This is a genomic window from Streptomyces guryensis (genome assembly GCF_021261325.1).
GTDB classification, from domain to species: domain Bacteria; phylum Actinomycetota; class Actinomycetes; order Streptomycetales; family Streptomycetaceae; genus Streptomyces; species Streptomyces guryensis.
Map to the genome: position 1 here is coordinate 172,280 of NZ_JAJSBI010000015.1, position 56,342 is coordinate 228,621.

Below are 56,342 nucleotides of genomic sequence, written 5' to 3' on the forward strand. Positions count from 1 at the left end.
CCGAACTTGACCTTGTCCAGCTTGGTGACGCCGTCGACGAGCAGGGCGACGGAGTCGCCGAAGTCGCGGCGGAGCTGCTCGAGGCCGTACTCGGTGTCCTCGACGGTGTCGTGCAGCAGGCCGGCCATGAGGGTGGCCGGGTCCATGCCGAGCTCGGCGAGGATCGTGGTCACGGCGAGCGGGTGCGTGATGTACGGGTCGCCACTCTTGCGCTTCTGGCCGCGGTGCCAGCGCTCTGCGACCTGGTAGGCCTTCTCTATCTGCCGCAGCGTCGCCGTCTCGATCTTCGGGTCGTTGCTGCGCACTATCCGCAGCAGCGGCTCCAGGACCGGGTTGTACGGATTGGAGCGCTGGACGCCGAGACGGGCGAGGCGGGCGCGTACGCGGTTGGAGGAGCCGGACCGGGCGGGCTGGCCCGTGTTCGGGCGCACCGAGGGAGAGGGCGTGGGCCGCTCGGGTGGCGCGGGCTTGGGGCGCGACTCCTCGGCCGACTTGTCGACGGGCGCCGACTGGGCGTGCTCGACCGGCCCGCGGGTGTCGTTCTTCGCGTGCGGCGCGTTCGGCGCGGGCTTGGCCGCGGCTGCCGAGGCGGACTCGGGCTTGGCGGCGGTCAGGTGCTGGGCCTCGTCTGGCAAGAGGACTCCTCGTGCGCGATCCGGGTCCCCCGGTCAGGCTCCGGAGACCCCATGGTAGCGATCCTGGGCCGCAGGATCGCCTTCAGGCCAATGTGAGGGCCGTCTACCGGAGAAACACGAGGGACTGCTGCCGGATTCCAGGGGGCGGCTTCGGGGTGATCCGGGGGTGTCCTGCGGGTGGCCGGGGGCCTGCCCGGGACCCGGGGTTCGGGCTTGCCCTCGGGGGGAGGCCGAGCGCTCGCGCGGGGTGCGAGCCGCCTGCGCGGGACCAGGCCGGCCGCACCGCGGGGGTTTGGGCACGCCGAGCGCTGACCCGGCGCGCGAACTTGCGGCGGGATGGGCAGGCTGGTTGCTTGCCGCGGGACGTGGCCGTCCGAAGGGCGCCCCTGGCGTGGAGCACCGGGCGCTGCCCGGGGTGGGGACGGGCCGGTCTTCGGCCGAGGCCCGGGGCGTCGGCACTGTGCGGGCTCGGGTGGGCCTGGGGGCGCGAGTTCTCCGTGGGCGTGGAGCGCGGGGCCGACGGTCGGGCAAGTGGCACCGTCGGAGGAAGGCGCCCGGAGGTCGGTATGTGCGAACGGCCGTCCCTGGGGCGGGGCGGCCGTTCGTGGTGGATGTGTGCCGTGGGGTCAGACGGTGAGCAGTGCTTCCAGCGGGGCTCCGGTGAGGGCCGGCTCCAGGCGGGCGCGTCCGCCCAGGAAGCCGAGTTCCATCAGGATCGCGAGGCCCGCGACCTCGGCTCCCGCGCGGCGGATCAGCTGGATCGCGGCCTCCGCGGTGCCGCCCGTGGCGAGGACGTCGTCGACGATCAGGATGCGGTCGTCGGCGAACAGGTCCTCGGCATGCACCTCGATCTCCGCCGAGCCGTACTCCAGGTCGTACGTCTGGCCCAGGGTGGCTCCGGGGAGCTTGCCCGCCTTGCGTACGGGGATGAAGCCGAGGCCGGCGCGGACCGCGACCGGGGCGCCGAGGATGAAGCCGCGGGCCTCCAGGCCGACGACCTTGGTGGCACCCGTGTTCGCGGCGATCTCGGCGAGCGCGTCGGTGAGCGCCGTGAAGGCCGCCGGGTCCGCCAGCAGCGGGGTGATGTCCTTGAACATCACGCCCGGCTCCGGATAGTCGGCCACGTCACGGATGCGGCTGAGCAGCAGCTCCTCGATGTCGGTCATCGGCGCTTCCCGGAGGGACGGCCACGGCCGCGGTTGCGCGACGCCGGCTGGTTGCGCGGGCCGACGACCGCGTGAGCGGCGTCCTCGGGCTCGTCGTCGTGCATGGCGTCCACGACCTCGGTCTCCAGCGGCCCGCCCTCCGCGGCGGTCTGGGCGCGCTTGGCGAGGACGCGCTTCCTGAGCGCCTTCATCTGCGGCTCGCGCTCCTTGAGGTCGGCGACGAGCGGCGTGGCGATGAAGATCGAGGAGTACGCACCGGCCGCGAGGCCGACGAACAGCGACAGCGAGATGTCGTTCAGCATGCCGGCGCCGAGGAAGCCGCCACCGATGAACAGCAGGGCGCCGACCGGCAGCAGCGCGACCACGGTTGTGTTGATGGACCGCACCAGCGTGCTGTTGATCGAGCGGTTGGCAACGTCGCTGAACGTCCAGCGGGTCTGCTTGGTGATGTCCTTCGTCTGCTCCTTGAGGCTGTCGAAGACGACGACCGTGTCGTAGAGCGAGTAACCGAGAATCGTGAGCAGACCGATCACCGTGCCCGGCGTGACCTCGAAGCCGACGAGGGCGTAGATGCCGGTCGTGATGGTGATGTCGTGGATCAGGGCGACCAGCGCGGCGACCGCCATCCGCCACTCGAACGCGATCGCCAGGTAGATCACCACGAGGACCATGAAGATCGCCAGGCCCTGCCAGGCCTTGCTGGCGATCTGGTCACCCCAGCTGGGGCCGACCAGGTCGGCGTTGAGGTTCTCGGAGTTGACGTTCAGGTCCTTGGCGAGCTTGTCCTTGATCGCGTCGGACTTGTCGGTGTCGATGCCCGCGATCTGGATGCGCAGGCTGCCGTCGCCGAGCTTCTGGACGACCGCGTCATGACCGGACGCGTCCTGCGCATAGCCCTGGGCCGTGGCCACCGAGGCGGTCATGTGCTTCGGGGTGGTGAAGACGGCACCGCCCTGGAACTCGATGCCCATGTTCAGACCGCGCACCGCGAGACCGAGGACGGCCGTGATGGTGATCAGGATCGAGATGCCGTACCAGATCTTGCGGTTGCCGACGAAGTCGTAGCCGACCTCACCGCGGTGCAGACGGGCGCCGAGGCTGCCGAGTTTCGACATCTCACGCCTCCTTCGGGTCGACGGGGGCGGAGGGACGACGGGTGCGGCGCAGCGGCGGCTTGGCGCCCAGTGCCTTCGGGTCGAGGCCCGACCACTTGTGGCCGTTCGCGAAGAACTTCCTGCGGGCGAGGATCGTCATCAGCGGCTTGGTGAACAGGAAGACGACGACCACGTCGAGCACGGTGGTCAGACCGAGCGTGAACGCGAAGCCCTGGACCTTGCCGACGGTGACGATGAACAGCACCGCGGCGGCGAGGAACGACACGAAGTCGGAGACCAGGATGGTGCGCCGGGCGCGCGGCCAGGCCCGCTCGACGGCGGGGCGCAGCGAGCGGCCCTCGCGGATCTCGTCCCGGATCCGTTCGAAGAACACGATGAACGAGTCCGCCGTGATACCGATCGCGACGATCGCACCGCAGACCGCCGGCAGGTTGAGCGCGAAGCCGATGGCCTGGCCGAGCAGCGACATGAGCACGTAGGTGAGGATCGCCGAGACCAGCAGCGAGGGGATGGCGATGACCGACAGGCCGCGGTAGAAGATCAGCAGGTAGACGACGACCAGCGCGAGACCGATGGCACCGGCGATCAGACCGGCGTGCAGCTGCTCGCCGCCGAGCGCGGCGGTCACCGTGGTGACGCTGTCCTCCTTGAAGGTCAGCGGCAGCGCGCCGTACGACAGCATGTTGGCGAGGCTCTGGGCCTCCTGCTGGCTGAAGCTGCCGGTGATCTCCGCGTTGCCGCCGGTCAGCGCCTGGTTGACGGACGGGTCGGAGACGACGTTGCCGTCGAGGACGATGGCGAACTGGTTCTGCGGGGACTGGTTCTTGGCCAGCTTGCCGGTGATGTCGCCGAACTTCTTGGAGCCCTTGCCCGTGAACTCCATGGTGACGGTCCAGCCGGCGGCGGACTGCGTGTTGAAGCGGGCTTGGGCGTTCTTGACGTCGGTGCCGTCGACCTCGGCCGGGCCGAGAATGTACTTCTGCCACTGGCCCGAGGAGTTCTGGCCGCAGGCGATCGTCGGGTCGCTGGACTTGGCGCCCCGGCCGGCGACGGCGCGCTGCTTCTTGTTCGTGCAGTCGAGTGCGCTGTACTGCGCCTCGAGCTTGCTGGCGGCCGCGCTGCCGGAGGAGCTGGCGCTCGGGGACGGGGAGGAGGAGGTCTTCGCACCGGAGGAGGCGTTGGCGCTCGGCGTCGCGTCGGCCTTCAGCGCGTCGGTGACGGCGCGGCCCTGCGAGGTGGCGGTCGCCGAAGGAGTCGCGGAGGGGGACGGGGTCGACTTGCCCGTGGCCTTCTCGGTGGCCTTGCCCGTGGCCTTGCCCGAGGGGCTGCCGGAGGCGCTCGGCGACGGGCTGGCCGCGGCGCCGCCGGAGAGCTCGGTGGTGAGCACCGGGCGGAAGTACAGCTTGGCGGTGGTGCCGACCTGCTGGCGCGCCTCCTTGGAGTTCGTGCCCTTGGGGATGTTGACGATGATGTTCTTGCTGCCCTGGGTCTGGACCTCGGCCTCCGTGACACCAAGACCATTGACGCGGTTGTTCATGATCTGGACCGCGGTGTCCATGTTGGTCTTGTTGATCGCGGACTCCTGGCCCGGCTCTGCGACCGCCCGCAGCGTGATGCTCGTACCACCGGCCAGGTCGATACCGAGACGCGGAGTGGTGTCTCCTGAGGCGAACATTCCGCCGGTGAGCGCCACGATGGCGATCAGGATGAGGGCCAGCGAGCGCCCCGGCTTGCTCTGGGCGCTCGCGCTCCGGCCCTTATTAGGTGCTGCCACCTTCTCGTACTCCCTCTCGGGCCGCTCCGCACCGGGTCAGCGCGGTGTCGGCCATGACATGGTGTCGGGATCCCCGTGTGCGAGATACGCACGTCCCGGGGCGCGCGAGGTCGGCCGCGCGCCCCGGGACGTGACTACTTCGCCTCGGAGTCGCCGTCGGTCTTCTTCGGCTCTTCGTCCGACTTGGCCCCGGCGGCCGCAGTCTCGTCGGCCGGCTCCTCGGGCACGTCCTTCTTGTCGAGGTCGACGGACTTGTCGTCGGAGGCGGCGGCAGCTTCGTCGGCGGAGTCGTCGGTCTCGGTGAGGGAGGAGGCGTCGTCCGGGACCAGGTCTGAGTCGGACTTCAGGTCGTGCTCGATGCCGTGCACGATGCGGTTGTACTCGTCGTCGCTGAGCACGGAACCGATGGCGTTCTTCGCGAAGAGGAGCTCGACGCCCGGGCCGGCGTCGAGGAGGACCGTGTCCTCGTTGACCTCCTTGACCGTCGCGTACATGCCCCCGATCGTGCGGACGCCGCTGCCGGGCTGCAGCTCATTACGCATCGTCGCGGCCTGCTGCTGCTTGCGCTTGGCCGAGCGGGTCATGAGGAACATGGCCCCGATGAGCACGATGAACGGGAGGAGCATGGTGATATTCACGGGACGGAATTTCCTTCGCACGACCGCGATTGAGAGCGGCCTCATGGATGGGGGTATGTATACCGCCGACAAAGGCGGCATCGGCGGAGTCTAAGCGAGTCCACGCGCATGGAACAACGCTCAGCATGGCACCTGGGTTCCTGACCCGGCCAATGCCACCCCGTCACGATGCCGTCACGTCCCGAACAGGTCCTGTTGTCCGTTTCCCGCGGTCGTCGAGCGGGGCGGGGTGAGACCGAGATGCGCCCATGCGGCAGGCGTGGCAACGCGTCCGCGCGGGGTACGGGCGAGCAGGCCCTCCCGTACGAGGAACGGCTCGGCCACCTCTTCCACCGTCTCACGCTCCTCCCCCACCGCGACGGCGAGCGTGGACAGGCCGACCGGGCCGCCGCCGAACAGCTTGAGCAGGGCCTGGAGGACACCGCGGTCGAGGCGGTCGAGGCCGCGGGCGTCCACTTCGTACACCGCGAGGGCGGCCCCCGCGATGTCCCGCGTGATGAATCCGTCGGCCTTGACCTGAGCGTAGTCGCGCACCCGGCGCAGCAGGCGGTTGGCGATACGGGGGGTGCCGCGGGAGCGGCCGGCGATCTCGGCGGCGCCGTCGGCCTGGATCTCGACGTCGAGCAGGTTCGCCGAGCGGTGGATGACGCGCTCCAGCTCGGCGGGCTCGTAGAACTCCATGTGCGCGGTGAAGCCGAAGCGGTCGCGCAGCGGGGGCGGCAGCAGTCCCGCGCGCGTGGTGGCGCCGACCAGCGTGAACGGGGGCAGTTCGAGCGGGATGGCGGTGGCTCCGGGGCCCTTGCCGACGATGACGTCGACCCGGAAGTCCTCCATGGCCATGTACAGCATCTCCTCGGCGGGCCGGGACATGCGGTGGATCTCGTCGAGGAAGAGGACCTCGCCCTCCTGGAGGGAGGAGAGGATCGCGGCCAGATCACCGGCGTGCTGGATGGCGGGGCCGCTGGTGATACGGATCGGGGCGCCCATCTCGGCCGCGATGATCATCGACAGGGTGGTCTTGCCGAGGCCCGGGGCACCGGAGAGCAGCACGTGGTCGGCGGTGGCGCCACGCGCGCGTGCGGCGCGCAGGACCAGGTCGAGCTGCTCGCGGACCTTCTCCTGGCCGATGAACTCGTCCAGGTCCTTGGGGCGCAGGGCCGCCTCGACGGCCTGGTCCTCGCGGTCGGCGACGGAGCCCACCAGCCGCTCGGGGCCGGGGGCGTCGGTCGGGTCGTCCCAGTTCACTGAGATCTCCTAACTGGGGTGGCGCAGGCGGGTCAGCGGGCGCGGTTGAGGGTCTGCAGGGCCGCCTTCAGCAGCTGACCGACCTGGGGCGGGCCTCCGGCCGCCTCGGCCTGCGGTGCCACGGCGGACACGGCCTCGTCGGCCTCGCGGGTGGCGTACCCGAGGCCGATCAGCGCGGCGTGGAGCTGGTCGCGCCAGCCGGAGGTGACCGCCGTGCCGACGGCCGGGGCGCCGATGGGTTCGCCGAGCCGGTCCCTGAGCTCCAGCAGGAGCTTCTGGGCGCCCTTCTTGCCGATGCCGGGGACGGCGACGAGGGCCTTCTCGTCGCTCGTGGACACCGCACGGCGCAGGGCGTCCGGGGTGTGCACGGCCAGCATCGCCTGCGCCAGCCGCGGGCCGACGCCGCTGGCCGTCTGCAGCAGTTCGAACACCTGGCGCTCGTCGTCGTCCACGAAGCCGTAGAGCGTCAGAGAGTCCTCCCGTACGACGAGGGAGGTGGCGAGCTTGGCCGGCTGCCCCAGACGGAGCGTGGAAAGCGTGTTGGGGGTGCACTGCACGGCCATGCCGACACCGCCGACCTCGACCACGGCGGCGTCGGGGGCGAGTGCGGCGACCGTGCCGCTCACGAAGGCGATCATGCCGTACGGCCTTTCGTCGAGTTGGCTGCGTGCAGGGCGACCGCCTGCTGCAGTCGGTTCTGCGCGGGGGCGCGCCAGATGTGGCAGATGGCGAGCGCGAGGGCGTCGGCGGCGTCGGCCGGTTTCGGGGGTGCGTCGAGCCGGAGCAGACGGGTCACCATGGCGCCGACCTGGGCCTTCTCCGCGCGGCCGCTGCCGGTGACCGCGGCCTTGACCTCGCTGGGGGTGTGCAGGGCGACGGGGAGGCCGCGGCGGGCGGCGCACAGCATGGCGACGGCGCTGGCCTGGGCGGTGCCCATCACGGTCCGCACGTTGTGCTGGCTGAACACCCGCTCCACGGCGACGACTTCGGGCCGGTGCTCGTCCAGCCACTGTTCGATGCCCTGCTCGATGGCGACGAGGCGCTGCCCCAACTCGGCGTCCACGGGCGTCCGTACGACGCCGACGCCGACCATGGTGAGCGGCCGGCCCGCGACCCCCTCGACCACGCCGACACCGCATCGCGTGAGCCCAGGGTCCACCCCCAACACCCGCACGCGCCCCTCCCCTCAGTGATCTTTGACTTCCACGCCAGGCTAGCCGCTGCCACCGACAACGGCGGCGGGCCGGTGGGACGTGTTGTCCCACCGGCCCGCCGAAACCGCTTCGTTCGCGGCAGCGTTACGCGTCGACCTTCTCCATGACCTCGTCGCTGACGTCGAAGTTGGCGAAGACGTTCTGCACGTCGTCGCTGTCCTCGAGCGCGTCGATCAGCTTGAAGATCTTCTTGGCGCCCTCCTCGTCCAGCTCGACCTGCATGGTCGGGACGAAGTTGGCCTCGGCGGAGTCGTAGTCGATCCCGGCGTCCTGAAGGGCGGTGCGGACGGCGACCATGTCGGTGGCCTCGCTGAGCACCTCGAAGGACTCGCCCAGGTCGTTGACCTCCTCGGCGCCCGCGTCCAGGACGGCACCCAGGACGTCGTCCTCGGTCAGCTCGCCCTTGGGGACGATCACGACGCCCTTGCGGTTGAAGAGGTACGACACCGAGCCCGGGTCGGCCATGTTGCCGCCGTTGCGGGTCATGGCGACACGGACGTCTGAGGCGGCGCGGTTGCGGTTGTCGGTGAGGCACTCGATGAGCACCGCGACGCCGTTCGGGCCGTAGCCCTCGTACATGATCGTCTCGTAGTCGGCGCCACCGGCCTCGAGACCGCCGCCGCGCTTGACCGCGGAGTCGATGTTCTTGTTGGGGACCGACTGCTTCTTGGCCTTCTGGATGGCGTCGTAGAGGGTCGGGTTGCCCTCGATGTCGACGCCGCCCATCCGGGCCGCCACTTCGATGTTCTTGATCAGCTTCGCGAAGAGCTTGCCGCGCTTGGCGTCGATCACGGCCTTCTTGTGCTTCGTCGTAGCCCATTTAGAGTGGCCGGACATCTGCCTGTCTCCTTCGCGTAACCCATCCGAACAACGAACCCCAGAGATCCTACAAGGACTCCGCCGCCCGGTTCGCGCCCACCATGTCGACGAACAGGGCGTGCACGCGGTGGTCGCCGGTCAGTTCCGGATGGAACGACGTGGCGAGCGCGTTGCCCTGGCGGACCGCGACGATGTGGCCGTCGTGCTCGGCGAGCACCTCGGTCTCGGCGCCGACGGACTCCACCCAGGGAGCGCGGATGAAGACGCCCTCTACAGGATCGCCCGCGACGCCCCGGACGTCGACCGCCGCTTCGAACGACTCGTTCTGCCGCCCGAAGGCGTTGCGGCGCACGATCATGTCGATGCCGCCGATGGTCTCCTGGCCCGAGCGCGGGTCCAGGATCTTGTCGGCGAGCATGATCATGCCGGCGCAGGTGCCGTAGACGGGCATTCCGGCGCGCACGCGCGCGCGTAGGGGCTCCATCACGCCGAACAGGACGGCCAGCTTGGAGATGGTGGTGGACTCGCCGCCGGGAATGACCAGGCCGTCCACCTCGGCGAGCTCCTCGGGGCGCCTGACCGGCCTGGCCACGGCGTCGGCCGCGGCCAGGGCGATGAGGTGCTCCCGTACGTCGCCCTGGAGGGCCAGGACGCCTATGACGGGGGTGTTCATGTGATCCAGTGCCTTACTGCCTTACCAGCCGCGGTTGGCGTAGCGCTCGGCCTCGGGGAGGGTGTCGCAGTTGATGCCGACCATGGCCTCGCCGAGGTTGCGGGACGCGTCCGCGATGATCTTGGGGTCGTCGTAGAAGGTGGTGGCCTTCACGATGGCGGCGGCGCGCTTGGCCGGGTCGCCGGACTTGAAGATGCCGGAGCCGACGAAGACGCCCTCGGCGCCGAGCTGGCGCATCAGCGCGGCGTCGGCGGGGGTGGCCACGCCACCGGCGGAGAACAGCACCACCGGGAGCTTGCCGAGCTCGGCGACCTCCTTGACCAGCTCGTACGGGGCGCGCAGGTCCTTGGCGGCGGCGTACAGCTCGTTGTTGTCGAAGCCGCGCAGCCGGGCGATCTCGTTCTTGATCTGGCGCAGGTGGCGGACGGCCTCGACGACGTTGCCGGTGCCGGCCTCGCCCTTGGAGCGGATCATGGCCGCGCCCTCGGCGATGCGGCGCAGGGCCTCGCCCAGGTTGGTGGCGCCGCAGACGAAGGGGGTGGTGAACGCCCACTTGTCGGAGTGGTTGACCTCGTCGGCCGGGGTGAGGACCTCGGACTCGTCGATGTAGTCGACGCCGAGGGACTGCAGCACCTGGGCCTCGACGAAGTGGCCGATGCGGGACTTGGCCATGACCGGGATCGAGACGGCCTCGATGATGCCCTCGATCATGTCCGGGTCGGACATCCGGGCCACGCCGCCGTCCTTGCGGATGTCGGCCGGGACCCGCTCCAGGGCCATGACGGCGACGGCGCCCGCGTCCTCGGCGATCTTCGCCTGCTCCGGCGTGACGACGTCCATGATCACGCCGCCCTTGAGCTGCTCGGCCATGCCGCGCTTCACGCGCGCGGTGCCGGTCTCGGGGGACTGGTTTTCGGAGAGCGTGCTGGACACGGGTTGACCTCACTCGGTGAAAAGAGGGTTTCTGCAAGCACCGAGGAAACGTGATTGGACCAGTCCACGGCAAGGGCCAATAGCCAGACGGTGGCTCCTTTCCGCCGGCGCTCCCGCTACCGGCGCGACGAGTCGCGGCCGGCCGAGGCGGACGAGGCGTGGGGACCGGGGCACCCGCCCCCTGCCGTTCGCCCGCGAGGATGTCCCTCAGCTCCTCGTCGAGGCCGCGTCTTCCTCGACCTGGAGGGTTACCTGCTCCCGGTGCCGGGACGCGGTCCCCCGCGGTTCATGGCCGGTGGTCCCCTAGACCGCGCGGTCGGCCAGTGCCGCCGGTGGCTCGTCGTCCATCTCGAAGGCCATCGGGAAGGGGGCGTGTCCGGCGAGCCGGAACCAGCGCACCTTGCGGTGTTCCCGGAGCCTGCGGGCCGCGCCGACCGCGTCGTTGTGGAACCGGCGGGCCATCGGGACCCGCCGTACGGCCTCGGTCAGTTCACCGGCCGCCGCCTCGCCGCCGGGTGCCTCCCGCACCGCCTCCACCTGCTGCGCCTCCGCGAACACCGCCCGCAGCGCCTGGCTCAACTCGCTCTCGGCGACCTCCCGTTGCTCCTCCTCGACCTGCCGGGCCGCGTGTGCCGCCTCGTAGAGGACGATCGAGGCGGCCGGGTCGAGGACGCCGGAGGTGGCGAGTTCCTGAGCCACTGAGGCCCTGCGCAGCAGCTGGGCGTCGAGCGCGGCCCGTGCCGCGTCGATGCGGGCGTGCAGGCGGTCCAGGCGGCCCGCCGTCCAGCTCAGGTACAGGCCGATCGCGAGGAGGGCGACGAGGATCCAGATGAGGGTTGCGGTCACGGGCGGCAAGGTTAGCGGTGCGGCGAGGGGCCGTTGCGATCAGCCGGCGGCCGGGCCACGGCGCTCAGTCCCGTGCCAAACCCAGGCGCGACCGCAGGCCGGGCCCCCGCTCGTCCTCCGCCGCCGCGACCGCGGCCGCTCCCGCCGTCACCGTCTCGTACACCGACAGGATGTCCGCCCCCACCGTCGACCAGTCGAAGCGCCGTACATGAGCGCTTCCCCGCTCCCGCAGCTCGGCCCGGCGCTCCGGGTCCCCCAGCAGCCGCAGAGCCGCCTCGGCCAGCGCGTCGGAGTCCTCGTTGGCGAACAGCTCGCCTGCCGCGCCCTGGTCCAGGACCTGGGCGAAGGCGTCCAGGTCGGAGGCGAGGACCGGGGCGCCGGCGGACATGGCCTCGACGAGGATGATGCCGAAGCTCTCGCCGCCGGTGTTCGGCGCCACGTACAGGTCGACGCTGCGCAGGAAGCGGGCCTTGTCCTCGTCGCTGACCATGCCGAGGAACTGCACGCGGGGGCGCAGTTCGGCGGGCAGCGACTCGACCGCCTCCTCCTCGTCCCCGCGCCCGGCGACCAGCAGCCGGGCCTGCGGGCGCTCGGCGAGGATCCTGGGCAGCGCCTTCATGAGCACCGGCAGGCCCTTGCGGGGCTCGTCGATGCGGCCGATGAATCCGATGGTGTCGCCCTGCCACTCCTCCTTGGGCTCGGCCCGGGCGAAGAAGTCGACGTCGACGCCGTTCGGGATGACGACCGCGTCACCGCCGAGGTGTTCCACCAGCGTGCGGCGGGCGTACTCGCTCACCGCGATCCGGGCGCTGATCTTCTCCAGGGCCGCCTGGAGGATCGAGTAGGCGGCGATCATCGCCCGCGAGCGCGGGTTGGAGGTGTGGAAGGTGGCCACGATCGGGCCGGAGGCCGCCCAGCAGGTCAGCAGGCCCAGCGACGGCGAGGTCGGCTCGTGGATGTGGACGACGTCGAACTCGCCGTCGTGCAGCCAGCGCCGGACGCGGGCGGCGCTCAGGAAGCCGAAGTTCAGCCGGGCCACCGAGCCGTTGTACGGCACCGGGACCGCGCGGCCGGCCGAGACGACGTACGGCGGCAGAGGCGTGTCGTCGTCGGCGGGTGCCAGGACCGAGACCTCGTGGCCCAGGCGGATGAAGTACTCGGCGAGGTCACGGATGTGGAACTGGACGCCGCCCGGCACGTCCCAGGAGTACGGGCAGACGATGCCGATCCTCACGACGTGCCCTTCTCGGGAGCCGGGGGTTTCCGTGCGGGATCGAGGTCCTTGAGCCACAAGCGCTGGAGCATGTGCCAGTCCTCCGGATGGTCGGCGATCCCGGTGGCGAAGGCATCGGCCAGCGCCTGTGTCATGACAGACGTCTTCTCGGCCCGGCTACCTGACTCGGGTACCTCGACCGGTGGGTGCACGCGCCCCTGCATGACGGGAGAATCGTCGTACCAGAGCGTGACCGGCAGGAGCAGTGCGCCGGTCTGCTGGGCGAGCAGGGCGGGGCCCGCCGGCATCCGGGTGGCCTCGCCGAAGAACTGGACCTCGACGCCCGAGGCCGACAGGTCGCGCTCGGCGACCAGACAGACCAGGCCGCCGTCGCGCAGCCGCCGGGCGAGCGTGCCGAAGGCGGTGCCGCCGCTGTGCGGCAGGACCTCCATGCCGAGGCCCTCGCGGTAGGCGACGAAACGGTCGTAGAGGGTCTCCGGCTTGAGGCGCTCGGCGACCGTGGTGAACGGCGTCTCGAGCTTCGTGGTGACCCAGGCACCGGCGAGGTCCCAGTTGGCCATGTGCGGGAGCGCCAGGATGACGCCCTGGTCGGAGGCGATCCCGTCGGTCAGGTAGTGGACGTCCTTGGGGTCGAAGCCGCCCCTTATCCGCTCGGCGCTCCACGCCGGGAGCCGGAAGGACTCCATCCAGTAGCGCAGGTACGAACGCATGCCCGCGCGCGAGAGCTCGGCCAGGCGCGCGGGGCTCGCATCGGGCACCACGCGCGCGTAGTTGCTCTCCAGGCGCTGTACGCCCTTGCCGCGCTGCTTCCAGGCGAGGTCGGCGATGGTGCGGCCGAGCCGTGCGGCGACCGGCTCGGGGAGTTTCTTGACGGTGCCCCAGCCGAGGCCGTACAGCGCGTCCGTCAGCTGATCGCGGGGGCTCACTTCGCGGCCTCGCTGCCCTGTGAGGCGTTCTCCGGCGCGCCCGCCGCGGCCTCCGCCTCCGCGGACTCGCGACGGACGGTGACGACCCGCTGGATGAGCGTCACCAGACTGCCGACGGCGACGATCCACAGGGCGACGGGCAGCAGGTACTGGATGCCGGGCACACCGAACTTGTGCAGCCCGGCGAATCCGGCCGCGACCAGCGAGATGACCAGGCGCTCCGCGCGCTCGACGAGACCGTTGACGGCGACCGGCAGGCCGATCGACTCGCCGCGGGCTTTGGTGTACGACACCACCTGGCCGCTGGCCAGGCAGAAGATCGAGACGGCGCACAGGACGTTGTCATTGCCGCCCCCGGCGTACCAGAGGGCGAAACCGCCGAAGATCGCGCCGTCGGCGACCCGGTCGAGCGTGGAGTCCAGGAAGGCGCCCCAGCGGCTGGTGCGGCCCAGCTGGCGGGCCATGTTGCCGTCGACGAGGTCGGAGAACACGAACAGCGTGATCACGACCGTGCCCCAGAAGAACTCACCCCGGGGGTAGAAGACCAGCGCGCCCGCGATCACCCCGGCCGTGCCGAGGAGCGTGACCGTGTCGGGGCTGACGCCCCGGCGGATGAGAAACGCGGCGAACGGCGTGAGGACACGCGTGAAGAATGCACGCGCGTACTTGTTCAGCATGGCCTTCCCGACGGTCGGTGTGGCCGCGGCCCCTGCTGGCCTCCGGCTGGCCCATCGTAGCCACGCGCGCGCGTGTGCGACTGCCGGGCACCCGGACGTCTGCGGGGAGATAGGGCGGACGGCCCGGACCGGGGGCGGGCGGCGCGATCGCGTCCTTCGTATGGACGCACCGTGACGGGAGTGGAAAGCTCGAAGAACCGCGGGCGTCATCGGAGCCGCCACCGCACGCGGCCCGGCATGCCCGCGCCCACAGTGACCTCACCGTGCACGGGAGGCAAGGCCATGGGCGACAAGGCAAGCGCACACCCCGGAGCCGCCGGCAGGGCTACAGCGGCCGACCACCCCGCGTCCGTACGGAATGTGGTGCTGGTCGGCCACAGCGGATCGGGCAAGACGACACTGGTGGAAGCTCTCGCACTCACCGCGGGGGCAGTGAACCGGGCGGGCCGTGTGGAGGACGGCGGCACCGTCTCCGACTACGACGAGATCGAGCACCGGCAGCAACGCTCGGTGCAGCTCTCCCTGGTGCCGGTCGAATGGGACGGCATCAAGGTCAATCTTCTCGACACCCCCGGATACGCGGACTTCGTCGGGGAGCTGCGGGCCGGTCTGCGAGCGGCGGACGCGGCCCTTTTCGTCGTCTCGGCCTCCGACGGCGTGGACGGCTCGACCCGCATGGTGTGGGAGGAGTGCGCGGCCGTCGGCATGCCACGGGCGATCGTGATCACCCACCTGGAGTCCGCCCGGGCGGACTTCGAGGAGATGACGCGGACCTGCGCGGAGGCCTTCGGCGGGGACGATCCGGACGCCGTGATCCCGCTCTACCTGCCGCTGCACGGCCCGCAGGGTCCGGACGGGCACGCGCCCGTGACGGGGCTGACCGGACTGCTGTCGCAGAAGCTCTTCGACTACTCGTCCGGCGAGCGCAAGGAGTCGGAGCCGGGCGAGGACCAGCTGCCGGAGATCGAGGACGCCCGTAACCGGCTGATCGAGGGGATCATCTCGGAGAGCGAGGACGAGACCCTCATGGACCGCTATCTGGGCGGCGAGCAGATCGACGTCAAGACACTCGTCGAGGACCTGGAGCGGGCCGTCGCACGCGGGGTCTTCTTCCCCGTCCTGGCAGCCGCCCCCGCGGCCGACGGCGCCCGGCAGGGGCTCGGCACCGTCGAGCTGCTGGAACTGGTCACGGGCGGCTTCCCGACACCGTTCGAGCACCCCACCCCCGGTGTCACCACGATCGACGGCAAGCCGCGCGAGGTGAAGGCCTGCGACACGGACGGCCCGCTGGTCGCCGAGGTCGTGCGGACGGCTTCCGACCCCTACGTCGGCCGGGTCTCCCTGGTCCGCGTCTTCTCCGGCACGATGCGCCCCGACGAGACGGTGCACGTGTCCGGCCACGGGCTCGCGGACCGCGGGCACGAGGACCACGACGTCGACGAGCGCATCGGCGCGCTGTCCACCCCCTTCGGCAAACAGCAGCGCACGGTGACGCACGCCATCGCGGGCGACCTGGTGTGCGTGGCGAAACTGAACCGCGCGGAGACCGGTGACACCCTCTCGGCCAAGGACGATCCGCTGCTCATGGAGCCGTGGCAGATGCCCGACCCGTTGCTGCCGCTCGCCATCGAGGCGCACAGCAAGGCGGACGAGGACAAGCTCTCGCAGGGTCTTTCCCGGCTGGTCGCCGAGGATCCGACCATGCGGCTCGAGCAGAACCAGGACACCCACCAGGTGGTGCTGTGGTGCCTGGGCGAGGCGCACGCGGACGTCGCGCTGGAGCGCCTGCGCAGCCGCTACGGCGTCCAGGTCGACGTGATCCCGCACAGGGTCTCCCTCCGGGAGACGTTCGCGGGCAGGTCGGCGGGGCGTGGCCGGCACGTGAAGCAGTCCGGCGGGCACGGGCAGTTCGCGATCTGCGAGATCGAGGTGGAGCCGCTGCCGGGCGGCTCGGGCATCGAGTTCGTGGACAAGGTCGTCGGCGGCGCGGTGCCGCGGCAGTTCATCCCGTCGGTCGAGAAGGGCATAAGGGCCCAGGCCGCCAGGGGAGTTGCGGCGGGCTATCCGCTCATCGACGTCCGGGTGACACTGCTGGACGGCAAGGCACACTCCGTGGACTCCTCGGACGCGGCCTTCCAGACGGCGGGCGCGCTGGCGCTGCGGGAGGCCGCGGCCGACGTGAAGATCCATCTGCTGGAACCGGTGGCCGAGGTGACCGTCCTGGTCGGCGACGACTACGTGGGCGCCGTGATGAGCGACCTGTCCGGACGGCGCGGTCGGGTGCTGGGCACGGAACAGACCACGGGGAACCGGACGCTCGTACGGGCCGAGGTGCCCGAGATCGAGATCGGGCGGTACGCCATCGACCTGCGGTCCATGTCGCACGGCACCGCGCGCTTCAACCGCTCCTACGCACGGCACGAGCCGATGCCTCCGCAGATCGCAGAGAGGATTCGCGAAGAGGCGCGCGACGCCTCGTAGTTGGCGCCGGGCGCTTCCAAGTCGCTTTTGTGGAACGCTCCCCTCCGTCGGCGGGCGGCTTCGGCCGTCCGCCGACGAATGTCGGAGGCTGCGGATACGCTGATGACCTGATCAAGTTTTCACGCGAACACCGTGACGACCTGATCAACAGGTGTGCGGAGCAAGGAAGTCGGGAAAGCCGCAGAAGCGACGTCGGCGGCGATCGGGGGCGGGAATGACCGTTGAGAGCGGCTACGGGGACATCTTCGGCCCCCAGGTGCCCCGTACGGGCAACGAGGGCCAGACGGCGACGTTCGCGCTGGCCTCCGCGGCCTACCGGGACAACCCGGTCGTGGACATCAAGAAGGCCGACAACGAGTGGCACCAGACCACCGTCAAGCCCGGCCTGAAGTGGGCGCGGATCTTCCGGCCCAACCTGGGTGAGGCCTTCTCGCGCGCGGTCGTGGACCGCATGGTGGGTTCCGGCCGCAAACCGCTCATCCAGTCCTTCGGCGCCGAGCCCCCGGTCGTCGTCGAGCACTGCCTGGCGGCGAACAACATCCGCAAGGACCGCGACAATCTGCTGAGCATCGTCATGGTGCTGTGCGGCCTGCTGTTCCTGCCCGGCCTCCTCGTCTGGCTGCTGGTGTTCTCGATCCGCACCACCATCGCCAAGCGCGACGACAAGCGGGCCGGCGCGCTGGCCACCACCCTGCTGGTGGCGGTGGGCGCCCTCGCCGTGATCTTCCTGATCCGCATGCCGTTCACGGGCTTCTGGGCCTGGTACGCACGGGCTTCGGTGATCATGCCCGTCATCGGCTGGTTCTGGGCCAGGCAGATCTGCGAGCGCACGGCGAAGGACCTGCGCGAGCGCTGGGACAGCCTGCTGGCGGGCAGCAGCATCGGGGCCAAGGTGCCCGAGGCGGTGCCGACCAGCCCGGGCGAGACCAAGGCGGACCAGCTGCGTCAGTCGCTGGCCAAGCTCAGCGCCGAGCAGCAGTCCAACTCCGTGTTCTACGCCGGCCCCAAGGGCATCCTCGGCATGGGCACCCGCTGGGGCAGCTGGCAGCTCGCGGAGGACCTGGTGTCGGCCGACCCGACCCGGGAGATCCACCCCTTCCGGAGCTGGGACGTCATCCGCTCGATCCACGACCGGCTGCGCATGCTGGAGCGGAACACTCTGAACACCGGCGGCTTCCCGACCCCGTCCGTACGGCACTGGATCGTCACGCCGATCGGGGAGGGCGCGAAGGAGGTGGCCCGGCCCGGGGGCACGGACGTGGACGCGTACCAGGTCAAGTCCCACGCGATACAGGACATCTGCAACAAGCAGCAGTTCGGCGCGGGTGACCGGCACTATCTGGGCGTGCAGTGGACCCTGTGGGACGGGCAGCTGGTCATCACCATGATGATCACGGTGACCGTGCTGCACGAGACGCTGCGCATCGAGGTCACCGGGCATGCGCTCGGCCCCGTGAACTCCCTGTTCACCAGCAAGCCCGAGGCGCCGACCAAGGAGGTCCAGAAGTCGTTCAAGCCGTGGGAGACCCGGAAGGTGTCCCTCCCGCTGGTCACCACCGACGAGGTCGTACGGCTGGCCGTCCGCGCCCCGGTCTCCTGGTACCCGCCCCTGCTGAACTGGCTGGGCGGCACCATAGCGCTGCCCGAGCCCTTCGGCCTCCGGCACGCCTGGGCCGACCAGCCCTGGCGCCACCGCTTCATGGCGGACGACGCCCTGCGGGCGGCGACGCCGGTGCTGCGGGTGGTGCATGCCGCGGCCATACGGGTCCTGGAGGAGAACGGCGTGGACACTGAGAAGTTCGGTACGCGCTCGGCGTTCCTCAGCACGGCGGTGCAGGACCCGACACCGAAGAAGGCCGACGTGTACGACGCGTAGCGGTTACGACGGCCAGGCCTCCGCCAGCATCTTCCGGGTGTCCGCCAGCAGCTGCGGCAGCACCCTGGTGTGGCCGACGACCGGCATGAAGTTCGTGTCGCCCCCCCAGCGCGGGACGATGTGCTGGTGGAGGTGGGCCGCGATGCCGGCGCCCGCGACCGTGCCCTGGTTCATGCCGATGTTGAAGCCATGGGCGCCGGAGGCGGTGCGCAGGGCCGTCATGGCCTGCTTGGTGAGCGCGGCGAGCTCGACGGTCTCGGCGTCCGTGAGGTCCGTGTAGTCGGCGACGTGGCGGTAGGGGACGACCATGAGGTGGCCGCCGTTGTACGGGTAGAGGTTGAGCACGGCGTAGACCTGCTCACCGCGCCGGACGATCAGCCCGTCCTCGTCGGACTTGGCCGGGATGGAGCAGAAGGGGCAGCCGTCGCCGGCACCGGGGCCGGTCGGCTTGTTCTCGCCCTGGATGTAGGCCATCCGGTGGGGCGTCCACAGACGCTGGAACGCGTCCTGGACCCCTACTCCCAACTGCTGCTCCGGCTCACTCGTCATGCCATGCAGCATATGGCGTCGCCCGTTCGCGGCGTGTCGGCGGGGTTGTGGGAAAAGGCCGCCGGGCCAAGCTGGGCCGGTGGACGATGACACTCGCGCAGCCCGCTGGGAGCAGCGGACCGAGCTTCCGCTCGCCGTCGCATCGCTGGTCTTCCTCGCCTCGTACGCGATCCGCGTCCTGGCACCCGGTCTGACGGACCCCGTGCAGGAGATGGCCCTCGCGGTGCTGCTGGCCTCCTGGGCATTGTTCGCCGTCAACTACGCGGTGCTCTGGCGACTGAGCGGGCAGGGCCGCAGGTTCGTGCGGAAGCACTTGCTGGACACGGCGGTGCTGATCCTGCCGCTGCTGCGGCCCCTTCGGATCGTCAAGGTCTACGAGGCCATGCAGCGACGGCACGGCAAGCCCCGGCTCGCGCTGCACGCGCGCGTGATCGCGTACTCCGGGCTGGCGACGGTGCTGCTCGGCTTCGCCGGCGCCCTCGCCGTCTACCAGCAGGAACGCGGAGCGAAGGGCGCGTCGATGCGGACGTTCGGGGACGCCCTCTGGTGGACCTGCGCGACCCTCACGACTGTCGGCTACGGCGACATCACCCCGGTGACACCGATGGGCCGGCTGATCGCGGTCGGCATGATGGCCATCGGTCTCGCGCTGCTCGGTGCGGTGACCGGCACCTTCGCCTCCTGGCTGCTGCAGGTCTTCTCCCGGGAGGACGACGAACGGCCCCCGGGGGGCTGAACCTCCCGGGGGCCTTCGGACACCGGCGGATCAGGCCGGCCGATCGGAGTGGACGGTCAGACCTGCTCCCGGTCCTCCACGACCTTCGCGATCTTCGCGATGGCCTCGTCGAACGGGATGCCGTTCTCCTGCGAGCCGTCGCGATAGCGGAAGGAGACGGACCCGGCCGACATGTCCTCGTCGCCCGCGATGACCATGAAGGGCACCTTCTGCTTCTGGGCGTTGCGGATCTTCTTCTGCATACGGTCGGAGGAGGAGTCGACCTCGACCCGCAGGCCCTGCTTCCTCGCGGCCGCGGCGAACTTCTCCAGGTACTCGACGTGCCCGTCGCCGATCGGGATGCCGACCGCCTGGACCGGGGCCAGCCAGGCCGGGAAGGCGCCCGCGTAGTGCTCCAGGAGCACCGCGAAGAATCGCTCGATGGAACCGAACAGCGCGCGGTGGATCATGACCGGGCGCTGCTTGGAGCCGTCCGGCCCCGTGTACTCCAGGTCGAAGCGCTCCGGCAGGTTGAAGTCGAGCTGGATCGTCGACATCTGCCAGGTGCGGCCGATGGCGTCCTTGGTCTGCACGGAGATCTTCGGGCCGTAGAAGGCGGCGCCGCCCGGGTCGGGAACCAGGGGCAGGCCCTGCTTCTCGGCGACCTGGCGAAGGGTCTCGGTCGCCTCCTCCCAGACCTCGTCGGAGCCGACGAACTTCTCCGGGTCCTTGGTGGAGAGCTCCAGGTAGAAGTCGGTCAGGCCGTAGTCGCGCAGCAGGCCGAGGACGAAGGTGAGCGTCTTGTCGAGCTCCTCCGACATCTGCTCACGGGTGCAGTAGATGTGCGCGTCGTCCTGCGTGAATCCGCGGGCACGGGTCAGGCCGTGCACGACGCCCGACTTCTCGTACCGGTACACGGTCCCGAACTCGAAGAGGCGCAGCGGCAGTTCGCGGTAGGAGCGGCCGCGCGCGTCGAAGATCAGGTTGTGCATCGGGCAGTTCATGGGCTTGAGGTAGTAGTCCACGCCCTCGTCGAGCTGCATGGGCGGGTACATGCCGTCGGCGTACCAGTCCAGGTGCCCGGACGTCTCGAAGAGCTTCCCCTTCGTGGCGTGCGGGGTGTAGACGAACTCGTAGCCCTCTTCCTCGTGGCGGCGGCGCGAGTAGTCCTCCATGACCCGGCGGATGATGCCGCCCTTGGGGTGGAAGACGGCGAGGCCGGAGCCGATCTGCTCCGGGATGGAGAACAGGTCGAGCTCGGAGCCCAGCTTGCGGTGGTCGCGCTTCTCGGCCTCGGCGAGGAAGTCGAGGTAGCCCCTGAGCTCGTCCTTGGACGGCCAGGCAGTGCCGTAGATGCGCTGGAGCATCGGGTTCTTCTCGCTGCCACGCCAGTAGGCGGCCGCGTTGCGCATCAGCTTGAACGCCGGGATGTTCCGGGTGGAGGGCAGGTGCGGACCGCGGCACAGGTCCTTCCAGCACAGGTCACCGGTCTTGGCGTCCAGGTTGTCGTAGATCGTCAGCTCGCCGGCACCGACCTCGACGTCCGCGCCGTCGTCGGAGGAGGCCGAGCCCTTGAGGCCGATCAGTTCGAGCTTGTACGGCTCGTTCGCCAGCTCCTCGCGGGCCGCCTCATCGGTCACCACACGACGGGCGAACCTCTGCCCGCGCTTCTGGATCTCCTGCATCTTCTTCTCGATGGCCTTGAGATCCTCGGGAGTGAACGGCTTCTCGACGTCGAAGTCGTAGTAGAAGCCGTCCTTGACCGGCGGACCGATGCCCAGCTTTGCCTCGGGGAACAGCTCCTGCACGGCCTGCGCCATGACGTGCGCGGTGGAGTGGCGCAGGATGCCCAGACCGTCCTCGGAGGTGATCTCCACCGGCTCCACGACCTCGCCCTCGGCCGGCGAGTAGGCGAGGTCCTTGAGTTCGCCTCCCACGCGCGCGGCGACGATCGAGCGCTCGCCGGCGAAGAGCTCGGCGGCCGTGGTGCCCGTCGTCACCACGCGCTCTTCCCGCTCGGAATCGCGTTGGATGACCACACGGACGTCTGACACCGGTCTCTCCTGACTGAAGGTGGGGTGCGGCGCCATACCAGGAGCGCGCGCATTAGGGGATCGTACCGACCCCGACCTTCCAACCGCGAAACGGTCGCACTTTGCGCAGGCGGGCCCGCGCTCAGTCGTCGTCCTCCCCGCTGCACGCCTCCTCGAACCAGTCGAGGTTCTCCTGCAGAGACTTCATGAGCCGGTCCCGCTCCGCCTCCTCCACCTGCACCGGCGCGACCCCGGACGCTCCGGTCAGCCGCCGGAAGCCGCCCTGGCTCTCCAGCCGCCCATGCAGCCGCACGGGCAGCCCCACGAGGTGGGCGTGCCCGGCGATGCGGTAGTCCTCCTCGTCCAGCGTGATCCGGAGGTGCGGCACCTCGGCTCCCGCGATCACACGCAGCCGTACGCTGCCCTCCCCGCGCGGCCCCGACCTGCGCATCCGCACCACCGTGCCGGTGATCCGGACGGGCACGGACGGCTCGGCGCGCAGATAGCGGGCCCCGGCCTCGCGCAGCACGGGCAGGTCTCCCGGTGAGAACTCCACCGGCTCGACCCCCGCCACGCAGTCCTCGGGCACCCCGGCGGCCGGTGCCCACTCGACGGCGATCCGGGCGCCCTCGGTGCCGCGTACGAGGGCGATCAGTGCATCGGTGAGCTCACGGCTCACGCCCGCCTCCACGGCGCCGTCGAAGGCGTCCATACCGCCGGTGGCCCGCTGGTAGTCGATGGCCTCACGGGCGGCGTACAGGGCCTGGTGGAGGCGTACGGCGAGCGTCCGTCCCGTGCCGACGGGCACGAAGGCGGTCAGCCTGCCGCCGCCGGCCGCGGAGCCGACGAGGACGCTCTCCAGCAGCGCGGCGGCGGCACGGCGGTGCCGGGCGCCGTAATAGCCCGCACGCGCGCGCGTGGCGAGCGCTCCGGCGAGCAGCATCCGGCGGGCCGAGGCGCGCAGCTGTTCCTCGACCACCCAGGGCGCGGAGTCGGCGGGACCGCTCGGCGCATCCCGCCACCAGCGGATCTCGTCGCTGGGCACGGCGAGCCCGACCAGTACCTCGCGGGCGGAGGGCGTGCCACTGCGGGTCAGTGCGACGAGCGCCTCTCCGAGCAGGTCGTCGCTGTCGGGGAAGGCGCGGCTCTCGGGCACGAGCAGGCTCGTCCCGCTGCCCCCGGGCCCGGGCGGGGTCCAGCGGCCGTACCGTCCGGCGGCTCCGCCGCGCCGCTCCCAGCCGTGCCGGTGCAGCAGAGCGCTGAGCACGGCGGGGTCGACCTCGTCGGGCTCGGGGGGACGGTGCCAGGAGGCCTCGGCCGGGTGCGGCCTCACGGGCCGCAGCGGCTCCTCCAGCGGGCGGTGCGTCATGGTCTGCCTCCGGCCCCGACCCGCGTCATGATCTCGCACAGCGCCCGGTCGTCGAAGATGCGTGAGGTCGGTATCCGCACGGTGGTCCGGGTCCGCCCGGTGACCGGCTGGCCGGCCAGGTTGACCCAGTAGCAGCAGTGCCGCAGGTCGAGCCGGTCGTGGCTGGCGCGCAGCCAGTCGTCCTGGGATCTCGGGACGAGCATCACGACCAGGATCTTGTGCACCGAGACGGGTGTGCGCGCGAGCTTGCGCAGATGGTCGTTGTCGAGCGTGAAGGAGAAGAAACGGCCCGGTGGGTTCGGCGGGACCTGATACGTGCACTTCAGCTGCACCTTGATGGTCACCTCGTCGTCGACGGTGTGCCCGGGCGAGCCGTGACTGACGTGCCAGTCGATGCCGTTGTCCGGAAACGGCTGCGACAGTGAGCAGCCGGCCGCCGCGGCCACGGCGTGCAGATAACCCACCTGCAGTGTCTCCATGCAGGCGGTGGTGGCGAGTGTGCCGCGAAGGGGGCCCGTACGTTCGGGCAGCAGCCCGCCCCGCTCGGGCTGCGCTATCACCATGACCAACAGCCTTCCACGCCAAGTGATTCCCCGCTGTGTGCCTCTGAACTGCAAAGACCCGTACTCCTGTTGTGTCCTTCCGGCGTACGGCGCAAACAGCCCGGGTATCACCAAACAGGCAGAAGACGGGACGTCAGCTGCCATGGGTGAACGAGGAGTTGTGTGGGCATGACGACCTGGTACGAAGGGCCTCTGGCCGCCTTCGACACGGAGACCACGGGCGTGGACGTAGAGACCGACCGGATCGTGTCGGCCGCCGTCGTCGTCCAGGACGCCCCGGGAAGCCGGCCCCGGATGACCCGTTGGCTGGTCAACCCGGGTGTGTCGGTGCCGGAGGCGGCTACGGCGGTGCACGGGCTGACGGACGAACACCTGCAGCGCAACGGCCGCTGGCCTGCGCCGGTGATGTACGAGATAGCCGAGGTACTGGCGGAGCAGGCGGCGATGGGCCGTCCGCTCGTGGTGATGAACGCGCCGTTCGATCTGACGCTTCTGGACCGCGAGTTGCGCCGCCATCGCGCCTCGTCGCTGGACCGCTGGTTCGAGTCGTCGACGCTGCGGGTGCTCGACCCGCGGGTCCTCGACAAACATCTGGACCGCTACCGCAAGGGCCGCCGCACCCTGACGGACCTGTGCGCTCACTACGGTGTCACGCTGGAGGGCGCGCACGACGCGGCCGCGGACGCACTGGCCGCACTGGACGTCGTACGGGCCCTCGGGCGTCGTTTCGCCGCCCGGCTGGAGCGCCTCTCCCCCGCCGAGCTGCACACCCTGCAGACCACGTGGCACGCGGCCCAGGCACGCGGCCTGCAGGCGTGGTTCGCGAAGAGCGGCACGGAGGAGATCGTGAACCCGGCGTGGCCGCTGCGGCCCGATCTTCCGGCGGCTGCATGAAGCGGCGGCACGAAGAAGGCCGACATGAAGAAGGCGCGACATGAAGAAAGCCGACATGAAGAAAGCCGGTCCGCTGCTGCGGACCGGCCTTTCCCGGTGGGCGATACTGGGTTCGAACCAGTGACCTCTTCGGTGTGAACGAAGCGCTCTCCCACTGAGCTAATCGCCCGGGAACGCACTGAACCATACAGGTCTCCGCGGGTTTCCTTCAAACCGCTTCCAGGTACGCGATCAGCCCCCGCCGCCCCGCCCGCATCATCAGCCGGTGGTTGGCGCGGAACAGCGGCCGCCCCGGTACGGCGAACCGCCGCAGCAGCGGCTTGTGCACCTCGACGGCCTGCTCGAAGCGGGCGAGGGTGCCTGCGCCCCCCGCGGTGATCGTCCAGCGCGCCCAGCCCTCGAGGTCCCCGGACATGGCGATCTCCAGGACGCCTGCGACAGGGTCGCTGCGGGTCTCGCGGGCGGTGAAGTGCAGGTCGTACGGAAGGGCCGACCGGATCCGGACGACACCGGTGGTGTCGTCGAGCCGGGTGACCTCCCGCACCTGGGGCCACCAGCGGGGGTACTCCTCGGCCCGCTCCAGCGCCTCGTGCACGGCGGCGGGCGAGGCGGGCAGGCCCCAGAGGCTGCGGAAGCGGTAGTGCGTCCAGTCCATGGGGCGAGTCTGCCCCTGACCCAGGGCGTTCGCCCCGCATCCGAGCAACGTGGTGGCGGGATCTGAGTACCTGGCTGAGTACCTGCACTCATGCCGCGCCACGTGACGCGGACCACACTCCGAGATATGACGCATGTTCCGCCCCCGGCCGAGGAGTTGCGGCTTCTCGACGCCGAACTCCGGCAACTGGACGCCCGCCGGGCCCAGTTGCTCCATCGCCGTGCCTGGCTGGTCGCCGCGCTCCAGACGGCGCGCCCGCTGAACCCGGCACAGCAAGCGCCGCGGGCGCCCGTCGAGGCGTCTCGCCGGGAGGCCACCGCGCCCGGCGTGCAGAACGTTCTGCTGCTGCTCGGCGGGGTGCTGCTCACCGTCGCCGCGATGGTGTTCACGCTGGTCAGCTGGGGGCATCTGGGGATCGCGGGGCGGGCCCTCGTGCTCGGCACGGTCACGGTGGCCGCGCTGGGTGCGCCGTTCCTGCTGCTCAAGCGCGGGCTGCGTTCGACGGCCGAGTCGGTGGCCGGCCTGGGGCTGGCGCTGACGGTGCTGGACGCGTACGCGTTGCGGCAGGTCGCCTTCATGGGGACGGACGGCGCGGGGTACACGGCCCTCGCTTCGGCGGTGCTGGCGGGAGTCTGGGCGGTGTACGGCCTGTTGCCGCGTGCGGCCGGGCTGCGGCTGCCGCTGCCCGCCGCGCTGGCCGCGGCCCAACTCCCGCTCTTCTTCTGGGCGGTCTCGGTCACGGCGGGACCGTTCGGCGTCGCGGCCGCGCTGCTGGTGACGGCCGGGTTCGACACAGGTGTGGCGCTCCGGGTGACCGCCAGGTCCGTGCGCGTCCTCGCCGCCGTCGGCGCGTACGGTACGGGCGCCCTGGGTGCACTGACGGCCGGCCGGCTCTCCTGGGATGCCGCCGGTCCGGGCGCCGCCGCCCGTGCGGCGGCGCTCCTCACCCTTGCGGCGGCGATCGCACTGGGCGCCGCCTGGCGGCTGCCGAAGCCGGCGGTGTCGACGGGCAACGCCGTGCCGGGCGGCCTGCTCCTGGTCGCGGCGGGCGGTGGCGTGCTGCGGGCGGCGCTGCCCGGCGGGTGGGCGGTACCGGGGTACGTGGCCTGCGGCGTCGCGCTGTTGGCGGCGATGCGGGTGCCGCTGCCCGAGCCGGTGCGGCGGGGCGTGGTCCAGGCCTCGGCCGCCGTGCAGGCGGTCGCCGTCGTCTGTGCGCTGCCGCTGCTCGTGGTCGCGCTGCTGGGCCCGCTGGGCTGGATGGAGCGCTGGTGGACCGGTGCACCGTCGGACGCGCGTGCCGCGGTGGCCGTCCACATGCCGTGGCCGCCGTATCCCGGTCAACTGCTGCTCGGCCCGGTGGTCGTCGCGGCCGTGCTGGCCCTGCTGGTCCGCGGCGAGGCCCGACGGCCACAGGCGCTGACGGGCGCGGCACTGCTCGCCTGGGCCACCGTCATGACGCTGCCTGCGGTTTTCCAACTCCCCTACGCCGTTGCCCTGTTGCTCCAGGGCACGGTGACCGGAGCCGCCCTCGCGGCGGCGGCCTTCCGGCTCCTGCCCGTGACCGCCGGCATGCTCGCCCTCGGTGGCTCGGTCTCCCTCGCCTTCCTCTCGCTGGCCTCCCAGACGGCAACCCTCACCGTGCTGTCCGTCCTGACGGCACTGTTCGCTGCTGCCTCGCTGCTCCCGCACCTCGCGCCCCTCACCGCTCCGGCCGCGCTCGTGTACGCCACCGCGCTGGCGTGCGCGACAGGTCTGGCGGCGGGCCGGCAGCCGCAGCACACGGCGCTGCTGGTCCTGGTGGTCCCGGCGGTCGCGACTCTTTTCGCCGCGCGCCTGGGTGAGAGCCACGCGCGCGTGCCGGTCGAAGTGACCGGAGCCGCCGCCGGGCTCCTGGCCGTCGGCCTCGCGATCACCGCCCCGCCGATGCTCGCCCTGGTGCTGGCCCTGTGCGGAGTGATCGCCGCGGGCGCGGCCGTACGCTCCGACCGCCGTCCCGTCGGGTATGCGGCCGCCGTCCTGTTCCTGCTGGCCAGCTGGGTCCGGCTGGCCGCCTGGGACGTCGGCACGGTCGAGGCGTACACGCTCCCGGTCACCGTCCCTGCGCTGTGTGTCGGCGTCTGGCGCACGTCCCGCGATCCGCAGACGTCGTCGTGGACGGCGTACGGCGCCGGGCTCACCGCCACCCTGCTGCCGAGCCTCGCCGCGGCCTGGGACGACCCGCACTGGACGCGCCCGCTGCTGCTCGGCACGGCGGCCCTGCTGACCACCCTCCTGGGTGCCCGCCACCGCCTCCAGGCACCCCTCGTCCTGGGCGGCTCGGTGCTGGTCCTGGTCGCCCTGCACGAACTCGCCCCGTACCTGGTCCAGATGACCGGCGCACTCCCCCGCTGGGTACCCTTCGCACTCGCCGGCCTGTTCCTCCTGGCACTCGGGGCAACATACGAACGCCGCCTCAGGGACGTCCGCCGAGTCCGGGACGTCTTGACCGCCATGCACTGAACCGCCCCAAAGGGGCGCGGGGCTCTGCCGATTTGCGGCTCCGCCGCGTGGCGCGACCAGCCACAACGGACCCGCAGACAGGACGAGCGCAGTTCCCCGGCCTCCCTGGCGGAGCGCTACGGCATCTTGTCGCCGAGCAGCGCCAGATCCTCAATGGCCGCAAGCCCATACAGCGCCGTGTCATTGGACGAGACCCAAGCCGCTTCACTCCCCGCGACCAGAGTCACGGGCCCGCTCAATGCCTCCGTCTTCCAGGGCGAAGCCTCCGTGTACCCGTCGGAGCTGTAGAACTTCGTCCACGCCCGCTTGGCCAACGCAGCGTCTCCCGTCTGTACGGCGGCGTACGCATCCAGACGCGAGTGCCCCTGGAAGAGCAGCAGGGTGCCGAAGTCGGATCCGTAACGCGCCTTCTGCTCGGCCTTGGTGGCATTGAAGTAACGGCAGTAGTCGAAGTACGCCTGGTTGAACTCGGGCATGTCCACGAGGTCGATGAGCTCGGCGCACAGCTCGTTGAGGCCGAAGACGGCCGAGAGGTGCGAGACGGAGACCACGGGCGTCGAGGCGACGGCGAACCTGCCGGTGTCGAGGTCGTACAGCCCGCTGCCCTGCACGAAGCCGTTGGGCTGGGCGGCGATGCCCTCCATCGTCGACAGCACGCGCGCCTTGGCCTTCTCCCACTTGGGGCCCTTGCGCTCCCACTCGGTCAGCCACGCCGACACGAGGCCGCTCCAGTCGGTGCCGAAGCCGATCGACAGGGCGTGCCGGTCGGGCGTGTACGGGTCGGTGCGGACCTTGCGCTGCGGGTCCAGGACCAGGAAGGTCTCGTCGGAGTCGACGTTGGCGTGCATGAGGTCGCCGACGCGTTCGTCGGCGGTGAGGAAGTAGTAGTAGCGCCGGTAGGTGGTGTTGGCGATGCGCTGCTGCTTGGCGCTGTCGGCGTAGTGCTGGACGCCGTGCCGGGTGCCGAGCCCCGCCCAGTCGCCCAGGTGGTAGACGTCGACCTCGCCGGTGTGCCGGGTCAGGGCTTCGGCGAAGCGGAAGATGTCCGCGCGGCCGGAGCGGATGTAGGCCATCCAGAGCCAGATGTCCGGCGAGAGCTCGGAGTTGTCCCAGGCGTAGCCGCCGACGTCGTAGCGCCACTGGTGGCGGACGGTGTCGTAGGAGTGCATGAAGTCGCCGTAGTCCCAGAAGCCGTACCAGCGGCGTTGCTCCACCTGGTCCTTGTAGTAGGTGAAGAGGAAGTCGAGGTGGTCCTCGATCTTCGCCTTGGCCGGTGTGGAGCGGTCGGGCTCGGAGTACAGGCCGGGGCCGAAGACCTTGGCCTTGATGAGCTGCCTGGGCGGGGCGGTGAGCTGCGGCAGCACCCGTACGGCCTCGACCTGCGCCGCCAGGGCGTCCGGCGAGGGTGTCGACTCGTTGGCCCAGAAGAGGAGTTCGGAGGTGCGGGCGATGCCGTAGGGGGTGCCGAACTTCGGTTCGTAGTCCTCGTAGGTGATGTTGAGGCCTTCGAGCTGCTTCGCGTACGTGTCCTGGCCCATGCCGTCGTGGTAGAAGCGCAGGTCCATGGGCTGGGCCTCGGGCGACCAGAGCCAGAGGGTGACCTCGGCCTCGTCGGTGTGGGCGTCGCGGATGTCGAGCTGGGCGGGGTGCTTCTCCCAGAAGTCCCGCAGCCCGAAGGAGAATCCGCCGCTCACGCCGCCGACATAGCCGAAGCCGGAGGCCCGCTTGCCGCCGCCGGCGCCGATCCAGCCGTAGCCCTTCTTGGTGCGCTTGCGGAGCGTGAAGCCGTCGGCGGAGAGCTGGGAGAGGGTGTAGTCGCCCCACTGAGGGATGTACTGCAGCCGGGTCGTCACCCGCTGGTCCCAGGTGGACGGGTCGGGCAGTTTCCGGCCCGCGTACTGGGCCGCCTGCACGGCCGCGCCCGGGTCGCGGCGCAGACCGGTGATGCCCTTGACCGCCTCCCGCAGCAGACCGGTGCCCTCGCCGCCGATGCGGATGTGCCGGTCGTACGACTCGTCCCGCATCGGGACGCTGAAGCGCACCCCGAGCCCGCGGATGAAGTCGCCGCTCGCCTTGCCGGGCTCCTGGGTGCCGTCATAGGTGATGGTGTGCACCATGCGGAAGGAGTCGGCGCCGGCGTAGAAGTACAGCCGGATGGAGAACGGCAGCCAGCTCCGGTCGCCCTTGCGGTGCTTGCCGTCGATGCGGACCACGGCTCGGACCGGGCCGTCCTGCTCGACCGTCACCTCGCCGATCGCGCCGTCGAAGCGCTCGGTCCTGACCGTGCCCTGGTCCTCGTCCTCGATCTCCGGCTGACGGATGAGGACGAGCCGGCCGTTCCTGGCGATCTCCGTCGATCCGCGGGTGACCGACTTGATGAGGGTGGAGCCGTTCTTGCCGATCTTGGCGGTGATGACGCCGGTCGAGACGTCGATGGTGCCGCCGCTCCTGTCGACGGTGACCTTCTTGTCGGGTGCGGCCGCGTCACCGGCGGCGAGGGTGAGCTTGCCGGATCCCGAACTCACCGCGTGGGCCGACCACTTGAGCGATCCGTCCGGCCAGTACGCGATCGGCCAGGACTGCACGGGCACGGTCTTGCCGTCCGCGTCCGTGAGCGCGAAGGTCTGGTCGGGCTGGTAAGCGCCCTTCGGCCACGGGACGCCGACGGTGGAGCCGGGCGCGGCGCCCAGACCGCCGTCCTCCAGCCAGTCCAGGGTCACGGGATCGGCAGCCGCGGCCTCGGCTCTGGGCGCGGCCTGCGCGTCCTTGGCTCCTAGGGCCCAGCTGAACTGCGCGGCGGCTCCGGCGACGGCGGCCGCCTTGAGGAGGGACCTGCGGGGGATGGGAGACATGAGAGTTCAGCGTTTCCTTTCCGTGCGGGACGTTTCTTTCCTTGCAGCTGGTCAGGGGCATGACAGAGAGAGGTGCGGCGCCGGGGCGTCGGCCTGGTACGAGGGCGCCGCCCGTCAGCGGCGCCGGTACCGCTCCTCCACGGCGACGGCCGCGGCGGCGACGGCCCCCAGGACGGGAATCGCCAGCGGCGCGATCAACAGGGCGGAACAGACCACGAGCACCACTCCTCCGACGAGGAGAAAGGATCCGGCGGGGTCGAGGACGGTGCGGCGGCCGGCCTCGGCGAGCAGCGCCCGCCAGGCCGCCCCGGGCTGCCAGACCGCCGCAGCACGCAGCCCGGCAACGACGGCGCCGATGAGCGCGAACAGGCCGACCGCCCCGACGAGCGGCCCCCCGGGCAGCCCGGCACGCACGGCCTGGAGGTCCACCCAGACCAGGCCCGCCGCGACCCACCCGGCGAGCCCGGCGACCCACCCGCCCCGCACGGCCGTACGGAAGTCGCGGGCGAACTCCCGCCAGCCGCCGCCCTCATGGCTGGTACGACGGCGCAGATGCCGCGCCCCGGCGGCGAAGGCGGCCGGAAAGGTCACCACGCCCAGCGAGGCCACCGCGATCCACACCCCGGTGAGCAGGCACTCGGCGAAGACCGCGAACCGCTCCGCGAACACCGGCTCCTTGCGTGCCTTCACCCGCACTTCGGCCATGGTGACCGCCTCAGCCCTTCAGTCCGGAGGTCGCCATACCGTCGATCAGATAGCGCTGGAAGGCGAGGAAGAACAGCAGCACGGGCAGCAGCGCCACCAGCGACATCGCGATGAGACCGCCGTAGTTGGCGGCGACACCGTCGGAGTCGCGGAACATCATCATGCCGAGGGAGACGGTGTACTTGCCGGGTTCGTTGAGGTAGATCAACGGGCCCATGAAGTCGTTCCAGGCGTTGATGAAGGTGAAGATGGCGCTGGTGATGAGCGCCGGCCGGCACAGCGGCAGCACGATCGACCAGTAGATCCGCAGATGCCCGCAGCCGTCGATCCGGGCGGCCTCGTCGAGCTCCCTCGGCAGGTTGCGCATGAACTGCACCATGAGGAAGACGAAGAAGGCCTCCGTGGCCAGGTACTTGCCCAGGAGCAGCGGCACATAGGTGTTGATCAGCTCCAGCTTCTGGAACATGACGTACTGCGGGATCAGCAGCACGTGATATGGCAGCAGGAGCGTGCCGATCATCAGCGCGAACAGCAGGTTCCGGCCCGCGAACCTGATCTTGGCGAAGGCGTACGCCGTCAGCGAGCAGGAGATCAGGATGCCGACGACGGCGCCGCCCGCGTAGACGAGGGAGTTCTGGAAGAAGGTCCAGATCGAGACGTCGGCGATGCCGTCGGCCAGGCCCTTGAAGTTCTCCAGGATGGGATGGGCGGGGAACAGCTGAAGGCTGTTGATGATGTCCTTGCTCGGCTTGAACGACGCGCCGATCACCCAGACGACGGGATAGAGGACCACCGCGAGGACCAGCAGCGAGCCGATGTGCCAGGCGAGCGAGCCGGCGCGCTTGCGGCCGAGACCGCCGAGCGGCTTCGGGGCGGCGGGGGTGGTGGCGCTCATCGGGCGTCCTCCGTGGCGTTCTCGTAATGCACCCACTTCTTCTGCGACCAGAACAGGACGGCGGTCACCAGGGCCACGGCGAGCAGCAGCATCCAGGCCATCGCGGAGGCGAAGCCCATCTGGGCGTTCTTGAAGCCCTGCTGGTAGAGGTAGCAGGTGTAGACAAGGGTGGCGTCGGCCGGGCCGCAGTAGGTGTTGGAGACGACATAGGCCGAGCCGAAGATCTGGAACGAGTGGATGGTCTCCAGCAGGACGTTGAAGAACAGCACCGGGGAAATCATCGGCAGCGTGATGCTCCAGAACTTGCGGAAGGCCCCGGCGCCGTCCAGCTCGGCGGCCTCGTACAGCTCCTTGGGCACCTGCTTGAGTCCGGCCAGGAAGATGACCATGGGCGCCCCGAACTGCCAGACGGTGAGCGCGACGAGGCAGTAGAGAATCCAGTCGGGGTTGCCGACCCAGCCGCCGACATGGAAGCCGAAGACCGACATCGTACGGTCGACGATGGCGTGGTCGGAGAAGAGCGACCGCCAGACGAAGGCGACCGAGACGCTCGCGCCGATCAGCGAGGGGGCGTAGAACGCGGCCCGGTAGAAGGCCTGTCCGCGGCGGCTCTGTGCGAGCAGCAGGGCGACCCCGAGCGCGAGCAGCAGCTTCAGCGGGGTACCGATGATCACGTACTTGGCCGTCACCTCCACCGACTTCTGCCACCGGGGGTCGTCGAACATCTTGGTGAAGTTGTCGAGACCGACCCACTTCGGGGTGTTGAAGAGGTTGTAGTCGGTGAAGGCGAAGTAGAGCGAGGCGACCATGGGGCCCGCGGTCAGGAGCAGGAAGCCCGCGATCCACGGGGACATGAAGAGATAACCGGCGAGATTCTCCCGGCGCCCACGCCGTTTGACGGCGGGGGCACCGGAGCGGGCCTTTCGGGTGACGGGCGGTGATTCCTTGACGAGCGTCACGGTGCTTCCCAATCGGTTCCGGGGTCTCCGGCAAAGGCGACTGCGGTTCGGAGGCGCCCCAAAGGGGCGCGGAGAACTGCGCGACCAGCCAGGACGGCGCAGCAGGACAGAAATCAACAGACCGCGCCCCCAGCGGAGCGCCTACGCCTGGAAGGCGGCCTGCGACTCGTCGAAGAACTGCTTCACCGCGGCGGAGGGCTTCGTCTTGCCCTGGGCCAGGTCGCCGCCGATCCGCAGGAAGGCCGCCTCGATGGTGTCGGCGCCGGAAGGGTGCGGCGTGATGGTGCCCAGGACCCCGGCCCTGGCGGTGTCCGCCTCGTACTGCGCGATCTCCTTGTTGACCGGGTCGGTCGGCTTGAACGCGTCGTACTGCTGGGTCGAGGCGAGGATGCCCCGGTCGTAGCCCATGATCTTGCCGACCTCCGGGTCGTGGACCATGAAGTTGATGAACTGGGCGACCTCCTTGGGGTGCGAGGTGCGCGCGGAGGCGCTCAGCATCAGGGAGGCCAGGTACTGCCCGGTGTGCTTTCCGTCCATGGTGGGGATCGGTGCAAGCCCGTACTCGCTGCTGCCCTCGGCCGTGTAGCGAACGGTGAAGTTGTCCCAGGTGAATTCCGAGGCTCCGTGGCCGGCGGAGAGGGAGGACTTGGGCCGGTCCTGCTCGACGGTCTTGGGGTCGGTGATGATGCCGGCCTTCACGCGGCTGTAGCCGTCCTGCCACCACTCCGTCAGATCGGCCTTGTCGAAACCGAGTCCGTCCTTGGTGTAGAACGCCTTTCCGTTCTGCCTCAGATAGAGGTCGTACAGGTACATGATGCTGAAGTAGCCCGTGTCGCCCGGCACCTTGGTCTTGTCGTGGATGGTCTTGAGGGCCTTGAAGTAGTCGTCCCAGGTCCAGCCGGTGGCCGGCTCGACGCCCGCCTTCTGGAAGACCTTCTTGTCGATGACCAGCGCCATCGTGTTGGAGCCGACGGGGACGCCGAGCTGCTTGCCGTCGACCTCGCCGACCTTGGTGACGCCCGCACGGAAGTTGTCGAGGCTCAGAGTGCCCGCGTCGATCTGGGGCTTGAGGTCGAGCAGGACGCTTCTCTTGTCGTACTTCCGGAGGAAAGTGACGGCGTTTTGGAAAACGTCCGGGGGATTTCCGCCGGCCGCCTGCGTCTGGAACTTCTCCCAGAATGAGACGTAGTCCTGGAAGTCCGTCTTCACCTTGATCTTCGGATACTTCTTCTCGAAGAGCTTGATGGTCTGGTTGATCTTCTTGGCCCGTTCGTCCGCACCCCACCACGAGTAACGGATCGTCACCGTCCCGTCGGCGGACGTGCCGCTGTCGCCACCGCAGCCCGTCGTCGCGGCCAGCCCCAGCGCGGCCGCTGACGCCCCGGCGGCCTTGAGGATCGTACGCCTCTCAACATTCCTGCTGGTTCCCACAGTCGGGCCCCTCCCCGGCATCATTGCCACCTGCATGAATCGTTTCAAGTAAGCGCTTGCTGCCACAAGTTACGGAGGGCCCCGGGGTGCGTCAATGATTCGGACAGGAATTTCTTGCGGGGCGCACGGGCCAGCCGACGGCACATCAGCAGCAGAACGCGCCACCAGATGGGCGATGTCGCAGGTGAGGCCGGGTGCGATCGACGGACCGAACATCAACTGGCCATCCGCACAAGGATGTTGCTCGGCCGAAACCCACCGGAGCGCGGAGCACGTTCGAGGGCTCATACGACGGCGGCCCGTCTGCTCCTGCAGACGGGCCGCCGATCCGGGTGGGCGATACTGGGTTCGAACCAGTGACCTCTTCGGTGTGAACGAAGCGCTCTCCCACTGAGCTAATCGCCCGGACGCAGGAAGAACATTACCCCATGTCAGGGAGTGCCTGTGACCAGTGCGAACCCCCGCCGACCGGCCCTGGCGACCCTCGCGCGGATCACTGGTTCTTGATCTTCCAGGGCGTCACGACGCCGAACTTCCAGAGGTAGATCCCGACCAGCACACCCACGATCGCCAGGCCGATCGCCGTCAGCGTGATGTTGCGGCGCCGCACCTTGGGATCGAGAGCTCGCTGTGCCGCCTCGGTGACCTTGCGTTTCGTCCAGCGGAGCACCAGCTGGGCCCATACGAACTCGGTCGCCCAGATGGCCATGCCGCCGAAGATCACCACCCAGCCGGGCCCGGGCAGCGGCAGCATGACGATGCCGGCGGCCACGACCGCGAGACCGAGGACGAAGACCCCGACCTGCCAGCTCAGGTGCAGGGCGCGACGCCTCTTGATGAACGCCGGCGCCTTGGAGCCGAGCCCCTGCTCGCCCTCTGCCCCGTCCGGCCTGCTCTCGCCCGATGCCACGGCAACCTCGCCCGGCGCTCCCTCGGTCCGGTTACTCCCCGTATTCACACGGCCAAACTTTACCTTACTTTACTGAGCGGAAACCAGTCACCGGAATGGCCGTACCTCGTGAACGACCCATGGGCCGGAAGAGTTACGTAAAGGCACGCAAAACACTCAGAGGGGTTTACAACGGCACCGTAGGTGGCATGTCGATTTCGCCGACGTGCGAATCCCCGAGCGCACACTGAGCGAAAGGCCCTGGCGCTTATGAACACCACGGTCAGCTGCGAGCTGCACCTGCGCCTCGTTGTGTCGAGCGAGTCCTCCCTGCCTGTCCCCGCAGGCCTGCGGTACGACACGGCCGACCCCTACGCCGTGCACGCCACCTTCCACACCGGAGCCGAGGAGACCGTCGAGTGGGTGTTCGCCCGCGACCTCCTCGCGGAAGGCCTCCACCGGCCCACCGGTACCGGCGACGTCCGCGTCTGGCCGTCGCGCAGCCACGGTCAGGGGGTCGTGTGCATCGCACTGAGCTCTCCGGAGGGCGAGGCCCTGCTGGAAGCCCCGGCGCGGGCGCTGGAGTCCTTCCTGAAGCGAACCGACGCCGCCGTGCCTCCCGGCACGGAACACCGGCATTTCGATCTGGATCAGGAGCTCTCGCACATCCTGGCGGAGAGCTAGGGCGAGGCACCACGAAGCCGCCCGGCGCCGTCGACTCGGGGAGACGGCTCGGGCCAGGACAACTGCATACGGTACGCATCAGCGCCGTCACCGCGATTCCGTCGTGGGGGCGGCGCCGGTGTGTGGGACGGGGACGCCGGTGTGTGGGACGGGGAGGGGGAAAGCACCCTGGTGGCAGGACCGCCCGCAGTGGGCGGCAAGCCACTAACATCGGCCAGCATGAGGCGGGCGTCCGCCCGACCCCCAGGCCAGGGAGCGAAACGTGCTGATCACCCACGACACCCGGTGCGCGCTCGACACCGTGGTGGATCTGGTGAACACCGCGCCGGAGGACAACGCGACGCCCGACGGACTGCCCGACGTCGCGGCTCTCGAGGATTTCGTACGAAACCACGAAATCAGTGATGTGGGGGCGCTCTCTGAGTTCGACCTGTCGGCCGTGTGCAAGATCCGCGGGCGGTTCGCCTCGGTCTTCGCGGCGCCCGACGCCCGGACCGCCGCCGGCGTGATCAACGAGTTGGTCGCCGCCGCGGGTACGACTCCACGTCTCACGGACCACGACGGCTACGACTGGCATGTGCACTACTTCGCGCCGGGTGCCTCGGTCGCCGACCATCTGGCGGCCGACTGCGGGATGGCGCTCGCGTTCTTCGTGGTGGCCGGTGAGCAGGAGCGGCTGCGCCGCTGCGAGGCCCCCGACTGCCGGCGCGCCTTCGTCGATCTCTCCCGCAACCGCTCACGCCGCTACTGCGACAGCCGCACCTGCGGAAACCGTCTGCACGTGGCCGCCTACCGGGCCCGACGCAAGGAGGCGGCGGGCTAGGGCCCGTCCGGACTGGGATGTCGACGTGGTCCCCGGCGGGTGGCGTCGGGGACCACGGGTACGGCTCACAGCATCAGCAGGTCGTGCAACGAGGCCATGAGCAGCAGACACCCGATCACCGCAAGGAAGATCATCAGCGGTGGCTGGGAGAGGGCGAAGAGGCATCCGCGCGGCTCGTCCTTCGGCGGCGCGGTATCGCCGTGTTCCGTGTCCAGCATCTCGCGGCGATGATGGCGCAATCCACACGTCCGGCGCGCTCAACACGCCCGGAATGACCGGCAGTTCGCCGGATCCCGTGAAGTCCGGTTCCGGTCGTGATCACTTCACGTCACAGCCTTGATCCACTGTGTCGTTTCAGTCGTCATGCGCGGGTCATATGCCGTGCTTCTTCAGGATGGCCTCGATGTCGCTGAAGTCGTCCGCCGCCCCGGTGCGGGGTGCGCTCGCCGGCCGCGTCGCCGGAGAGGTCCCCTGCCCCAGGGAGGGTGCGGAAGCGCTCGGGGCGACCGCCTCGCGCTGCCCCGCGGCCCTGGCCTCCCTGCGCTCCTTGCGGGTGCCGCCCCGACGGCGCTCCACCGCGCGCGTGCTGGAGAACAGCAACCAGGCGGCGCCGAGCACACCGAAGCCCGCCCAGGCCGTCGGGCTGAAGGCGGTGTCCGCCAGCCACTGCACGATGCCGGTCATCACCAGCCCGATGGGTACGAGCGAGTAGGCGGCGATGCGGGCGGCCGCGAGGAAGCGCTTGCGGTAGGCGGTGACCGCCGCGATGCCCAGGCCTGCCGCGGACACGGCGGAACAGACGGTCTCGGCAATCATCCGGTCCTCCAGGCAGGGCTCGATCGGGCAGGGAACTTCGTCCCTACCATCCTGCACCGCCCGGACCCCGCGGGGCCACGGTCCGGGCGGACATCAGGGACATCTCCGGGTCAGCTCCTCCGAAGGTGCCGGTCCCGGGCACGCCCCAGGGAGTGGATCAGGGTCCCGGAAGAGAGTGGATCAGGGTCCCGGAAGGCAGTGGATCAGGGTCCCGGACGCAGGTCACCGCGGTCGGGGTTCGGTTGGGTCGGCCACACCCGAGCTGGGAGACTGACGGTATGAGCGACTCCTCCCCCGCGCCCTGCGCCACGCCAGTCCTCGACGTCTGGTGCGAACTCCAGTGCTCCGACTGCCGTAGCGCCCTCGATGATCTGCGGGCCCTGCGCGGCCGCTACGGCGACCGGCTGGAGCTGCGGCTGCGGCACTTCCCGCTGGAGAAGCACAAGCACGCCTTCGCCGCCGCGCAGGCCGCCGAGGAGGCCCTTGAGCAGGGCAAGGGCTGGGCATACGTCGAAGCCGTGCTCGCGCGGGTCGAGGAGTTGGACCGTACGGGAGAACCCTTCCTGGTCGAGGTGGCCGCCGAACTCGGTCTGGACGCGGAGGAGTTCGACACCGCCCTGATCGACGGCCGGCACATCCTGATCGTCGATGCCGACCAGGCCGAGGGCAAGGCGATCGGCGTGACCGGCACCCCGACGTATGTCATCGGCGGTGAGCGCCTCGACGGCGGCAAGAGCCAGGAGGGGCTGCGGGAGCGGATCGAGGAGATCGTGGACCGGCTGCTCGGCGCTCCGCGGGAGGTGCGGCCATAGGCCGTCGTCTGCGCATCGTCGTGGCTGGTCGCGCCCACGTGGCGGAGCCGCACATCGACACTCCCCGCGCCCCTTCAGGGCGCGGCCGAACCGCGGCGGCCCTCGCCCGATCCGCTCAGAGCAGCGGCTTGTACAGGACGTACCCCGTCGTCCGGTAGCCGAGTGACTCGTAGAGCCGCTCGGCCGGGGTGTTGCCGGCGAACACGTTGAGGCCGAGGACGCGTCGGCCGGCGTCGATCGCCTGAGCCTCCGCCAGGAGCATCAGCGTGCGGCCGTGTCCCTGTCCGCGGTGGGCGGCGTCGGCCTCGACGTCGTAGACGTAGGCCTTGTCCTCGGGCAGTGCCACCCAGAGCGTGCCCACCGGGGTCCGGTCGTGCTCGAGCACGCTGAACCGCATGCCCTCGGTGGCGAGCCCCTGGGGCAGAACCATGGCGTGGCCGCGCCGCGACATCTCGTGCGCCTCGGTCCCCGGCACGCCCCGCTCGATCCACACGCGCGCGTACCCATCGGTCTCAGCCGCGAGCCACGCCTCGAACTCGGCCTCGGTCATGGGACGATCCCGGCTGCCTGCCGGCAAGCTCGGCGCGGTGTCGCCGAGCTGCTTCTCCATGCCGCGGTTGCGGTGGACGTAACCGAGCGCGTCGACGAGCCGCAGGGCCGCTCCGGAGTCGGCGGGCACCAGCGCCTCGATCTGCCGGCATCCCCAGCCGCGGGCCACCTCCTCCGCGGCGAGCGCGGCCACCGTGCCCCGGCCCCGGCGGCGGTCCGGCTCCTCGATGCGCAGATCGAGGATGCGGGCCATGAAGTCACCGAACTGGGGCAGGGTGCAAAGGTGGACCGTGCCGACGGGCCGGCTGTTCACGCACACTTGGTAGCGACGCGAACGTGTCCCGTCCTCGGCACGCTGAAGCGGCTCGGTCGGCCGCAGGGTCGTGGTCATCAGGGGTGTTCTACCCCTCGCGGACGTCCCCGTCAGCCCAATTTCCCGGGCTCTTACGGATCCAGGTCGTCCCCGGACCGCTCGGCGAAGACACGCATGGCCTTGGCGGTCGCCGGGCCCGGTGCGCCCGGCAGTTCGCGGTCGTCGACGCGGTGCACGGCCTGGACGTCACGCAGGGTGGAGGTGAGGAAGACCTCGTCCGCGCGCTCCAGGACGTCGAGCGGCAGGTCGGTCTCCTTGGCTCCGGTCCAGTCGACGGCCAACGCGCGCGTGATGCCCGCGAGGCAGCCGGAGGCCACCGGTGGGGTGTGGATCTCGCCGTCAAGGACGACGAAGACGTTCGAGCCGGTGCCTTCGCAGAGTTGCCCGACGGTGTTCGCGAACAGGGCTTCTGACGCGCCTTGTTCGTGTGCCCGGGCGAGGGCGACGACGTTCTCGGCGTACGAGGTCGTCTTCAGGCCGGTGAGGGCGCCGCGTTCGTTGCGCGTCCACGGCACCGTGATCACGGCCGTGGAGTCGGGGCGGCGGGCGGTCTCACCCAGGGCGACGACGAGGGTCGGGCCGTGCTCGCCGCGGTCGGAGCCGAGTGGGCCGTAGCCACCGGTGTAGGTGATGCGCAGCCGGCCGAGCGGCATCGGGTTGGCTTCGAGGACGGCAGTGCAGGCGCGGCGGATCTCGGTGTGGTCGGGGTCGGGCAGGCCGAGGCCGCGCGCGGAGCGGGTCAGCCGGTCGAGGTGCCGGGTGAGCGCGAACGGCTTCCCGTCGGCCGCCTTCACCGTCTCGAAGATGCCGTCGCCCACGGTCAGCCCGTGGTCGAAGACGGAGACGCGGGCGGACTCGATGTCCTGCAGCCCGCCGTCGAGCCAGATCTTCACGTCTGTAGTCCCTCTCCACTCACCTCGTACGTCCCCGACGCTACCGCGAGCAGTCGGGCCGCCTTCAGCTCGGTCTCCCGCCACTCAGCCTCGGGGTCGGAGCCCCAGGTGATGCCGGCGCCCGTACCGAAGCGCAGCACACCCTCCGCGCGGTCGATCCAGAAGGTACGGATGCCGACGGCCAGCTCAGCGGCTCCCTGGTCCGCGTCGACCCAGCCGATGCCACCGCAGTACGGACCGCGGGGCGCCGTCTCCAGGGCCTCGATGATGCGCAGGGCGCTGGACTTGGGCGCACCGGTGACCGATCCGGGCGGGAAGGCCGCGTCGAGCAGTTCGGGCCAGCCGGCGTCGGCGCTCAGCTCGCCGCGGACCGTCGAGACGAGATGGACGAGCCCCGGGTGCTTCTCGACGGCGCACAGATCGGGGACGCTCACGCTGCCGGTGGCGCAGACACGCCCGATGTCGTTGCGGACCAGATCCACGATCATCACGTTCTCGGCGTAGTCCTTCTCCAGCAGATCCGCCTCGGTGCGCCCGGTGCCCTTGATCGGCCCGGACTCGACGACGCGCCCGCCGCGCCGCAGGAAGAGCTCGGGTGAGGCCGTGGCTATCTCGACCCCGTGCCCTGGCAGCCGGATCGTTCCTGCATACGGTGCCGGGTTGCCGCGGGCCAGCAGCGCGGTCAGGGCGTCCACGTCGGCGTCGGGCGCGACGGGCGCGGAGAGCACCCGGCAGAGGTTCGCCTGGTAGACCTCGCCGGCCGCGATGTGCTCGCGGATCCTGCGCACACCTGCCGTGTACGCGCCGCGGTCGAGCGAGGACGTCCAGTCACCGGCGGCCGGTCCCCGCCACTCCCCCGGCACCGGCGCGGGCACGGGCTCCACTCGTACGTTCCCGAAGCGGGCGCAGGTCAGTCGGCCCTCGAAGTCCGCCACGACGGCCCAGAAACCGGTGGAGTCGAGGGCCGCGGGATCGCTGGTGACGTCGAGGAGTCCAGTGGCCACACGGTCACCGAAGCGGGCGAGAGCAGGGAGGTCGAGCACGCAGTCGAGTCTAGGGCGGGTGTCGTGAAGGTGGCCCGGGCATGTCCCTTCGGGGGCCCTGACCACGTACGCGAGCAGGTGCAGCGCAGCACGCTGCGCAAACGCGTTTTTGTGCTGGCCCCGGAATCCGCTAGAGTTCAACTCGTCGCCGGGCCGCGAGAGCGGATCGAAACGACAAGCGGACGTAGCTCAGTTGGTAGAGCGCAACCTTGCCAAGGTTGAGGTCGCGAGTTCGAGCCTCGTCGTCCGCTCGATGGAAACAGGGGATCCTCCCGAACCCCTGCACTCCTGGTGGAGTGGCCGAGAGGCGAGGCAACGGCCTGCAAAGCCGTCTACACGGGTTCAAATCCCGTCTCCACCTCCAAGGACGATTAGCTCAGCGGGAGAGCGCTTCCCTGACACGGAAGAGGTCACTGGTTCAATCCCAGTATCGTCCACTGGATCTTCCAGCACGTCCGGTGAGATCCATACCCGCGCGATTAGCTCAGCGGGAGAGCGCTTCCCTGACACGGAAGAGGTCACTGGTTCAATCCCAGTATCGCGCACGCAGTACGCACCACATGCAGTTCGACCTGCGCGATTAGCTCAGCGGGAGAGCGCTTCCCTGACACGGAAGAGGTCACTGGTTCAATCCCAGTATCGCGCACCAGCCGAAGCCCCCGGCCGTCTCGTACGGCCGGGGGCTTCGTCGTGTGCCGTCAGCTGGAGAACAGCATGTGACCGAAGCTCTTGTGGCGGTGGTGATCGCTGTGGTGGCCGCCGTAGTGACCTCCGTGGCCGCCGTGCTGGGCACCCCAGGCGGGCGCGGGCGGGGCCGGGTACGCCTGCGGGGCCGGGTACGACTGCGGGGCGGGCGGGGGCGGCGGCGCGGGCTGGGACCACTGGGACTCCAGGCGGGTCAGCGACTCCAGCTCGCCGTAGTCGAGAAAGATCCCCCGGCAGCCACTGCACTGCTCGATCTGGACACCGTTGCGGTTGTACGTGTGCATCGGCGCATGGCACTTCGGACACTGCATGGTCGGCTCAACTCCTCGCCGGTCGGTCCTGCTTCGCCTTTCGCCAGGACAGACTCCGTCAGGGTGCGGTCGGTTGCACCCTACTTCGCGAATTCCGGGGTCAACTCCGGCGGCAGGGAAGCCATACGGACACATGCGTCGATCATGGACAGTTCAACCTCGTCCAGGGGGCGGTCCTCCGCCGCTGCCTTGGCTGTCGCGCGGGCGGCCGTCTGCACCGTGAGGGCGCGGGCCGGGACGTCCAGGGCGGGCCAGGGGTCGCCGTCGGCGGGGACGGCCGGGCCGCCGGCCGTGCGGTAGGCGGTCAGGAAGCGGGTCCACTCGTCGGGCGGGAGGAGGCCGCAGGCGTACCAGGCCGCCGGGCGGGCCAGGTCCCAGGCGGGGACGCCGGTGCCGAGGTCGTCCACGTCGATGAGGAGCCAGGGGCCGTCGGGGGCGGGGTGGCGGACGAGCTGGCCGAGGTGGAGGTCACCGTGACAGAGGGTGGTGGTGTCCGGCATGGGCGCTTCGGCTCGGGCCCAGGCCGGGAGCGTGGCCCAGGCCTGCAGGACCGGTGGGGTGGCGGGGTGGGCCGCGGCTGTCGCCCTCAGTCGGGCGATGGCTCGGGCGGCCTTGGCAGGGCCTCGCATGGACGGGAGGGAGGTCGGGACGGGGGTGCCGTGGAGGCGGGCGAGGAGGGTGGCCGCGGGTTCCCAGGGAGCGGCATCGGGGGTGTCCGGGTCCACGGGGGTGCCGTATGGCCAGAACGTGACGAGGCGGCCGTGCAGGTCGACGGGGGTCGGGGCGAGTGGGGGCAGGAGGATGCGGGGGAGGTGCGTGGCGGTGGTGAGGCGGGGGGTGAGGTCGGTGCGGGGGGTGTTCGGGGCGTGGGCCTTGGCGACGGTGTCGGCGTGACGGACGACGGTGGCGTCGGGGCGGTCGGCGAGGGTGGCTGTGCCGCAGGGGCAGGTGTCGGTGCGGGAGTGGGCCTTGGCCTTGGCTCGGGTGGTCAGCTCGGTGAGCAAGGGGGTGGTCACGGGGCTCCCTGGGGTGGCGGGTCTCCCGCGAGAGTACGGCGGGGGTGGTGGGGGTGTATGGCAGTCGGCGGTGCCGGGGTCCTGGGCTGCCCGCGGCGGGTGCCGCTGGTGGGTGCGCCCCCGCCACCCCTGCCCGTCCCTTCCCCAGAGGGTGCCGCCCCTTCGACCCCGCCAGGGGCTCCGCCCCTGAACCCGGACGGGCACTGCGTCCCCTCGGGGCTGCGCCCCGGACCCCGATCGGTCTGAACGGCCTCGTCCTCAAACGCCGGACAGGCTGAAAGTGCCTGGTGCGCCCCGGAGGTGGTTGGGGGAAAAGCAATGCCGGCGCAGCTCCCCAGCTGCGCCGGCATTTTTGCCGTCCGCCGCACCCCCGTCCCCACGGGGTTTCATGGGTGGATGTCCCCGCCCGGACCGCTCTTCCGGGCCTGGGGTCGCCGCTCAGCGCCCCAGCATCACGCCCACGGACGACGCCTGTGTGGCCACTGTCTCCCAGCCGTCGAAGACGAAGAAGAGCAGGGCCGCCAGGGGGAGGGCCATGAGCGTCGCCACCAGGGGGTGGCGGCGGCCGGTGCGGCGCCGGAGTGCGGTGCGCTCCTGGGTGCGGATCAGTGTCCGCGGTGCCGTCAGGGCCATGGTCCCTCTCCTGACCGTTCTCAGTTGTCGTTTGGCAGCGGCGGGTGTCTGACCTCGGGGGACGAGTGCTGCCACCCGCCGCTTGACTTCAAATCTAGGCGTCCGGCGCTCGCCGCACGTCATGCCCTCGTACCGATTGCCGGGCCTCCCGGAGGATGAGCCGTGAGCTGGGAAGTACTCCCCTGGGTGGAGACCAGGTCCTAGGTCTCAGGGTCTTCCCGGAGGGGACGCCCGGTCTGCCCGGCCCTTTCCGAGCTGTCCTCCCTGGGGATGGGCTGCTCGACCAGGGCCAGCACCCGGTTCGCCATGAAGCGGGCCGTGCGGACCACGGAGCCGTTACGCGTGACTTCGCTCACTTCCACGACACCTCGACGCACCGCCGTCTCCACCCGGCGGCCCGCCCTGCTCGCCACCACCTCGTAGGTGCGGGTCGTGTCCCCCGCGTCCACGACTATTTCCACGCGATCACCCTTCACGTGTCCAATCCCCCTTCTCCGGTGGGTGGTTGAGGTGGGGGGCCCGCTGAAGTCCGCCTGCTCACGGGCTCCCTGACCACCCTTCAAGTCTCGCATCCGGCACTGACAATCGATCTGGGCGAGAGGGCGCGGCCTCTGCGCGCGGGCGGCCGTGGAAACGTAAGCTGTGCCACGTCACACGGACCGGGCAGCGGGGATGAACATGGCGATGATGCGCCTGAGGCGCGAGGACCCGCGCGTCGTCGGCTCGTTCAGGCTTCACAGACGGCTCGGCGCCGGGGGGATGGGCGTCGTGTACCTGGGCTCCGACAAGAAGGGGCAGCGGGTCGCGCTGAAGGTCATCCGGCCGGATCTGGCGGAGGACCAGGAGTTCCGGTCCCGGTTCGCGCGGGAGGTCTCCGCCGCGCGGCGGATCAGGGGCGGGTGCACGGCTCGGCTCGTCGCCGCCGATCTCGACGCGGAACGGCCCTGGTTCGCGACGCAGTACGTGCCCGGGCCCTCGCTGCACGACAAGGTCGCCGACGGGGGGCCGCTGGGGGCCGCCGATGTCGCGGCTGTGGGAGCGGCCCTGTCGGAGGGGCTCGTCGCCGTGCACGAGGCGGGCGTTGTGCACCGGGATCTCAAGCCGTCCAACATCCTGCTGTCTCCCAAGGGACCGCGGATCATCGACTTCGGCATCGCCTGGGCGACCGGGGCGTCCACGCTGACACATGTCGGTACGGCCGTCGGCTCCCCCGGTTTCCTTGCGCCCGAGCAGGTGCGCGGTGCCGCCGTCACCCCGGCCACGGACGTGTTCTCGCTGGGGGCGACCCTGGCGTACGCCTCGATGGGGGACTCGCCCTTCGGGCACGGCAGTTCCGAGGTGATGCTGTACCGCGTGGTGCATGAGGAGGCGCAGCTGCACGGCGTTCCGGACGCGCTGGCTCCGCTCGTGCGTGCCTGTCTCGCGAAGGACCCGCAGGAACGGCCCAGCACTCTCCAACTGTCGCTGCGGCTCAAGGAGATCGCCGCCCGCGAGGCGCAGGGGCTCGCCGACCCGCGTCCGCCCGCGCCGCGTTCCGGGGAGGCGGACCGGCCCACTGGGCGGCTCGTCGACACCTATCCGGAGCAGCAGCGCGAACAGCGTCGTCCCCCGGGCCCGCAGGGTCCGCACGGGGCTCCGCCGTCGCGGGGCACTTCCGCCGGGTCACGTGGAGCCCCTCTGGTACGGGGCGGGGCTGCTCCTTCGCGGGGCGGCGCCCCTCGCGGTGGTCCCCCGCCGCCCCAGCGTTCGGGGTCCCGGCCCGTGCAGGGGTCGCGGAACACGGCCCGCCCGGCCACCGGGAGCAGGCCCGCGCCGCGCAGCGGTACCGGTCGTCCGCCGCCCCGGCCCACGGGGACGGGGCGGCGGCCGGCCAATCCGCGGTTGCTGCGGCAGCGGCTGTTCGTGTTCGTCGTCGTGACGTTGCTGGTGGCGCTCGGCATCGCCGCGGCGCAGGGCTGCCAGGGGCCGTCGCGCGGGCTGGGCGGTGACGACGGCGTCGTACGACAGCAGCAGCAACAGCAGGTGGAGCCGGACGGCGACCAGGTGAACTGACCGGTCACAGTCCCGGCAGGATCCGTTCGAAGAACTCTCGGTCGCCCTCGAAGACCGGGGTGAGCGCCAGGAACTCCTCCGCCGTGACCCAGCGGGTCTCGGCAACCTCTACGGGGTCGGGGACGACCTCGCCGGTGGTCGCGTCCGCCGTCCACCAGTGCAGGCGGAAGAGTCCGTCGTCGGTCTCCGACTCCCAGACCTTGGCGCCCGGGGAGACGGTGAGGCCGACCTCCTCGTGGACCTCGCGGACCAGGGCCTGCTCCTGGGTCTCCCCCGGTTCGACCTTGCCGCTGAGGGGCTGCCAGTAACCGGGGCGGGAGACGGTGGGGCCGCGGCGGATCGCCAGTACTCGGGCGTTGCGGCGCAGGACCGCGACGATCGCCTCCCGCTGGGGCACCGGACTATCCCTGCGGGCGGCCGGTGGCCACCGCGTAGAAGGCGACCGCGGCCGCCGCGCCCACGTTGAGGGAGTCGACGCAGTGGGACATGGGGATGCGGACCCATTCGTCGGCGGCGACCAGGGCCTGGGTGGACAGGCCGTCGCCCTCGGCGCCGAGCATCAGGGCCACGCGGTCCATCGTGTGCGGGGCGGCCTCGTCGAGGGATCTTGCCTTCTCGTCGGGGGTGAGCGCGAGGAGCGTGAAGCCGGCCTCGCGGACCGACTCCAGACTCTTGGGCCAGGTGTCGAGGCGGGCGTAGGGAACGGAGAAGACCGCTCCCATCGAGACCTTGACGCTGCGGCGGTACAGGGGGTCCGCGCAGTCCGGGGAGAGCAGGACCGCGTCCATGCCCAGGGCTGCCGCCGAGCGGAAGATGGCGCCGATGTTGGTGTGGTCGTTGACCGACTCCATGACGACGACCCGGCGGGTGGTCCGGAGGAGGTCGGCGGCCGTCGGCAGCGGCTTGCGCTGCATGGAGGCGAGCGCGCCGCGGTGCACGTGGTAGCCGGTGACCTGTTCGGCCAGGTCAGGGCTGACCGCGTACACCGGGGCGGGGAGCTCGTCGATGACGTCGCGCATGACGTCGACCCACTTGGCGGACAGCAGCATCGAACGCATCTCGTACCCGGCGTCCTTCGCCCGGCGGATGACCTTCTCGCCCTCGGCGATGAACAGGCCCTCGGCCGGTTCACGCTTACGGCGCAGCTCCACGTCGGTCAGGCCTGTGTAGTCACGCAGGCGCGGGTCGTCGGGATCCTCGACGGTGATGAGATCGGCCACAGGGTGATACTGCCTTGTCCTGGGTGTGGTGCCAACGGCTGCGTACGAGTTGGGTTACCCGCGGTTACGCGGACGTCTGCGGTCCCACGCCGACGACCGCGCCGATGACGATGACCGCCGGCGGCTTGACCTGCTGCGCACGGACGGTCTCGCCGACCGTGGCCAGGGTCGCGTCGACGCGGCGCTGGGCGGCCGTGGTGCCCTCCTGGACCAGGGCGACGGGGGTGTCGGCCGGCTTGCCGTGTGCGACGAGCGTCTCGGCGATCTTCCCGATCTTGTCGACGCCCATGAGGATCACGAGGGTGCCGGTGAGCTTCGCCAGGGACGCCCAGTCGACCAGGGAGCGCTCGTCGTCGGGGGCGACATGGCCGCTGACCACCGTGAACTCGTGCGCGACCCCCCGGTGGGTGACCGGGATGCCGGCGGCGCCCGGGACCGAGATCGAACTGGAGATGCCTGGCACGACGGTGCAGGGGATCCCGGCCTCGGCGAGGGCGTTCAGCTCCTCCATGCCCCGGCCGAAGACGTAGGGGTCGCCGCCCTTGAGGCGTACGACCGACTTGCCCTGCTTGGCGTGTTCGATCAGGGCGTTGTTGATGGCCTCCTGGGCCATGAAACGGCCGTACGGGATCTTCGCGGCGTCGATCACCTCGACGTGCGGCGGGAGTTCGGCGAGGAGGTCGCGGGGGCCGAGGCGGTCGGCGATGACGACGTCGGCCTCGGCGAGCAGGCGGCGGCCGCGGACGGTGATGAGGTCCGGGTCGCCGGGGCCGCCGCCGACGAGGGCGACGCCGGGGGTGCGGGTGCGGTGGTGGGGGGCGACGAGGGTGCCGTCGCGCAGGCCCTCGACGACCGCGTCGCGGATGGCGGCCGTGTGGCGGGGGTCGCGGCCGCGGGCCTCGGTGGTGAGGACGGCGACCGTGACGCCCTCGCTGTGGCCGGTCGCCGGGGTCCAGGCGGTGGCGGCGTCGGCGTCGTCGGAGCGGACGCACCACACGCGGTGGCGTTCCGCTTCGGCGGAGGCCCGGGTGTTCGCTTCGGTGTCGCCGCTGGCGATCAGGGCGTACCAGGCGTCAGCGAGGTCGCCTTCGGCGTACGGGCGCTTGTGCCAGGTGATCTCACCCGCGTCGGCCATGGCCTCGACGGAGGGGGTCGCCTCGGGGGACACGAGGAGGATGTCCGCGCCTGCTGCGATGAGGGCCGGGAGACGGCGCTGGGCGACCTGGCCTCCGCCGAGGACGACCACTTTGCGGCCGGTGAGGCGGAGGCCTACGGGGTAGGCGGGGTTTTCGGCCATGAGGGTGCGGCTCCTCTTTACGGCGGTGCAGTGGCCCTGACGTGCGGATTTTAAAGGGCAGGAGGGTGTAGCGGCTCACGTGGTCCAGTGACTGGGCGCCGTCGCCGGGTGCGGATGCGTGGTCCGTGCCCACCCGTTCCGCCCTGCGGAACGACTGCCCACGGACCACGGACGCCTACTTTTCAGTCACCCCTGCGGAGTCGAACGTCGCCACCTCGTGCATGGCCCTCGCCGTGCTCTGCACCAGCGGCAGGGCCAGCAGCGCCCCCGTGCCCTCGCCCAGGCGGAGGTCGAGGTCGACCAGGGGGCGCAGGCCCAGCTTGTTGAGGGCGGCCACGTGGCCGGGCTCGGCGCTGCGGTGGCCGGCGATGCAGGCGGCGAGGACCTCGGGGGCGATGGCGCGAGCTACCAGGGCGGCGGCGCCGGCGCTGACGCCGTCCAGGATCACCGGCGTACGCAGGGAGGCGCCGCCCAGCAGCAGGCCGACCATCGCCGCATGCTCGAAGCCACCGATCGCCGCGAGCACGCCGATGGGGTCGGCCGGGTCCGGCTGGTGGACCTCGATGGCACGGCGGACGACCTCGGTCTTGCGGGCCAGGGTCTCGTCGTTGATGCCGGTGCCCCGGCCCGTGACCTCGGCCGGGTCGGTGTCCGTGAAGACCGAGATCAGGGCCGCGGACGCCGTGGTGTTGGCGATGCCCATCTCGCCCGTCAGCAGGGCCTTGTTCCCGGCCGCCACCAGGTCGCGGGCGGTCTCGATGCCGACCTCGATGGCCTGCTTGGCCTCCTCGCGACTCATCGCGGGGCCGGTGGTCATGTCCGACGTGCCGGCGCGGACCTTGCGCGGCAGCAGGCCGGGGGTCGCCGGGAGGTCGGCGGCCACGCCGACGTCCACCACGCACACCTCGGCGCCCACCTGGCCGGCGAAGGCGTTGCAGACCGCTCCCCCACCGAGGAAGTTGGCGACCATCTGGGCCGTCACCTCCTGCGGCCAGGGGGTGACGCCCTGGGCGTGCACGCCGTGGTCGCCGGCGAAGATCGCGACAGCCGCGGGCTCCGGGATCGGCGGCGGGCACTGGCGGGACAGCCCGGACAACTGCGCCGAGATGATCTCCAGCATGCCGAGCGAGCCCGGCGGCTTGGTCATCCGCTTCTGCCGCTCCCAGGCCTCTCCGAGCGCCTTGGCGTCCAGCGGGCGGATCTGGGCGACGGTCTCGGCGAGCAGGTCGTGCGGCTCCTCGCCGGGCAGGGCGCGACGGCCGTACGTCTCCTCGTGCACGACCCAGGACAGCGGGCGGCGCTTGGACCAGCCGGCCTGCATCAGCTCGGGCTCGTCCGGGAACTCGTCGACGTACCCGACACACAGGTAGGCGATGACCTCAAGGTGCTCGGGCAGTCCCAGCGCGCGGACCATCTCACGCTCGTCGAAGAAGCTGACCCAGCCGACGCCGAGACCTTCGGCGCGGGCGGCGAGCCAGAGGTTCTCGACGGCGAGGGCGGCGGAGTAGGGCGCCATCTGGGGCTGTGTGTGGCGGCCGAGGGTGTGGCGGCCGCCGCGGGTCGGGTCGGCGGTGACGACGATGTTGACCGGGGTGTCGAGGATGGCCTCGATCTTCAGTTCCTTGAACTGCTTGGCCCGGCCCTTGGGGAGGGACTTCGCGTACGCGTCACGCTGGCGCATCGCCAACTCGTGCATGCTGCGCCGGGTGTCGGCGGAGCGGATGACGACGAAGTCCCACGGCTGCGAGTGACCGACGGACGGGGCCGTGTGCGCGGCCTCCAGGACGCGGAGCAGCACCTCGTGCGGGATGGGGTCGCCGCGGAAGCCGTTGCGGATGTCGCGGCGCTCGCGCATGACCTTCATGACGGCCTCGCGCTCGGCCTCGTCGTAGGCGGGCGCGGCCGAGCCGGTGGACTGTCGTACTTCTTCCACGGCGGCCGTGCTCTCTTCTTCCTGGTCGGCGGCCCTGGTGTCCAGGTCCTCCGCGTGCTGTACGAGGTCGGGGTCGGCCTCCCGCGGGGCGGGGACCTTGACGATCGCCTCCGGCGCCTGCCCTTCCTCCGGGGGGAGGACGAGGGCGTGCGGCGGGGTCGGGGCGAGATGCGGGGTGGTCGGCACGGAACCCTCGACGAGGACGAACCGGCCGACGGAAGCGTCGGGTTGCTGTTCCGGGGGGTCCGCGGCCTCGTCGGCCGGGAGTGCGGTCGGGGCCTCTGCGGAGCCTGCGGCCGGCTCGGGTGCCAGGGGCTGCGCAGGGCGGGACCGGTCGTCCGCCGGGGAACCCGCGTCGGCCGGTTGACCGGTGTCCGGGGCGGAGGGCACCGGAGGCACGGCGGAGGCGGCCGGGGCGACGATGAAAGCGGCCTCGGGCTGCGCTTCGGCGTCCGGGGCGGGAGTCGGTGCGTCCGGGGCGGCGGTGGTTTGGACGAGCTGACCGCTCTGGTCCTGGAGACCGTGCCCCACGTCCGCGAGGTGGGGTGCGGGCTCGGGGGCGACGGTCGCGTCTACGGCCGGTGCCACTGGCTGCGCGGGGTGCGACGCGTCCGGGGCTGCCGGGAAGGGGGCGGCTCCGATGGCCTGTTCGGGCTCGGGTGCGTACACGGGCGTCTCGGCGGTGTGGACAGGCTCCCCGGCGACGGCCTGGGCCGGTTCGGCAGCAACAGCCTGGGCGGACTCGGCAGCAACAGCGTGGGCGGGCTCGATGACGATGGGCTGGGCCGCATCCAGGACGGCGGCGTGCGCAGTCCGGTCGGCGTCCGGCGCCGCTGTCTCGGGTGCCTGTACGGCCTCGGGTGCGATTGCTTCAGGTGCCTGTTCGGTATCGAGTGCCGCAGCCTCGGGGGGCTGCACGGCCTCGGGTGCGACGGCCTCGGGGAACTGTCCGGTCTCCGCGACGGCTGCCTCGGGGAACAGTCCGGCCTCGGGGGCGACGGCCTCAGGGAACTGTCCGGCGCCCGTCGCGACCGACTGAGGCGACGGGTCGCTCTCGGGTGCCAGCGCCTCCGTGACGTGCGGTGCGTCGGGCGTCACAGCCACGGCGGGCTGCCCGCTCCCGGGAACGGCCGCCTCGGCGACCGGCGCGCCCTCTGCCGTAGCGGCCTCGGCGACCGGTGACGCAACAGGCTCTACGGCCGGCGCGTCCTCCCACGCATGCCCCTCGGCGACCGGCCCAGCCTCCGGCACCACGCCCTCGGCGACCGGTGCGTCCTCGACCGTCGGCGCCCCTTCCGGCGCATGGGACGCCTCCGGGAGCCGGCCGGGATCCGGCACAGGCGCCACTCCGGGAACCGGCACGGCCTCGGGGGCAGGCCCGCCCCCGGGAGCCGGTACGGCCTCGGGACCGGTCACGGCCGCGTCGGGCTGCCCGGTTTCGGGGCCTCCGGCGCTGGGCGTCAGCACGGCCTCCGGCGCTGAACCGACCAGTTCGTCCTGGCCGGCGTCCGGAGCAGCCGAAGCTACGGCGGCCTGCTCCACGTCTTCCGGGGTTCCCGCCGGAACGATCGGCCCGCCATCCGCGGCAGCAGCCCCCATCGGAGCCACCTGTCCGCTGTCCGCGGCGAACTCGCCCGTGGCCCCGTGCCCACCGCCCGCGGCGGGGAACGCAGCCGGAGCGACGTACCCGCCCTCTGCGACGGGCCCACCCGCAGCGGACACACCCACCGGAACCTGCCCGCCTTCCGGGCCGTACGCCATGCCGACGTCACCGTGCTGTGCCGCTGGAGCGGTCCCCGTCGCGGTGTGGGCCATGACGGCGTGGGCCGCGCCCACCGGTTCCGCACTCGGCTCGGCCGCCGGAACAACCGTTTCCGCAGCCGGTGCCTCGGTGCTCGCCGGGGCCCCTGCCTGCATCGCGGCCTGCGCCTGGGCGCCCCAGGGAGCCGCGCCCTGCGGGGGCATCTCGCGGAGTTGGGGGGCTTCGAAGTACTCGGGGCCGGTGGCCGGCGTGCCGGGCTGGCGTACCGGTGCGCCTGCGGGGCCACGGTCAGCGAGGGAGCGGACCGGGCTTGCCGAGGCATCGGGGATCGGCGGGCCGAGGTGCAGCGGACGGCGTGGCGTCACCGGGGACGGCGCGGGTGTCGGGTTGGGGAGGCGGACCCCGCCGAGGTCGACCGAGCCGCTGTCGCGGCCCGCCGTCTCGTGCGGGCCCGGCTCGTGGACGGTCTCGACGACCGGCTCGGGTGCGGGAGGAGCGACCTCGTTGCCCCACGGGCTCTGGGCACCCGGCAGCAGCAACAGGTCTTCGTCCTCGGCGGTGGTCTCGGAGAGGTAGGTGTACGCACCGTGCGCGTGGACGCCCGGCTGTTCCACCATGCCTGCGCTCTCCGGCAGCCCCTCGCCCGGGACCTGGCCGGTGTCGGTCATGCGTACCCCTCGCCCATCGGTTAGTGCTTCTACGTCCAGCCCACCGGGAGCGGCGCACCGACCGCCCCCGCAGTGAAGAACGAGCGTGCCTGCCCAGCGGCACGAACGACCCGTCCGCAAAAGGCGACAAAGCCATTCAGTGGCATTGTCCCGGCCGTTCCTCCGTCACGACAGGTTGATCCGCGACGACCCGCTGTGGACTGCGCCACGTTGCGCGTCCTCCGGTTCTGCCGTACCACCCCCACCCCAAAAGGGGTGTGTTTTCCGGACATTGACGAACGAAATGCCGGTCCACCCGGTGCGGTACGACGGTCGGCCAGCCTACCGCGAGCGGTACGACTACAGGATCACCGGGACGGCAGAAACCAGGATCACTGGGACGGCGCCAGGGTCACGATGCGCGCCCCGGGAGCACTCCGCTGAGCAGGAAGGCGACGCTCCGCTCCTTCTCCGTCCAGGCCCTGGTGTCGAGTTCGACGGACTGGATGAGTGCGCACTCCACCTGGTAGCCGTGCTCGGTCAGGTCCCGGCCGACGAGCTCGGCCGCGTCGCGGGTCGCGGCGTGGGTGACGATGCGCTGCGGACGCCGGTCGGCGACCGCGGAGACCACGGCAGCTCCCCCGCCGCCGACGCGTACGACGTCGGGCTCGGGGAGGTTCTCCAGGACGTGCGGGGCAGTGCCTTGCACGATCTGCAGCTGGACGCCGAAGTGCCGGGCCGCGGCTTCCGTGCGGGCGCAGGCGTCCAGCGCGCGGTCGACGGCGATGACGGCGGCGCCGGCACGTGCGGCCTCGGTGGCGAAGGCGCCGCTGCCGCAGCCGATGTCCCACACGAGGTCCCCCACGCGTGGTCCCAGCCGGGCGAGTTGTGCGGCGCGGAGCAGATCCGTCTCACCCTCGCCGAGCGGGCCGTCGTAGGCCTCGGCGGGCTGGGTCCAGCCGCGCGGTCCGGCCCCCGGGTCGCGGCCGGCGAGCCAGCCGCCGCCCTCGCCGAAGACCCCGGGCCCGGCGGGTCCGCCGATGACGATCACGACGTTCGGGTCGCGCCAGGTGTGGTCGGGGGCCTTGTCCGAGGTCACGACCGTGACCTGCTCGCGTTCGGTGCCGAGCTCCTCGCAGATGACGAAGGTGCGGTGGACGCCTTCGAGGAGGAGGCCGAGTTCGGCGGGGCCGGCGCCGGGTGAGGTGAGGACGGCGACTTTGGTGTGGGCGCGGCACACATTCACTGCGCGTCGCAGGGTGCGGCGGTGTGCGACGACCACCTGGGCGTCGTCCCAGGGCATCCCGGCGCGGGCGAAGGCCGCGGCCACGGAGGAGACGGCGGGGACGACCTCGACCTCGAGACCGAACTCGGGTGCGCGCAGGGTTCGTACGACGCCGAAGAATCCGGGGTCGCCGTCGGCCAGCACGACGGCGGTGCCGCGGTGGCCGGCGATGCGGCGGGCGGCGAGGGCGACGCTGCCGAGGCGGATGCGCTCGGAGGTGGGCGGCACTTCGGGGAGCGCCAGGTGGTGGGCGGCACCGGCCACCAGCGTGGCGGCGCCCAGGGCGGAGCGGGCCGCGGCGGTCAGGGGCGAGCCGTCCCAGCCGATCACCGTGACACGGTCGGCCATCGTCGTCGGTCTCCAGGGGTTTTACGCAGGTCGGGCTCCGTGAGGGTACCTGGTGTCAGGTGTGGGCCCTCCAGCCCCCAAGCTTCAGTTCCAGTCGGTGAAGGTCGTGAAACCGCCGGTGTCGGCGAGTTGTTCGCTGACTCCGGCCAGGTCCTCCGGCAGCAGGCTCCAGACGATGACGTCGGTGCGGACGTCCGTCCATTCCCCGTCCCCGCCCCGGGTGCGCGCTATCCAGGCGTTGCGCAGGACGCCCTCGCTGATGCAGCCGATCTTCTGAGCCACCTGCTGCGAGGCGGTGTTGTCGGCGGCGGTGCGCAGTTCCAGGCGTTCGAAGTTCCGGTCGTGGAAGAGCCACTGCGCGGTGGCGAGGGCCGCCTCGGAGGCGTAGCCCTCACCGCGGGCCCAGGGGGCGACGACATAGGCAATCTCACTGGAGCGGACCCGCCAGTCCGTGTTCTGCAGGTGGACGATGCCGACGAGACGCTGGGTGAGGAACTCGGTTACGGCGAAGACGATGCCGCGGCCCTCGGTGCGTTCGGCAGGGGCGAGTCGGGTGATCCAGTTGCGGGCGTCGGCCTCGGTGTAGGGGTGCGGTGCGGAGGTCCAGGCGCCGACCTGCTCGTCGTTCATCATCTCGGCGAGCCCCGTCACGTCGTCCTCGTCGAAGGGACGCAGCACCAACCGCTCCGTGCTGATGGAGATGTTGGGGAAGGTGCTAGTCATGCGCCGCTCCGTAACCTTCGGAAAACCTTCGGGGCCTGCTGAACTGCCCAGCATGCAGCATGTCGGCACGGAACCGCACCACGGGGCCGACTCCAGGTGAGCGAGTGGACCCCGTGCGTGGCGATACGCCGTATACGTGCCGTCGGGCGAAGGCTCAGAAGGACGGGATGACCGAGCCCTGGTACTTGTCCTCGATGAACTTCTTCACCTCGGGCGAGGTGAGGAGCCTGGCCAGCTTCTTCACGCGCGGGTCCTTCTCGTTGCCCTTCTTCACCGCGAGGAAGTTGCCGTAGGGGCTGTTCTTCGCGGACTCCAGGAGGAGGGCCTCCTTGGCGGGCTTGATGCCCGCGGAGATGGCGTAGTTGCCGTTGACGACCGCGGCGTCCACGTCGTCCAGGGAGCGCGCGGTCTGGGCCGCCTCGACCTCCTTGAACTTGAGGTTCTCGGGGTTCTTGGTGATGTCCTGCGGGGTCGCCTCGTTGCCGACGCCGTCCTTGAGCGTGATCAGGCCGCCCGCGGCGAGCAGCTTGAGGGCGCGGGCCTCGTTCACGGCGTCGTTCGGCACGGCGATCGTCGCACCGCTTTTCAGCGCGTCGGCCTTCTTGACCTTGTGGGAGTACAGGCCGAGCGGCTCCAGGTGCACGGTGACGACGGGCACGATGTGAGTGCCGCGCTTCTTGTTGAAGTCGTCGAGGTACGGCTGGTTCTGGAAGTAGTTGGCGTCCACCGAGCCGTCCTCGGTCGCGGTGTTCGGGACGATGTAGTCCTGGAACTCCTTGACCTCCAGGTCGAGTCCGGCCTTCGTCGCCAGGTTCTTCTTGACGAAGTCGAGGATCTCGGCGTGCGGGGTCGGGCTCGCGGCGACGATCAGCGGTCCGCTGTAGTCGGACGAGTCCGTACCCGAGCCGCAGGCGGTGAGCCCGAAGGTGAGGGCTCCGGCGGCGAGAACGGCAGTGGTGAGCTTTGCGGTGTTACGCACGAAAAGTGCCTTTCCTGATGGGTGCAGCGACCCCGCGATGGGTGGTGCGGGGAGTCTGTGAGGGAGTTACGCGACCTTGCCGACGTCGGCCGTCGGGGGCTCCTCGGGCTTGAGCAGGCGGAGCCTGGGCGCCGCGCCAAAGCGGCCGCCGCGCCGGTGCAGTGAGCGGGCCGCGTAG

The 56,342-nt window shown here is 70.8% G+C and carries 52 protein-coding genes and 7 tRNA genes (2 of these 59 running past the window's edge); 14 read left to right on the forward strand and 45 right to left on the reverse strand.

Features of this window, described 5'->3' with window-relative positions; genetic code table 11:
* The 15 genes from relA to pgsA all read right to left on the reverse strand — a co-directional run.
* Positions 1-635: the 5' portion of a GTP pyrophosphokinase gene (relA, locus tag LJ657_RS27930; protein WP_232651513.1), read on the reverse strand. Its footprint begins 1,900 nt before the window's first position; 635 of the gene's 2,535 nt are visible here — the first part of the coding sequence; it begins with the start codon at positions 633-635; its stop codon lies off the left edge, out of view.
* 626 nt (positions 636-1,261) lie between these two features.
* Positions 1,262-1,801, reverse strand: coding sequence for an adenine phosphoribosyltransferase (locus LJ657_RS27935; RefSeq protein ID WP_232651514.1), 540 nt, complete (start codon positions 1,799-1,801; stop codon positions 1,262-1,264).
* Entirely contained in the window at positions 1,798-2,916 is a 1,119-nt protein-coding gene (gene secF / locus LJ657_RS27940; RefSeq protein ID WP_232651515.1) for a protein translocase subunit SecF, read from the reverse strand. The genes LJ657_RS27935 and secF overlap by 4 nt, the downstream gene beginning before the upstream one ends.
* Position 2,917: 1 nt before the next feature.
* On the reverse strand, positions 2,918-4,690 hold the full coding sequence (gene secD, locus LJ657_RS27945; protein WP_232651516.1) for a protein translocase subunit SecD: 1,773 nt from the start codon (positions 4,688-4,690) through the stop codon (positions 2,918-2,920).
* Between the two features lie 134 nt (positions 4,691-4,824).
* A complete protein-coding gene (gene yajC, locus LJ657_RS27950) occupies positions 4,825-5,316 on the reverse strand; it encodes a preprotein translocase subunit YajC (RefSeq protein WP_269787027.1) in 492 nt (163 codons plus the stop codon).
* Positions 5,317-5,502: 186 nt separating this feature from the next.
* Positions 5,503-6,573 (reverse strand): Holliday junction branch migration DNA helicase RuvB, encoded by a 1,071-nt coding sequence (gene ruvB, locus LJ657_RS27955; RefSeq protein ID WP_232651523.1) that lies wholly within the window; start codon positions 6,571-6,573, stop codon positions 5,503-5,505.
* A 32-nt stretch (positions 6,574-6,605) separates the two neighbouring features.
* Positions 6,606-7,211: a Holliday junction branch migration protein RuvA gene (gene ruvA / locus LJ657_RS27960; RefSeq protein WP_232651524.1), complete on the reverse strand. Its 606-nt coding sequence runs from the start codon at positions 7,209-7,211 to the stop codon at positions 6,606-6,608.
* Complete coding sequence (ruvC, locus tag LJ657_RS27965) at positions 7,208-7,747, reverse strand: crossover junction endodeoxyribonuclease RuvC (RefSeq protein ID WP_232651526.1); 540 nt, start codon at positions 7,745-7,747, stop codon at positions 7,208-7,210. Before ruvC ends, ruvA begins: the two co-directional genes overlap by 4 nt.
* A gap of 124 nt (positions 7,748-7,871) precedes the next feature.
* Entirely contained in the window at positions 7,872-8,624 is a 753-nt protein-coding gene (locus LJ657_RS27970; protein ID WP_232651528.1) for a YebC/PmpR family DNA-binding transcriptional regulator, read from the reverse strand.
* Between the two features lie 49 nt (positions 8,625-8,673).
* Positions 8,674-9,279: a pyridoxal 5'-phosphate synthase glutaminase subunit PdxT gene (gene pdxT / locus LJ657_RS27975; protein WP_232651530.1), complete on the reverse strand. Its 606-nt coding sequence runs from the start codon at positions 9,277-9,279 to the stop codon at positions 8,674-8,676.
* 21 nt (positions 9,280-9,300) lie between these two features.
* On the reverse strand, positions 9,301-10,212 hold the full coding sequence (gene pdxS / locus LJ657_RS27980) for a pyridoxal 5'-phosphate synthase lyase subunit PdxS (protein WP_232651537.1): 912 nt from the start codon (positions 10,210-10,212) through the stop codon (positions 9,301-9,303).
* A gap of 303 nt (positions 10,213-10,515) precedes the next feature.
* Complete coding sequence (locus LJ657_RS27985) at positions 10,516-11,067, reverse strand: LemA family protein (RefSeq protein ID WP_232651539.1); 552 nt, start codon at positions 11,065-11,067, stop codon at positions 10,516-10,518.
* Positions 11,068-11,122: 55 nt separating this feature from the next.
* Positions 11,123-12,292, reverse strand: coding sequence for a glycosyltransferase family 4 protein (locus tag LJ657_RS27990; RefSeq protein WP_232651540.1), 1,170 nt, complete (start codon positions 12,290-12,292; stop codon positions 11,123-11,125).
* A complete protein-coding gene (locus LJ657_RS27995; protein ID WP_232651541.1) occupies positions 12,289-13,218 on the reverse strand; it encodes a phosphatidylinositol mannoside acyltransferase in 930 nt (309 codons plus the stop codon). Before LJ657_RS27995 ends, LJ657_RS27990 begins: the two co-directional genes overlap by 4 nt.
* On the reverse strand, positions 13,215-13,895 hold the full coding sequence (pgsA, locus tag LJ657_RS28000) for a phosphatidylinositol phosphate synthase (protein WP_232651542.1): 681 nt from the start codon (positions 13,893-13,895) through the stop codon (positions 13,215-13,217). The genes LJ657_RS27995 and pgsA overlap by 4 nt, the downstream gene beginning before the upstream one ends.
* Positions 13,896-14,177: 282 nt before the next feature.
* On the opposite strand from pgsA, the gene LJ657_RS28005 reads away from it, so the two are divergent.
* Positions 14,178-16,376: an elongation factor G-like protein EF-G2 gene (locus LJ657_RS28005; protein WP_232651544.1), complete on the forward strand. Its 2,199-nt coding sequence runs from the start codon at positions 14,178-14,180 to the stop codon at positions 16,374-16,376.
* A 214-nt stretch (positions 16,377-16,590) separates the two neighbouring features.
* On the forward strand, positions 16,591-18,252 hold the full coding sequence (locus tag LJ657_RS28010; RefSeq protein ID WP_232651546.1) for an AbeC-like domain-containing protein: 1,662 nt from the start codon (positions 16,591-16,593) through the stop codon (positions 18,250-18,252).
* A 3-nt stretch (positions 18,253-18,255) separates the two neighbouring features.
* Here LJ657_RS28010 and LJ657_RS28015 read toward each other — a convergent pair whose 3' ends face one another.
* Complete coding sequence (locus LJ657_RS28015; protein ID WP_232651548.1) at positions 18,256-18,813, reverse strand: HIT family protein; 558 nt, start codon at positions 18,811-18,813, stop codon at positions 18,256-18,258.
* Between the two features lie 67 nt (positions 18,814-18,880).
* Between LJ657_RS28015 and LJ657_RS28020 the strand changes: the two genes are divergently transcribed.
* Entirely contained in the window at positions 18,881-19,537 is a 657-nt protein-coding gene (locus LJ657_RS28020; RefSeq protein ID WP_232651550.1) for a potassium channel family protein, read from the forward strand.
* A 56-nt stretch (positions 19,538-19,593) separates the two neighbouring features.
* Here the strand turns inward: LJ657_RS28020 and thrS are convergent, their stop codons facing one another.
* The 3 genes from thrS to LJ657_RS28035 all read right to left on the reverse strand — a co-directional run bounded on the left by thrS (position 19,594) and on the right by LJ657_RS28035 (position 23,481).
* The gene (thrS, locus tag LJ657_RS28025) at positions 19,594-21,570 is read right to left on the reverse strand and encodes a threonine--tRNA ligase (protein ID WP_232651554.1); all 1,977 of its coding nucleotides are present in this window, start codon (positions 21,568-21,570) and stop codon (positions 19,594-19,596) included.
* 121 nt (positions 21,571-21,691) lie between these two features.
* Complete coding sequence (locus LJ657_RS28030; protein ID WP_232651557.1) at positions 21,692-22,918, reverse strand: hypothetical protein; 1,227 nt, start codon at positions 22,916-22,918, stop codon at positions 21,692-21,694.
* The gene (locus LJ657_RS28035) at positions 22,915-23,481 is read right to left on the reverse strand and encodes a DUF4365 domain-containing protein (protein ID WP_232651559.1); all 567 of its coding nucleotides are present in this window, start codon (positions 23,479-23,481) and stop codon (positions 22,915-22,917) included. The genes LJ657_RS28030 and LJ657_RS28035 overlap by 4 nt, the downstream gene beginning before the upstream one ends.
* Positions 23,482-23,649: 168 nt before the next feature.
* Here LJ657_RS28035 and LJ657_RS28040 point away from each other — a divergent pair, with 168 nt between their 5' ends.
* Positions 23,650-24,375: a 3'-5' exonuclease gene (locus tag LJ657_RS28040; protein WP_232651560.1), complete on the forward strand. Its 726-nt coding sequence runs from the start codon at positions 23,650-23,652 to the stop codon at positions 24,373-24,375.
* A gap of 97 nt (positions 24,376-24,472) precedes the next feature.
* On the opposite strand, the gene LJ657_RS28045 is transcribed toward LJ657_RS28040, so the two are convergent.
* Positions 24,473-24,544 (reverse strand) — tRNA-Val (locus LJ657_RS28045).
* Between the two features lie 39 nt (positions 24,545-24,583).
* On the reverse strand, positions 24,584-25,030 hold the full coding sequence (locus LJ657_RS28050) for an SRPBCC family protein (RefSeq protein ID WP_232651562.1): 447 nt from the start codon (positions 25,028-25,030) through the stop codon (positions 24,584-24,586).
* A gap of 126 nt (positions 25,031-25,156) precedes the next feature.
* Between LJ657_RS28050 and LJ657_RS28055 the strand changes: the two genes are divergently transcribed.
* Positions 25,157-27,529 carry an SCO7613 C-terminal domain-containing membrane protein gene (locus LJ657_RS28055; RefSeq protein ID WP_372487979.1) on the forward strand — a complete coding sequence of 791 codons (2,373 nt, stop codon included), beginning with the start codon at positions 25,157-25,159 and terminating at the stop codon, positions 27,527-27,529.
* 116 nt (positions 27,530-27,645) lie between these two features.
* On the opposite strand, the gene LJ657_RS28060 is transcribed toward LJ657_RS28055, so the two are convergent.
* From LJ657_RS28060 to LJ657_RS28090, 7 genes are all read right to left on the reverse strand, one after another.
* Entirely contained in the window at positions 27,646-30,381 is a 2,736-nt protein-coding gene (locus tag LJ657_RS28060) for an exo-rhamnogalacturonan lyase family protein (protein ID WP_232651566.1), read from the reverse strand.
* 114 nt (positions 30,382-30,495) lie between these two features.
* Entirely contained in the window at positions 30,496-31,086 is a 591-nt protein-coding gene (locus LJ657_RS28065; protein WP_232651568.1) for a hypothetical protein, read from the reverse strand.
* 10 nt (positions 31,087-31,096) lie between these two features.
* Positions 31,097-31,981, reverse strand: a complete 885-nt coding sequence (locus tag LJ657_RS28070; protein WP_232651569.1) for a carbohydrate ABC transporter permease — start codon at positions 31,979-31,981, stop codon at positions 31,097-31,099.
* Positions 31,978-32,940: a carbohydrate ABC transporter permease gene (locus LJ657_RS28075; RefSeq protein WP_232651570.1), complete on the reverse strand. Its 963-nt coding sequence runs from the start codon at positions 32,938-32,940 to the stop codon at positions 31,978-31,980. Before LJ657_RS28075 ends, LJ657_RS28070 begins: the two co-directional genes overlap by 4 nt.
* A gap of 141 nt (positions 32,941-33,081) precedes the next feature.
* On the reverse strand, positions 33,082-34,371 hold the full coding sequence (locus LJ657_RS28080; RefSeq protein WP_232651571.1) for an ABC transporter substrate-binding protein: 1,290 nt from the start codon (positions 34,369-34,371) through the stop codon (positions 33,082-33,084).
* Between the two features lie 333 nt (positions 34,372-34,704).
* A tRNA-Val gene (locus LJ657_RS28085) sits at positions 34,705-34,776 on the reverse strand.
* 88 nt (positions 34,777-34,864) lie between these two features.
* Complete coding sequence (locus LJ657_RS28090; RefSeq protein ID WP_232651572.1) at positions 34,865-35,329, reverse strand: TIGR02611 family protein; 465 nt, start codon at positions 35,327-35,329, stop codon at positions 34,865-34,867.
* Between the two features lie 201 nt (positions 35,330-35,530).
* On the opposite strand from LJ657_RS28090, the gene LJ657_RS28095 reads away from it, so the two are divergent.
* A complete protein-coding gene (locus LJ657_RS28095; RefSeq protein WP_004002642.1) occupies positions 35,531-35,944 on the forward strand; it encodes an SsgA family sporulation/cell division regulator in 414 nt (137 codons plus the stop codon).
* Positions 35,945-36,206: 262 nt separating this feature from the next.
* Complete coding sequence (locus LJ657_RS28100) at positions 36,207-36,767, forward strand: CGNR zinc finger domain-containing protein (protein ID WP_232651574.1); 561 nt, start codon at positions 36,207-36,209, stop codon at positions 36,765-36,767.
* Between the two features lie 65 nt (positions 36,768-36,832).
* On the opposite strand, the gene LJ657_RS28105 is transcribed toward LJ657_RS28100, so the two are convergent.
* Positions 36,833-36,985, reverse strand: a complete 153-nt coding sequence (locus LJ657_RS28105) for a hypothetical protein (protein WP_180292031.1) — start codon at positions 36,983-36,985, stop codon at positions 36,833-36,835.
* A gap of 154 nt (positions 36,986-37,139) precedes the next feature.
* Positions 37,140-37,583 (reverse strand): hypothetical protein, encoded by a 444-nt coding sequence (locus tag LJ657_RS28110; protein WP_232651575.1) that lies wholly within the window; start codon positions 37,581-37,583, stop codon positions 37,140-37,142.
* Between the two features lie 278 nt (positions 37,584-37,861).
* Here LJ657_RS28110 and LJ657_RS28115 point away from each other — a divergent pair, with 278 nt between their 5' ends.
* Entirely contained in the window at positions 37,862-38,395 is a 534-nt protein-coding gene (locus LJ657_RS28115) for a DsbA family protein (protein ID WP_232651576.1), read from the forward strand.
* Positions 38,396-38,510: 115 nt separating this feature from the next.
* Here the strand turns inward: LJ657_RS28115 and LJ657_RS28120 are convergent, their stop codons facing one another.
* The 3 genes from LJ657_RS28120 to LJ657_RS28130 are packed head-to-tail and all read right to left on the reverse strand — an operon-like array spanning position 38,511 to position 41,253.
* Positions 38,511-39,335, reverse strand: a complete 825-nt coding sequence (locus tag LJ657_RS28120) for a GNAT family N-acetyltransferase (RefSeq protein WP_232651578.1) — start codon at positions 39,333-39,335, stop codon at positions 38,511-38,513.
* Between the two features lie 53 nt (positions 39,336-39,388).
* Positions 39,389-40,210: an aminotransferase class IV gene (locus tag LJ657_RS28125; RefSeq protein WP_232651584.1), complete on the reverse strand. Its 822-nt coding sequence runs from the start codon at positions 40,208-40,210 to the stop codon at positions 39,389-39,391.
* The gene (locus tag LJ657_RS28130; RefSeq protein ID WP_232651585.1) at positions 40,207-41,253 is read right to left on the reverse strand and encodes a chorismate-binding protein; all 1,047 of its coding nucleotides are present in this window, start codon (positions 41,251-41,253) and stop codon (positions 40,207-40,209) included. The genes LJ657_RS28125 and LJ657_RS28130 overlap by 4 nt, the downstream gene beginning before the upstream one ends.
* Before the next feature lie 178 nt (positions 41,254-41,431).
* Between LJ657_RS28130 and LJ657_RS28135 the strand changes: the two genes are divergently transcribed.
* The 5 genes from LJ657_RS28135 (at position 41,432) to LJ657_RS28155 (ending at position 41,902) form a co-directional block, all read left to right on the forward strand.
* A tRNA-Gly gene (locus LJ657_RS28135) sits at positions 41,432-41,504 on the forward strand.
* A gap of 39 nt (positions 41,505-41,543) precedes the next feature.
* Positions 41,544-41,617 (forward strand) — tRNA-Cys (locus LJ657_RS28140).
* Position 41,618: 1 nt separating this feature from the next.
* A tRNA-Val gene (locus LJ657_RS28145) sits at positions 41,619-41,690 on the forward strand.
* A gap of 36 nt (positions 41,691-41,726) precedes the next feature.
* Positions 41,727-41,798, forward strand: a tRNA-Val gene (locus tag LJ657_RS28150).
* A 29-nt stretch (positions 41,799-41,827) separates the two neighbouring features.
* Positions 41,828-41,902 (forward strand) — tRNA-Val (locus LJ657_RS28155).
* 49 nt (positions 41,903-41,951) lie between these two features.
* Here the strand turns inward: LJ657_RS28155 and LJ657_RS28160 are convergent.
* From LJ657_RS28160 to LJ657_RS28175, 4 genes are all read right to left on the reverse strand, one after another.
* Positions 41,952-42,269: a TFIIB-type zinc ribbon-containing protein gene (locus tag LJ657_RS28160; protein ID WP_232651588.1), complete on the reverse strand. Its 318-nt coding sequence runs from the start codon at positions 42,267-42,269 to the stop codon at positions 41,952-41,954.
* Positions 42,270-42,349: 80 nt separating this feature from the next.
* Positions 42,350-43,285, reverse strand: a complete 936-nt coding sequence (locus LJ657_RS28165; RefSeq protein ID WP_232651590.1) for an aminoglycoside phosphotransferase family protein — start codon at positions 43,283-43,285, stop codon at positions 42,350-42,352.
* Between the two features lie 438 nt (positions 43,286-43,723).
* Positions 43,724-43,918, reverse strand: coding sequence for a hypothetical protein (locus LJ657_RS28170; RefSeq protein WP_123963927.1), 195 nt, complete (start codon positions 43,916-43,918; stop codon positions 43,724-43,726).
* A 200-nt stretch (positions 43,919-44,118) separates the two neighbouring features.
* Positions 44,119-44,394 carry a DUF8836 family protein gene (locus tag LJ657_RS28175; RefSeq protein WP_232651592.1) on the reverse strand — a complete coding sequence of 92 codons (276 nt, stop codon included), beginning with the start codon at positions 44,392-44,394 and terminating at the stop codon, positions 44,119-44,121.
* Between the two features lie 196 nt (positions 44,395-44,590).
* Between LJ657_RS28175 and LJ657_RS28180 the strand changes: the two genes are divergently transcribed.
* Positions 44,591-45,970 (forward strand): serine/threonine-protein kinase, encoded by a 1,380-nt coding sequence (locus LJ657_RS28180; protein WP_232651626.1) that lies wholly within the window; start codon positions 44,591-44,593, stop codon positions 45,968-45,970.
* Positions 45,971-45,974: 4 nt separating this feature from the next.
* Here the strand turns inward: LJ657_RS28180 and LJ657_RS28185 are convergent, their stop codons facing one another.
* The 8 genes from LJ657_RS28185 to LJ657_RS28220 form a co-directional block, all read right to left on the reverse strand.
* On the reverse strand, positions 45,975-46,367 hold the full coding sequence (locus LJ657_RS28185) for an NUDIX domain-containing protein (RefSeq protein WP_232651594.1): 393 nt from the start codon (positions 46,365-46,367) through the stop codon (positions 45,975-45,977).
* 4 nt (positions 46,368-46,371) lie between these two features.
* Positions 46,372-47,190: a TrmH family RNA methyltransferase gene (locus LJ657_RS28190; RefSeq protein ID WP_232651595.1), complete on the reverse strand. Its 819-nt coding sequence runs from the start codon at positions 47,188-47,190 to the stop codon at positions 46,372-46,374.
* A 64-nt stretch (positions 47,191-47,254) separates the two neighbouring features.
* Positions 47,255-48,487, reverse strand: a complete 1,233-nt coding sequence (gene cobA, locus LJ657_RS28195) for a uroporphyrinogen-III C-methyltransferase (RefSeq protein WP_232651596.1) — start codon at positions 48,485-48,487, stop codon at positions 47,255-47,257.
* Between the two features lie 175 nt (positions 48,488-48,662).
* Positions 48,663-52,850 (reverse strand): nicotinate-nucleotide--dimethylbenzimidazole phosphoribosyltransferase, encoded by a 4,188-nt coding sequence (gene cobT / locus LJ657_RS28200; protein ID WP_232651597.1) that lies wholly within the window; start codon positions 52,848-52,850, stop codon positions 48,663-48,665.
* 391 nt (positions 52,851-53,241) lie between these two features.
* The gene (gene cbiE, locus LJ657_RS28205; protein WP_232651598.1) at positions 53,242-54,462 is read right to left on the reverse strand and encodes a precorrin-6y C5,15-methyltransferase (decarboxylating) subunit CbiE; all 1,221 of its coding nucleotides are present in this window, start codon (positions 54,460-54,462) and stop codon (positions 53,242-53,244) included.
* 84 nt (positions 54,463-54,546) lie between these two features.
* Positions 54,547-55,185, reverse strand: a complete 639-nt coding sequence (locus tag LJ657_RS28210) for a GNAT family N-acetyltransferase (RefSeq protein WP_232651599.1) — start codon at positions 55,183-55,185, stop codon at positions 54,547-54,549.
* A gap of 154 nt (positions 55,186-55,339) precedes the next feature.
* Positions 55,340-56,164, reverse strand: coding sequence for a MetQ/NlpA family ABC transporter substrate-binding protein (locus LJ657_RS28215; protein ID WP_232651600.1), 825 nt, complete (start codon positions 56,162-56,164; stop codon positions 55,340-55,342).
* A gap of 66 nt (positions 56,165-56,230) precedes the next feature.
* Positions 56,231-56,342 carry the 3' portion of a methionine ABC transporter permease gene (locus tag LJ657_RS28220; RefSeq protein ID WP_232651602.1) on the reverse strand. Its footprint extends 626 nt past the window's final position, so only the last 112 of its 738 coding nucleotides appear in the window; the start codon falls outside the window, past its right edge; its stop codon occupies positions 56,231-56,233.

Excerpts from the sequence above, each read along its gene's own strand:
- LJ657_RS27935 (WP_232651514.1), bottom strand. The coding sequence starts at position 1,801 with ATGACCGACATCGAGGAGCTGCTGCTCAGCCGCATCCGTGACGTGGCC.
- secF (WP_232651515.1), bottom strand. The coding sequence starts at position 2,916 with ATGTCGAAACTCGGCAGCCTCGGCGCCCGTCTGCACCGCGGTGAGGTC.
- yajC (WP_269787027.1), bottom strand. The coding sequence starts at position 5,316 with ATGCTCCTCCCGTTCATCGTGCTCATCGGGGCCATGTTCCTCATGACC.
- ruvA (WP_232651524.1), bottom strand. The coding sequence starts at position 7,211 with ATGATCGCCTTCGTGAGCGGCACGGTCGCCGCACTCGCCCCCGACGCC.
- LJ657_RS27970 (WP_232651528.1), bottom strand. The coding sequence starts at position 8,624 with ATGTCCGGCCACTCTAAATGGGCTACGACGAAGCACAAGAAGGCCGTG.
- pdxT (WP_232651530.1), bottom strand. The coding sequence starts at position 9,279 with ATGAACACCCCCGTCATAGGCGTCCTGGCCCTCCAGGGCGACGTACGG.
- pgsA (WP_232651542.1), bottom strand. The coding sequence starts at position 13,895 with ATGCTGAACAAGTACGCGCGTGCATTCTTCACGCGTGTCCTCACGCCG.
- LJ657_RS28005 (WP_232651544.1), top strand. The coding sequence starts at position 14,178 with ATGGGCGACAAGGCAAGCGCACACCCCGGAGCCGCCGGCAGGGCTACA.
- LJ657_RS28010 (WP_232651546.1), top strand. The coding sequence starts at position 16,591 with ATGACCGTTGAGAGCGGCTACGGGGACATCTTCGGCCCCCAGGTGCCC.
- LJ657_RS28015 (WP_232651548.1), bottom strand. The coding sequence starts at position 18,813 with ATGCTGCATGGCATGACGAGTGAGCCGGAGCAGCAGTTGGGAGTAGGG.
- LJ657_RS28030 (WP_232651557.1), bottom strand. The coding sequence starts at position 22,918 with ATGACGCACCGCCCGCTGGAGGAGCCGCTGCGGCCCGTGAGGCCGCAC.
- LJ657_RS28035 (WP_232651559.1), bottom strand. The coding sequence starts at position 23,481 with ATGGTGATAGCGCAGCCCGAGCGGGGCGGGCTGCTGCCCGAACGTACG.
- LJ657_RS28040 (WP_232651560.1), top strand. The coding sequence starts at position 23,650 with ATGACGACCTGGTACGAAGGGCCTCTGGCCGCCTTCGACACGGAGACC.
- LJ657_RS28050 (WP_232651562.1), bottom strand. The coding sequence starts at position 25,030 with ATGGACTGGACGCACTACCGCTTCCGCAGCCTCTGGGGCCTGCCCGCC.
- LJ657_RS28055 (WP_372487979.1), top strand. The coding sequence starts at position 25,157 with ATGACGCATGTTCCGCCCCCGGCCGAGGAGTTGCGGCTTCTCGACGCC.
- LJ657_RS28060 (WP_232651566.1), bottom strand. The coding sequence starts at position 30,381 with ATGTCTCCCATCCCCCGCAGGTCCCTCCTCAAGGCGGCCGCCGTCGCC.
- LJ657_RS28065 (WP_232651568.1), bottom strand. The coding sequence starts at position 31,086 with ATGGCCGAAGTGCGGGTGAAGGCACGCAAGGAGCCGGTGTTCGCGGAG.
- LJ657_RS28070 (WP_232651569.1), bottom strand. The coding sequence starts at position 31,981 with ATGAGCGCCACCACCCCCGCCGCCCCGAAGCCGCTCGGCGGTCTCGGC.
- LJ657_RS28095 (WP_004002642.1), top strand. The coding sequence starts at position 35,531 with ATGAACACCACGGTCAGCTGCGAGCTGCACCTGCGCCTCGTTGTGTCG.
- LJ657_RS28105 (WP_180292031.1), bottom strand. The coding sequence starts at position 36,985 with ATGCTGGACACGGAACACGGCGATACCGCGCCGCCGAAGGACGAGCCG.
- LJ657_RS28110 (WP_232651575.1), bottom strand. The coding sequence starts at position 37,583 with ATGATTGCCGAGACCGTCTGTTCCGCCGTGTCCGCGGCAGGCCTGGGC.
- LJ657_RS28115 (WP_232651576.1), top strand. The coding sequence starts at position 37,862 with ATGAGCGACTCCTCCCCCGCGCCCTGCGCCACGCCAGTCCTCGACGTC.
- LJ657_RS28120 (WP_232651578.1), bottom strand. The coding sequence starts at position 39,335 with ATGACCACGACCCTGCGGCCGACCGAGCCGCTTCAGCGTGCCGAGGAC.
- LJ657_RS28160 (WP_232651588.1), bottom strand. The coding sequence starts at position 42,269 with ATGCAGTGTCCGAAGTGCCATGCGCCGATGCACACGTACAACCGCAAC.
- LJ657_RS28170 (WP_123963927.1), bottom strand. The coding sequence starts at position 43,918 with ATGGCCCTGACGGCACCGCGGACACTGATCCGCACCCAGGAGCGCACC.
- LJ657_RS28180 (WP_232651626.1), top strand. The coding sequence starts at position 44,591 with ATGAACATGGCGATGATGCGCCTGAGGCGCGAGGACCCGCGCGTCGTC.
- cobA (WP_232651596.1), bottom strand. The coding sequence starts at position 48,487 with ATGGCCGAAAACCCCGCCTACCCCGTAGGCCTCCGCCTCACCGGCCGC.
- cobT (WP_232651597.1), bottom strand. The coding sequence starts at position 52,850 with ATGACCGACACCGGCCAGGTCCCGGGCGAGGGGCTGCCGGAGAGCGCA.
- cbiE (WP_232651598.1), bottom strand. The coding sequence starts at position 54,462 with ATGGCCGACCGTGTCACGGTGATCGGCTGGGACGGCTCGCCCCTGACC.
- LJ657_RS28210 (WP_232651599.1), bottom strand. The coding sequence starts at position 55,185 with ATGACTAGCACCTTCCCCAACATCTCCATCAGCACGGAGCGGTTGGTG.